48 protein-coding genes, 2 tRNA genes, 1 pseudogene and 2 riboswitches (2 of these 53 cut by a window edge) are annotated in these 50428 nt (G+C 43.4%); of the genes and pseudogenes, 12 read left to right on the plus strand and 39 right to left on the minus strand.

The annotated features are described in order from the left end of the window. From purL to mneS, 19 genes are all read right to left on the minus strand, one after another. A protein-coding gene (purL, locus tag M1D69_RS17730) for a phosphoribosylformylglycinamidine synthase subunit PurL (protein ID WP_458105332.1) crosses the window boundary here: on the minus strand, nt 1–103 show its start. It extends 2126 nt beyond the left edge of the window; the window shows 103 of its 2229 coding nt (coding positions 1–103); it begins with the start codon at nt 101–103; its stop codon lies beyond the left edge, outside the window. After that, on the minus strand, nt 87–770 hold the full coding sequence (gene purQ / locus M1D69_RS17735; RefSeq protein WP_458105331.1) for a phosphoribosylformylglycinamidine synthase subunit PurQ: 684 nt from the start codon (nt 768–770) through the stop codon (nt 87–89). The genes purL and purQ overlap by 17 nt, the downstream gene beginning before the upstream one ends. Beyond that, nucleotides 767–1021 carry a phosphoribosylformylglycinamidine synthase subunit PurS gene (gene purS / locus M1D69_RS17740; protein WP_003155758.1) on the minus strand — a complete coding sequence of 85 codons (255 nt, stop codon included), beginning with the start codon at nt 1019–1021 and terminating at the stop codon, nt 767–769. Before purS ends, purQ begins: the two co-directional genes overlap by 4 nt. Then, entirely contained in the window at nt 1014–1739 is a 726-nt protein-coding gene (gene purC / locus M1D69_RS17745; protein WP_458105330.1) for a phosphoribosylaminoimidazolesuccinocarboxamide synthase, read from the minus strand. The genes purS and purC overlap by 8 nt, the downstream gene beginning before the upstream one ends. 74 nt (nt 1740–1813) lie before the next feature. After that, complete coding sequence (purB, locus tag M1D69_RS17750; protein ID WP_019257664.1) at nt 1814–3109, minus strand: adenylosuccinate lyase; 1296 nt, start codon at nt 3107–3109, stop codon at nt 1814–1816. Beyond that, nucleotides 3106–4248 (minus strand): 5-(carboxyamino)imidazole ribonucleotide synthase, encoded by a 1143-nt coding sequence (gene purK, locus M1D69_RS17755; protein WP_458105329.1) that lies wholly within the window; start codon nt 4246–4248, stop codon nt 3106–3108. The genes purB and purK overlap by 4 nt, the downstream gene beginning before the upstream one ends. After that, the gene (purE, locus tag M1D69_RS17760) at nt 4241–4729 is read right to left on the minus strand and encodes a 5-(carboxyamino)imidazole ribonucleotide mutase (protein WP_024120439.1); all 489 of its coding nucleotides are present in this window, start codon (nt 4727–4729) and stop codon (nt 4241–4243) included. The genes purK and purE overlap by 8 nt, the downstream gene beginning before the upstream one ends. A 141-nt stretch (nt 4730–4870) precedes the next feature. Next, nucleotides 4871–4972, minus strand: a riboswitch (purine riboswitch). A 79-nt stretch (nt 4973–5051) separates the two neighbouring features. Next, the gene (locus M1D69_RS17765; RefSeq protein WP_044152785.1) at nt 5052–5249 is read right to left on the minus strand and encodes an NETI motif-containing protein; all 198 of its coding nucleotides are present in this window, start codon (nt 5247–5249) and stop codon (nt 5052–5054) included. After that, nucleotides 5249–5803, minus strand: a complete 555-nt coding sequence (locus M1D69_RS17770) for a DUF2179 domain-containing protein (protein WP_458105328.1) — start codon at nt 5801–5803, stop codon at nt 5249–5251. Before M1D69_RS17770 ends, M1D69_RS17765 begins: the two co-directional genes overlap by 1 nt. Nucleotides 5804–6017: 214 nt before the next feature. Then, on the minus strand, nt 6018–6185 hold the full coding sequence (locus M1D69_RS17775) for a Fur-regulated basic protein FbpA (RefSeq protein WP_010333239.1): 168 nt from the start codon (nt 6183–6185) through the stop codon (nt 6018–6020). Between the two features lie 129 nt (nt 6186–6314). Beyond that, a complete protein-coding gene (locus tag M1D69_RS17780) occupies nt 6315–7100 on the minus strand; it encodes a hypothetical protein (protein WP_458105327.1) in 786 nt (261 codons plus the stop codon). A 215-nt stretch (nt 7101–7315) separates the two neighbouring features. Then, nucleotides 7316–8638, minus strand: a complete 1323-nt coding sequence (pbuG, locus tag M1D69_RS17785; RefSeq protein WP_458105326.1) for a hypoxanthine/guanine permease PbuG — start codon at nt 8636–8638, stop codon at nt 7316–7318. Nucleotides 8639–8773: 135 nt separating this feature from the next. Further along, a riboswitch (purine riboswitch) is annotated at nt 8774–8875 on the minus strand. A 146-nt stretch (nt 8876–9021) separates the two neighbouring features. Continuing rightward, nucleotides 9022–10488 (minus strand): DUF4179 domain-containing protein, encoded by a 1467-nt coding sequence (locus tag M1D69_RS17790; protein WP_458105325.1) that lies wholly within the window; start codon nt 10486–10488, stop codon nt 9022–9024. Continuing rightward, nucleotides 10470–11003 carry a sigma-70 family RNA polymerase sigma factor gene (locus tag M1D69_RS17795; RefSeq protein WP_458105324.1) on the minus strand — a complete coding sequence of 178 codons (534 nt, stop codon included), beginning with the start codon at nt 11001–11003 and terminating at the stop codon, nt 10470–10472. Before M1D69_RS17795 ends, M1D69_RS17790 begins: the two co-directional genes overlap by 19 nt. 108 nt (nt 11004–11111) lie before the next feature. Continuing rightward, the gene (guaA, locus tag M1D69_RS17800) at nt 11112–12653 is read right to left on the minus strand and encodes a glutamine-hydrolyzing GMP synthase (RefSeq protein WP_044152794.1); all 1542 of its coding nucleotides are present in this window, start codon (nt 12651–12653) and stop codon (nt 11112–11114) included. A gap of 161 nt (nt 12654–12814) precedes the next feature. After that, a complete protein-coding gene (locus M1D69_RS17805; RefSeq protein ID WP_458105323.1) occupies nt 12815–15022 on the minus strand; it encodes a DUF4129 domain-containing transglutaminase family protein in 2208 nt (735 codons plus the stop codon). Nucleotides 15023–15042: 20 nt separating this feature from the next. Then, nucleotides 15043–16239 carry a DUF58 domain-containing protein gene (locus M1D69_RS17810; protein ID WP_458105322.1) on the minus strand — a complete coding sequence of 399 codons (1197 nt, stop codon included), beginning with the start codon at nt 16237–16239 and terminating at the stop codon, nt 15043–15045. Then, nucleotides 16239–17201 (minus strand): AAA family ATPase, encoded by a 963-nt coding sequence (locus M1D69_RS17815; RefSeq protein WP_458105321.1) that lies wholly within the window; start codon nt 17199–17201, stop codon nt 16239–16241. Before M1D69_RS17815 ends, M1D69_RS17810 begins: the two co-directional genes overlap by 1 nt. 159 nt (nt 17202–17360) lie before the next feature. Continuing rightward, nucleotides 17361–18233: a manganese transporter MneS gene (gene mneS / locus M1D69_RS17820; protein ID WP_458105320.1), complete on the minus strand. Its 873-nt coding sequence runs from the start codon at nt 18231–18233 to the stop codon at nt 17361–17363. A gap of 412 nt (nt 18234–18645) precedes the next feature. Here mneS and gabP point away from each other — a divergent pair, with 412 nt between their 5' ends. The 6 genes from gabP to M1D69_RS17850 all read left to right on the plus strand — a co-directional run bounded on the left by gabP (nt 18646) and on the right by M1D69_RS17850 (nt 24237). Continuing rightward, nucleotides 18646–20055 carry a GABA permease gene (gene gabP / locus M1D69_RS17825; RefSeq protein WP_458105319.1) on the plus strand — a complete coding sequence of 470 codons (1410 nt, stop codon included), beginning with the start codon at nt 18646–18648 and terminating at the stop codon, nt 20053–20055. Nucleotides 20056–20141: 86 nt separating this feature from the next. Then, nucleotides 20142–21683, plus strand: coding sequence for an outer spore coat copper-dependent laccase CotA (cotA, locus tag M1D69_RS17830; protein ID WP_458105318.1), 1542 nt, complete (start codon nt 20142–20144; stop codon nt 21681–21683). Nucleotides 21684–21786: 103 nt separating this feature from the next. Continuing rightward, nucleotides 21787–22773: a DUF4003 family protein gene (locus M1D69_RS17835; RefSeq protein WP_458105317.1), complete on the plus strand. Its 987-nt coding sequence runs from the start codon at nt 21787–21789 to the stop codon at nt 22771–22773. A 13-nt stretch (nt 22774–22786) separates the two neighbouring features. Beyond that, the gene (locus M1D69_RS17840; protein WP_458105316.1) at nt 22787–23602 is read left to right on the plus strand and encodes an alpha/beta fold hydrolase; all 816 of its coding nucleotides are present in this window, start codon (nt 22787–22789) and stop codon (nt 23600–23602) included. Between the two features lie 82 nt (nt 23603–23684). Then, nucleotides 23685–23894: a cold-shock protein gene (locus M1D69_RS17845; protein ID WP_003234008.1), complete on the plus strand. Its 210-nt coding sequence runs from the start codon at nt 23685–23687 to the stop codon at nt 23892–23894. Nucleotides 23895–24078: 184 nt separating this feature from the next. Then, nucleotides 24079–24237 carry a hypothetical protein gene (locus M1D69_RS17850; RefSeq protein ID WP_038954158.1) on the plus strand — a complete coding sequence of 53 codons (159 nt, stop codon included), beginning with the start codon at nt 24079–24081 and terminating at the stop codon, nt 24235–24237. Between the two features lie 32 nt (nt 24238–24269). Here the strand turns inward: M1D69_RS17850 and M1D69_RS17855 are convergent, their stop codons facing one another. Both M1D69_RS17855 and walM read right to left on the minus strand, forming a co-directional pair. Then, nucleotides 24270–25316 carry a hypothetical protein gene (locus M1D69_RS17855; protein ID WP_458105315.1) on the minus strand — a complete coding sequence of 349 codons (1047 nt, stop codon included), beginning with the start codon at nt 25314–25316 and terminating at the stop codon, nt 24270–24272. 65 nt (nt 25317–25381) lie between these two features. Beyond that, entirely contained in the window at nt 25382–25753 is a 372-nt protein-coding gene (walM, locus tag M1D69_RS17860) for a cell wall metabolism protein WalM (RefSeq protein WP_081638245.1), read from the minus strand. 440 nt (nt 25754–26193) lie between these two features. On the opposite strand from walM, the gene bdhA reads away from it, so the two are divergent. Beyond that, nucleotides 26194–27234 carry a (R,R)-butanediol dehydrogenase gene (bdhA, locus tag M1D69_RS17865; RefSeq protein WP_458105314.1) on the plus strand — a complete coding sequence of 347 codons (1041 nt, stop codon included), beginning with the start codon at nt 26194–26196 and terminating at the stop codon, nt 27232–27234. A 49-nt stretch (nt 27235–27283) separates the two neighbouring features. Here the strand turns inward: bdhA and M1D69_RS17870 are convergent, their stop codons facing one another. Next, nucleotides 27284–28705, minus strand: a complete 1422-nt coding sequence (locus M1D69_RS17870) for a sugar porter family MFS transporter (protein WP_458105313.1) — start codon at nt 28703–28705, stop codon at nt 27284–27286. Between the two features lie 638 nt (nt 28706–29343). Here M1D69_RS17870 and M1D69_RS17875 point away from each other — a divergent pair. Beyond that, nucleotides 29344–30339, plus strand: a complete 996-nt coding sequence (locus tag M1D69_RS17875) for a potassium channel family protein (protein WP_458105312.1) — start codon at nt 29344–29346, stop codon at nt 30337–30339. A gap of 64 nt (nt 30340–30403) precedes the next feature. On the opposite strand, the gene M1D69_RS17880 is transcribed toward M1D69_RS17875, so the two are convergent. The 3 genes from M1D69_RS17880 to gutB all read right to left on the minus strand — a co-directional run bounded on the left by M1D69_RS17880 (nt 30404) and on the right by gutB (nt 34011). Beyond that, complete coding sequence (locus M1D69_RS17880; RefSeq protein WP_458105311.1) at nt 30404–31372, minus strand: carbohydrate kinase family protein; 969 nt, start codon at nt 31370–31372, stop codon at nt 30404–30406. Nucleotides 31373–31474: 102 nt separating this feature from the next. Continuing rightward, entirely contained in the window at nt 31475–32866 is a 1392-nt protein-coding gene (locus tag M1D69_RS17885; RefSeq protein WP_458105310.1) for a glycoside-pentoside-hexuronide (GPH):cation symporter, read from the minus strand. Between the two features lie 83 nt (nt 32867–32949). Beyond that, nucleotides 32950–34011: a sorbitol dehydrogenase gene (gutB, locus tag M1D69_RS17890; RefSeq protein ID WP_458105309.1), complete on the minus strand. Its 1062-nt coding sequence runs from the start codon at nt 34009–34011 to the stop codon at nt 32950–32952. A gap of 233 nt (nt 34012–34244) precedes the next feature. Here gutB and M1D69_RS17895 point away from each other — a divergent pair, with 233 nt between their 5' ends. After that, the gene (locus M1D69_RS17895; protein WP_458105308.1) at nt 34245–36752 is read left to right on the plus strand and encodes a tetratricopeptide repeat protein; all 2508 of its coding nucleotides are present in this window, start codon (nt 34245–34247) and stop codon (nt 36750–36752) included. Between the two features lie 90 nt (nt 36753–36842). Here M1D69_RS17895 and M1D69_RS17900 read toward each other — a convergent pair. The 3 genes and pseudogenes from M1D69_RS17900 to groES form a co-directional block, all read right to left on the minus strand. After that, nucleotides 36843–37837: pseudogene (locus M1D69_RS17900) on the minus strand (alpha/beta hydrolase family protein). A 1015-nt stretch (nt 37838–38852) separates the two neighbouring features. Beyond that, the gene (groL, locus tag M1D69_RS17905) at nt 38853–40487 is read right to left on the minus strand and encodes a chaperonin GroEL (protein WP_458105307.1); all 1635 of its coding nucleotides are present in this window, start codon (nt 40485–40487) and stop codon (nt 38853–38855) included. Nucleotides 40488–40533: 46 nt separating this feature from the next. Next, on the minus strand, nt 40534–40818 hold the full coding sequence (groES, locus tag M1D69_RS17910; protein ID WP_003155970.1) for a co-chaperone GroES: 285 nt from the start codon (nt 40816–40818) through the stop codon (nt 40534–40536). Between the two features lie 239 nt (nt 40819–41057). On the opposite strand from groES, the gene M1D69_RS17915 reads away from it, so the two are divergent. Together M1D69_RS17915 and M1D69_RS17920 are read left to right on the plus strand one after the other, a co-directional pair. Further along, nucleotides 41058–41792: a CPBP family intramembrane glutamic endopeptidase gene (locus M1D69_RS17915; RefSeq protein ID WP_458105306.1), complete on the plus strand. Its 735-nt coding sequence runs from the start codon at nt 41058–41060 to the stop codon at nt 41790–41792. Continuing rightward, on the plus strand, nt 41789–41980 hold the full coding sequence (locus M1D69_RS17920) for a DUF4305 domain-containing protein (protein WP_024120410.1): 192 nt from the start codon (nt 41789–41791) through the stop codon (nt 41978–41980). Before M1D69_RS17915 ends, M1D69_RS17920 begins: the two co-directional genes overlap by 4 nt. Before the next feature lie 45 nt (nt 41981–42025). Here the strand turns inward: M1D69_RS17920 and tatC are convergent, their stop codons facing one another. Genes tatC through moaC form a run of 4 tightly spaced genes read right to left on the minus strand, consistent with a single transcriptional unit; the run spans nt 42026 to nt 44142 of the window. Next, nucleotides 42026–42784 carry a twin-arginine translocase subunit TatC gene (gene tatC / locus M1D69_RS17925; RefSeq protein ID WP_458105305.1) on the minus strand — a complete coding sequence of 253 codons (759 nt, stop codon included), beginning with the start codon at nt 42782–42784 and terminating at the stop codon, nt 42026–42028. 6 nt (nt 42785–42790) lie between these two features. Beyond that, nucleotides 42791–42964: a sec-independent protein translocase protein TatAY gene (tatAY, locus tag M1D69_RS17930; protein ID WP_010333210.1), complete on the minus strand. Its 174-nt coding sequence runs from the start codon at nt 42962–42964 to the stop codon at nt 42791–42793. Nucleotides 42965–42985: 21 nt separating this feature from the next. Then, entirely contained in the window at nt 42986–43633 is a 648-nt protein-coding gene (locus tag M1D69_RS17935; RefSeq protein ID WP_044152840.1) for a redox-sensing transcriptional repressor Rex, read from the minus strand. Further along, the gene (gene moaC / locus M1D69_RS17940) at nt 43630–44142 is read right to left on the minus strand and encodes a cyclic pyranopterin monophosphate synthase MoaC (RefSeq protein ID WP_010333208.1); all 513 of its coding nucleotides are present in this window, start codon (nt 44140–44142) and stop codon (nt 43630–43632) included. The genes M1D69_RS17935 and moaC overlap by 4 nt, the downstream gene beginning before the upstream one ends. A gap of 126 nt (nt 44143–44268) precedes the next feature. Between moaC and abc-f the strand changes: the two genes are divergently transcribed. After that, nucleotides 44269–46197 (plus strand): ribosomal protection-like ABC-F family protein, encoded by a 1929-nt coding sequence (abc-f, locus tag M1D69_RS17945; RefSeq protein WP_458105304.1) that lies wholly within the window; start codon nt 44269–44271, stop codon nt 46195–46197. A 226-nt stretch (nt 46198–46423) separates the two neighbouring features. Here abc-f and tsaD read toward each other — a convergent pair whose 3' ends face one another. The 7 genes from tsaD to M1D69_RS17980 form a co-directional block, all read right to left on the minus strand. Continuing rightward, nucleotides 46424–47464 carry a tRNA (adenosine(37)-N6)-threonylcarbamoyltransferase complex transferase subunit TsaD gene (gene tsaD / locus M1D69_RS17950; RefSeq protein WP_458105303.1) on the minus strand — a complete coding sequence of 347 codons (1041 nt, stop codon included), beginning with the start codon at nt 47462–47464 and terminating at the stop codon, nt 46424–46426. Beyond that, a complete protein-coding gene (rimI, locus tag M1D69_RS17955; RefSeq protein WP_024120406.1) occupies nt 47457–47912 on the minus strand; it encodes a ribosomal protein S18-alanine N-acetyltransferase in 456 nt (151 codons plus the stop codon). The genes tsaD and rimI overlap by 8 nt, the downstream gene beginning before the upstream one ends. Nucleotides 47913–47921: 9 nt before the next feature. Next, on the minus strand, nt 47922–48611 hold the full coding sequence (gene tsaB / locus M1D69_RS17960) for a tRNA (adenosine(37)-N6)-threonylcarbamoyltransferase complex dimerization subunit type 1 TsaB (RefSeq protein ID WP_458105302.1): 690 nt from the start codon (nt 48609–48611) through the stop codon (nt 47922–47924). Next, on the minus strand, nt 48592–49068 hold the full coding sequence (gene tsaE / locus M1D69_RS17965) for a tRNA (adenosine(37)-N6)-threonylcarbamoyltransferase complex ATPase subunit type 1 TsaE (RefSeq protein WP_103672099.1): 477 nt from the start codon (nt 49066–49068) through the stop codon (nt 48592–48594). The genes tsaB and tsaE overlap by 20 nt, the downstream gene beginning before the upstream one ends. Before the next feature lie 14 nt (nt 49069–49082). Next, the gene (thiL, locus tag M1D69_RS17970) at nt 49083–50060 is read right to left on the minus strand and encodes a thiamine-phosphate kinase (RefSeq protein ID WP_458105301.1); all 978 of its coding nucleotides are present in this window, start codon (nt 50058–50060) and stop codon (nt 49083–49085) included. Between the two features lie 180 nt (nt 50061–50240). Then, a tRNA-Asp gene (locus tag M1D69_RS17975) sits at nt 50241–50317 on the minus strand. A gap of 54 nt (nt 50318–50371) precedes the next feature. After that, nucleotides 50372–50428 (minus strand) — tRNA-Met (locus M1D69_RS17980); it runs 20 nt beyond the window's last position.

The raw sequence follows: 50428 nt of genomic DNA on the forward strand, positions 1-50428 counted from the left end.
GAATGGATTCTATCAATGCAAACTCATCATCACTGACACCCATTTGCTGATACAGTTTCTCTTCTTTTATTTGTTCTTTACTTGGTTCAAGCAGTAGTGACATGAGTTTCCCTCCAATTTTTCACGATAGACTGGAACAATTTAAGACCGTCGGCGCTTCCAAGCAGTTCATCGACCGCGCGCTCAGGGTGAGGCATCATGCCTAATACATTGCCTTTCTCATTCACGACACCGGCAATGTCGCTGACACTTCCATTAATATTAGAGCCGTATGTGAAAGCAATTTGATTGTTTTCCTTTAATGTAGCAAGCGTCTCGTCATCACAGTAGAAATTCCCTTCACCATGGGCAACCGGGATTGTAATTGATTGTCCCTTTTCATAGGAAGATGTGAATAATGTTTTGTCGTTCTGCACAATTAATTCAACCGGACGGCAAATGAACTTCAAATCTTTGTTGCGTCTCATTGCGCCTGGCAGAAGGCCAAGCTCCTGTAAAATCTGGAATCCGTTGCAGACGCCAAGAACAGGTTTTCCTTCAGCCGCCGCCTGTTTGACAGCTGGCATAATATTCGCAAATCGGGCGATAGCGCCGCATCTCAAGTAGTCGCCGTAAGAAAATCCTCCCGGGATTAACACGCCGTCGAAGCCGTCAAGGCTTGTTTCCTCATGCCAGACGTATTCCACTTCATGGCCGAGCTCATCCTTTACAGCATGATACATATCGATATCACAGTTGGAGCCGGGTAACACAATCACCGCAAATTTCACTGTGCGACTACCTCCTCAACCTCGTATCTGTAATCTTCAATCACTGTATTCGCAAGAAGTTTTTCGCACATTTCTTTTACGAGCGCGTCAAGATCACGGTCTGATTTTTCAATGGTAAGCTCCATGTATTTCCCGATGCGCACATCTTGAACCTCGTTGTAAGTCATACTGTGCAAGGCATGCTGGACAGCGCTCCCTTGTGGATCTAGTACACTTTCTTTTAAGCTGACATAAACTTTTACTTTATACATGATGAATGCCTCCCAGTCTTTTGAAAATCTCTTCGTATGCGTCGGTTAAGCTTCCCAGATTGCGTCTGAATAAATCTTTGTCCAGCTTTTCGTTCGTGTCTTTATCCCACAAGCGGCATGTGTCAGGTGAAATTTCATCCGCCAAAAGCACTTTCCCGTCTGCATCTAAACCGAATTCAAGCTTGAAATCTATTAATCTGACATGACAATCGTCAAAAATGGTTTGAAGCTCTTCATTTACTGTTTTTGTAATGGACTTAATGGTTTCTACCTGTTCAGGAGTCGCCGCTTTTAAGAGCCAAATATGATCTTCTGTGATGAGCGGATCACCCAGCGCGTCATCCTTGTAGTAAAACTCGATAATCGGCTGTTCAAGCTCCGTGCCTTCTGGAATGCCGAGACGTTTGGACATGCTTCCTGCCACAACATTTCTGACGACGACTTCAAGCGGCACAATCGTTACCTTTTTAATGAGCTGCTCTGTTTCTGAAATGCGCTCAATAAAGTGATTGTTAATGCCCTTAGCATGAAGGTGTTTGAAAATTAAGCTTGAAATCTCGTTATTTAAGCGCCCTTTCCCGCTGATTTCTGCTTTTTTCTCGCCGTTGAAGGCAGTGGCGGAGTCTTTATACACGACATACAGCGTGTTTTCGTCATCGGTTTTGTAGATCTTTTTTGCTTTTCCTTCGTATAAAAGTTCATTCTTCACAATATTCACGGAAGGCCTCCTAACCCGAATGTTGGGAATTTTCAAACTGAGGCGGCATAGAAGAAGCCGCCTAACAGCTTCTTCTATGCTAAACCTAAACGTTCAAAGATCAGATCAACATTTTTCAGATGGTAGTTGTAATCAAAGCAGTCAGCAATTTTTTCCGGTGAAAGACGGGAAGTGATTTTCTCTTCCGCTTCCACAAGCTCACGGAACGGCACTTGTTTTTCCCATGCTTCCATTGCTTTTGGCTGTACTGTATCATAGGCTTCTTCACGAGTCAGTCCTGTGTCAATCAAAGCAAGCAGCACGCGCTGAGAGTAGATAAGGCCGAGTGTGCGGTCCATGTTGCGTTTCATGTTTTCCGGGAAGACCGTTAAGTTCTTCACGATGTTAGAGAAGCGGTTCAGCATGTAGTTCAGCGCGATTGTCGCATCCGGAAGAATAATCCGTTCTGCTGAAGAATGCGAAATATCGCGCTCATGCCATAATGGAACATTTTCGTAAGCCGTCATCATGTAGCCGCGAATGACGCGCGCCATGCCTGTCATGTTTTCAGAGCCGATCGGATTGCGTTTGTGCGGCATTGCAGATGAACCCTTTTGCCCTTTCGCGAAAAATTCCTCAACTTCGCGTGTTTCACTCTTTTGCAGTCCGCGAATTTCCACTGCGAATTTCTCGATGCTTGTCGCGATCAAAGCAAGAGTCGCCATATAGTCAGCATGGCGGTCACGCTGAAGGGTTTGAGTCGAAATCGGTGCTGCTTTCAATCCGAGCTTCTCACAGACATATTGCTCAACAAATGGATCAATGTTCGCATATGTGCCGACAGCGCCGGAAATCTTCCCAACCTCGATGCCTTCTTTCGCTTGTTTGAAACGCTCAAGATTACGTTTCATTTCTTCATGCCAAAGCGCAAGTTTTAAGCCGAATGTTGTAGGCTCAGCATGTACGCCGTGTGTGCGCCCCATCATGACTGTGTATTTATGTTCTTTCGCTTTTTCTTTTATAATGTCAACAAATCTCTCAAGGTCCTTGAGCAGAATATCGTTTGCCTGTTTTAATAAGTAAGAAAGAGCAGTATCAACAACGTCAGTTGACGTTAAGCCGTAGTGCACCCATTTTCTTTCCTCGCCCAGTGATTCGGAAACGGCGCGTGTAAAAGCGACAACGTCATGGCGCGTGTCCTGTTCGATTTCTAAAATGCGGTTAATGTCAAATGACGCGTTCTCGCGCATGAGCTTTACGTCTTCTTTCGGGATGACGCCAAGTTCCGCCCATGCTTCACAGGCAAGAATCTCCACCTCTAGCCACGCTTGAAATCTGTTTTCATCCGTCCAAATCGCGGACATTTCAGGTCTTGAATAACGTTCGATCATTCTGCTTGTCCTCCGTCTCTATTTCTCCATTTATTTGTGATCTCCTGAATCCATTCGCCTTCAGGCTGCTTCATAAAAGTAATATGCCCCATTTTGCGGCCTTTTTTGATTTCATGTTTTCCGTATACATAAAGCTTTGCTTCTTTTAAAAGCTCCGGCTCTTCCTCTGGGATCTTCACTTCATCGCCGAGAAGATTCACCATCATGCCAGGCTTCAGCAGCTCCGTTTTTCCAAGCGGAAGGCCGCAGACCGCTCTGATATGCTGTTCAAACTGGCTCGTTTCGCAAAGGTCCAGCGTGTAATGTCCTGAATTGTGCGGTCTTGGCGCCAGTTCATTAACCAAAAGCTCATCGCCCTCTGTCAGGAACATTTCAACAGCAAGCGGTCCGACAAGGTTCAGCTCATCTGCGAGCTTAACGGCCAGCTCAGCAGCCTTTTCCTGAATCCTTTCTTCAACCCGCGCAGGCACGATGCTTTGGAACAGAATATTATTGTGGTGAATGTTTTCTGCGGCCGGGAACGTCGAAATCTCTCCGTTTACCGATCTGACAACAATCACGGACAGTTCCATTTTAAAAGAAACCCAGCTTTCGAGAATGCAAGTTCCGTGCTCTAAAAGAGCTGCAGCCTCTTCTATTTGTGACGCTTCCTTGATGACAAATTGGCCTTTGCCGTCATATCCGCCGCGGCATGTTTTCAGCACTGCGGGAAGCCCCAGCGACTGAACCGCCTCTTTCAGCTCATCCATTGTTTTGACGATGCGGTAAGGTGCAACTTCACAGCCCGCGGATTGAATCGCTTTTTTCTCTGTTTCACGATTTTGGGTAATGAGCAGCAGCTCACTTCCTTGCGGGAGATACGCATGGCCTTTCAGCCAATGCAGCGCATCATAATCGATGTTTTCAAACTCATACGTGATAATATCGCTGATTTCAGCCAATTTCCGAATCGCTTCGCGGTCGTTGTATGAAGCGGTGATTTCAATATCCGCGACCTGCCCGCACGGCGAGTCTTTTACCGGATCGACGACCGCGACTTTATACCCCATTTGTTTAGCGGAGACAGCCATCATTTTTCCAAGCTGTCCGCCGCCGATCATGCCGATGACGGCTCCCGGATAGATGATTTGATTAGACAAGCTGATCACTGCTTTCTAACACTGTTTGTTTTGTATTTTCTCTTCTTTCATCTAACTTTCTGGCCAGATCCTCGTCAAAAGCTGACAAAATTTGCGCCGCTAACAGACCTGCGTTCACAGCGCCCGCTTTTCCGATGGCTGTTGTGGCAACCGGCACGCCTCCAGGCATTTGCACGATGGAAAGAAGTGAATCGAGTCCGTTCAGCGCCTTGGATTGAACCGGAACACCGATGACCGGCAGCGTCGTTTTAGCAGCTGTCATTCCCGGCAGGTGCGCCGCTCCTCCCGCACCGGCGATAATGACCTTGATGCCTCTTTCTCTGGCTGTTTCAGCGTACTCAAACATGAAATCAGGCGTCCGGTGAGCGGAAACCACCTTCTTTTCGTACGGCACTTCAAGTTCTTCAAGTATGTCGCATGCGTTTTTCATTGTCTCCCAATCGGAAGTGCTTCCCATGATGATTCCTACTAGCGGCTGCATTCTGTTCCCACCTTCTAATGCTTTAGTTTTCAGAAAATAAAAAAATACCCGGCTTTGTATTGACTTATGAGGAAGCAATACAAACCGGGCATGGTGCATGTATCGGCAGTCGTTCGCTTCTGCGATATATCCATGTCAGTTTTATCGATCACTTTCCTGCATAGTCCGGCAATTTACGGTTGCCGGGTAGAAACTTATGGGCCATATTCCCAAGATTATATGAGGTCGTGTTTTGATTTCATGTTTATCTTAACAACGGACTTGGATAATGTCAACGATATTATCGAACGATACAAAAATTCATTCTTCTAATGTTCGTGTTTTAAATCAATTTCCCTTCAAATACGATTTTTTTTCCGCACGGAACGATCTGAATTGACCCATTTTCCATCTTTTCCTTGAAAATCGGCTCTTCCATTCGACGTACAGGCATATATCCTTCTTCTTTCATTTGCTGAAGCACTGCTTCTATCGTTTGCTGTTCTGTCACTTCAAACTTTTTCTTCTTCGGCTTTGCCATTATTCTTTAATTCTCCTCTTCTTCACCGCTTTGACCCAGAAGCCGCCGTGGATCGTTTTTGGTTCATACGCAATAATAAAAGCTTTCGAATCAAGCGTTTTAATCGTATCATACAGCTGCAGCTCATATCTTCTCGGCGTCAAAATCTGCAGGGCCGTGCGGTCGCCTTCAAGCCCGCCGGCCACCCAATTCGTTACGCCGTAGCCTTTTTCACGAAGCTGCCTTGGAAGATCGAGATCAAGCTCTTTTGTAATTACATTGACCATAATATAGCCAAGCGCCAGTTTTTCTTCGATTTTCATGCCGACAATAACGCCCAAACCATAGCCGAGTGCGTACGCAATCACGTTTTGAATCTGGTCTAAGTTATCAAGCACAAGGCTCAGCCCTGTCACATAAACCAGAATTTCAATGGTGCTGATTCCGGCCGCTAAATACCGCTGGCCTTTCAGTGTTAAAATCATTCTTATTGTAAAAAATGATACATAAACAACATTGATAATCAGAATAATGAGAACCATTGCTAATCCGTTTGATATTAAGGTTTGCATCATTTTATAAAACCTCCTTACTCATTCAACTTACGTAAAGCATTCATATTCTACTAGAGAAATGAACCCTTTACAATCAGCTATGGCCATCATCGCAGGCAAAATTTTTCGACACACTCTCTTCATCACTCAGCAATAGTTTACCCTCTTTCTGTCCTTTTCAAAATCCAAACAAAAAAGCCCGCTTTTCAGCAGACTCATTTTTCTTTATCTATTGTCACATCTCTTTTTTCATTTTCCGAAGGGACTCATATTCTTTCTCAAGTTCACTCAGCGTATAATCAGCGAGCTGTTCCCCTCTTCCGCGATAAAATTCTGAGAGCATTAATTTGGTTTTTAAAAATTCCTTCTTTTGATAAATCGCCTGACGAAGTAAATGGGCCATGTCCATCATCCTCCACCGCATTTTCCTCATCATACACGGATTAATCCTACAATTCAACTGTGTTTTTTAGATATATTTGTAAAAACTGTGTCATCAAAAAAACCGGCCTTTTCAGCCGGTTTTTTTACATTAAAGCGGGATAAGCGATGCCGTAAAATATTCAGAAATAAACGGCCAAGTCACTGCCGCAAACAGCAGCGCAACGGCTAAAACAGCAAACACACAATAGATATAGTCAATCGGTGCCTCGCTTGCCGCCTGATACAGACGCTGTACATACAACGCCATCATAAAGAAGATCGAAAACAGGATAAACACTGTGAAAAGGACAGTCAGCATCGGTACATTCACGATCGCAAATATCATCCAAATGATTGAAACGGCGATCACCGGAACAAGCAATGAGCCAAAACCAGCCGCAGCTTCCTTGAATGATACCTTTTGCTTCATCATATACCGAGACACGGCCCATATGGAGAAGACCATAACAGCAAAAAAGACGAGCATATACACAAGAACAACAAAAAATCCGTCATAAAACGCGTGATGGCGCTCTCCAAAACCAAGCGGCCTGTTCCAGCTCGCCTTTAACTGAAACCAGTTTCCGATTGAAAAAACGATACTGAATATGAGCATTGAAATAAGACCATATTTATAATGAGAGAAACCATCTGCCACAACAGTTTTCGCCGGAGACTTTAAGATTGAAAAAGCAAAGCCGCAATATCTGTTAATGGCTGCCCAAACAGAGGATAGCTTTTCTTTCACAGACGATTCTACGCGTTCCTTATGGTGTTTCTGCTTCTGCTTGCTTTGGCGGCTGGCCTTTCTGGACATCCGCGAAAGCGGCTCTTCATCTATTCCTTCATTCTGGTTAACTTCTTCTTCAAACGTTTCTTTTCTTTCTTCCGTCATGTTAGCAACTCCTATCAAAAATATACGGCGGAATACCATTCAGTAAGAAAATAAAACACTTATATAAGGTACCGAAGCCTTCCTGAACAGTCAAGTCATTTCCATTTAAGTAAACAATGGCGGCACATCTACATGACGGTATATGATATGAAATGGTTTTGCCTTTCGCAACAAAATAAAAAACCAGCCGCAACATCGCAGCTGGTTTTCATTCATTATTTCAAGAAAATAAAGTAAAGAATAAATACAACAAACAGCCCGTACATGATCGGATGAACCTCTTTGGCTTTACCTTTGCACACCATTGTAATCGGGTAGAAAATAAATCCGATCGCAATCCCAGTCGCAATGCTGTACGTTAACGGCATCATGATCATTGTAAGGAAAGCGGGAACCGCCACTTCGAACTTATCCCAAGCGATTTTGCCAAGCGGCGCTACCATTAGTGCACCGACAATGATCAGTGCCGGAGCTGTTACATTTGACGTAACGACTGATAGAAGCGGCGAGAAAAACATAGCGAGTAAAAAGAGAAACCCAGTTACAATTGCCGCAAATCCGGAACGAGCGCCCGCAGCGACACCCGAGCTTGATTCCACATAAGACGTTGTCGTAGACGTCCCAAGCACGGAGCCGATAACGATGGAAGTTGAGTCAGCTAAAAGCGCACGGCCCGCACGCGGCAATTTGTTTTCCTTCATTAAACCAGCCTGTGTTGCCACAGCAACCAGTGTACCAGCCGTATCAAAAAATCCGACAAACAAGAATGTTAAAATGACGATCAGCATTTGCACAGAGAAAATATCCGGCAAGTGAATCCAAGCTTGTCCAAAGGTCGATTCAAGGCTCGGCACACTTCCGACGATTTGAGACGGAACCGGAACCAAACCGAAAATCATCCCGGCAATCGCCGTTAACAGCATCCCGATAAACACGCCAGCGTTCACGCGAAGCACCATCAAAATAACCGTTACGACGACACCGAAAATCGTTAGCAGCACAGGACCGCTGTGAATGTTTCCGATTGTGACAAGAGTTGAAGGATTCGATGCAATAATTCCTGACCCCTGCAAGCCGACAAATGTAATAAATAGGCCAATCCCCGCGCCGACTGCCAATTTCAGCTCAGGCGGAATGGCGTTAATGATTTTTTCACGAAAACCTGTTAAAGAAAGAGCAACAAAGATAAGTCCTGAAATGAAAACACCAGACAAAGCGGCCTGCCAGGAAATCCCCATACCGAGAACAACAGAAAACGCAAAAAACGCGTTCAGCCCCATACCGGGCGCAATGGCAATCGGATATCTCGCAATCAATCCCATTAAGATACAGCCTGCTGCAGACGCCAAAGCTGTCGCCGTAAAGACCGCGCCTTGATCTATTCTCAATGCTTCCGGAAAATCTTTCACACTTTCCAAAGCAAGCGTAATCGGATTGACGAACAGGATATACGCCATGGATAAAAAGGTCGTTAATCCGCCGATGATTTCGTTGCGATAGCTGGTGCCCAGCTCATCAAACTGAAAAAACTTTTTCAAGCTATATGACTCCCTTCATTCTTTGCTATTTATCCTGCCCTGAAATCGCCAAATAAAAAACGCCCCAATACATTTTGGGACGCTTGACTACAGACGGATTTCAGCTTGAATAAATAAACGTGTTTTATTTATATCAAACGAAAGAAATGTTTACGTAGTCAAGCCATTTACGGTAGCTTGGTAGAAACTTGCGGGCCATATCCCCGCGATTATACGAGTTCATCTTATTTGAATTCTGAGTCTATTGTACCAAGTTCAATTTGAAATGACAATATAAATAACGAACATTACTTATTAAAAAAATTGGTTTATTCGTCTATTGACTAATGGGCAACAAAGATAAAAACCGTATGCATGACTACATACGGCTTTTCAACTTTTGATTATTTTTTTTCGGCAGGCTGACTCACTTGATGCACTGGTACAGTAAACGAGAATGGCTTTAGTTGAATCAGGTGATTTAAAACGCCGTTATCAATATACAGACCGTACTCACTAAACCCAAAATGCTTTAAAGACAGCTTATCATTATAATCATCATCCAGTTCAAAAGTAGATACCATTTCGGCTGTGTTCATATTTTTCACTTTAGCTATATTTGCTTTCAAATAATAACCTTCTTGATAATCACCCACTGGATCAGGCCAAGATTGCATTTTTTTCGTATCACCAAGGCCAATCGTTTCACCTATATTCACTAAATCATTTTCATTCATGCTTGAGGTATCAATTCCAGTGAAGCGGTAATGAACCATTACTTTCCTCCCTTTTTGGTTAATGTTATTGATTTCAATCCCTATGTTTTGATGGTTTGTTTCTGAAACATGAAATGGCATCTCTGCATTTAGCGGGACGATTTCACTGACCTCTGCCTCAGATTTAATGTTTGCTATTAATGTTAGCTTTTTCGCTTTTGGATTGATTGGTGATTTTAACTGTGTTTGGCCTTTTGCTCTTACCGTTCTCTCGTTTACTTTTTTGCGGTCTCCAAGTTCGATGTTTGACGATGTCATCTCATATGTGTTTCCTAAATCATCTTTGACTTCGTTAATTTCAACCGTATCATGCTTTGCTATACCTTGATAATCTATTGTAAATTGAAGGACAGAACCGAGCTTTCCGTTCTCTACTTGAATATTGGAAAATTGATAACGATTGTGATGCACTGATACCACTTTTGAGCTTTCTAAATAACTCGCATTCTTTTTGGTAATAGGCAGTTTGAAACTCCAATTCCCCTGTATTTCATTGATATGAGTAATGACAAAAGGCGTGGTATCCCCATTTTTTATTTCGGCTCCTTTTGTATAAAGCCTTAATTGACCAGCGTATTGTTTGTTATTTAATTTTTTGAGCATTAAGGAATCAAGATCGATTGAAAAATTATCGTTAAAACTCGCTTTGCTCACATTATAGCTGAGCTCTTTTTCATCAGACTGGAGGTTATCAACAGTAAAGTTATAGACAAGCTGCCCGGCATCGTAATAGGAGCTGTTTACAGAAACGGTGATTCCCCTTGACTCAGCTTTTTCATTCAAAGCTGTGACCAAATTGCTTTTAAACAATGATAGGCCAACTTTATCTTGAAACTCCTTATAAATTTGGCCGACAATGGGTATGCTTCCCATCGCTTTGTTAACAGATGGCAGAAAAAGACCGGACGTTAAATACAGTATACCTATCACAGCAGCAACAGCCATTCCATTTGTAATGGTTCGTGCCCATTTAAAACGGCGCCTTGTGTTACTTTCATTTTCAACACGAACGACAGCTTGATGTATTGCTTTTTTGAGTGCTCTCTTTGGCACTGCTATGTCATCATACAACTGCTTTACTTGGTGTTTTTCCATATTGTTTTATCCTCCTTTTCCAGCTCCTGTTTTAGTGATTTTCTTGCTCTATGTAAATGTGTTTTAATTGTGCCTTCTGCCATTCCTGTTTGTTCAGCTATCATTGAAATCGAATAATCTTGAAAATAATAGAGCTGAATTGTTAACTGAACATGTTCATCAAGTGTATCCAGCGCATTGCGCAAGTCTATATATTCTTCAATATTCCTTTGGTCCGTGCCAGTGTCATGTTGGCTTTCAAACGGAACCAATTCTCCCTTCTTTTTCTTCATTGCAAAAATTGAATTAATAAGAATTCGGGTGAGCCACGTTAAAAAGTACTTTGGCTCTTTTAGTTTTTCTATACCTATAAAAGCTTTATAAGCCGTTTCCTGTACAGCATCAAGTGCATCTTCTTTATTTCTTAAATAGAGATAGGCTGTTTTATATAGAGTCTCCTGATGTGCCAGCATAAGCTTTTCAAAGGCTCGAGTATTTCCTTTTCTCGCCTTTGTAATCAATCTTTCTTCCTTCACCTTATCCACCTCCTATGTTGTTAGATATAAGAACTGCCAAAACGGTTTCAAAAAGTTAACAAAAAAAAACGCCCCTTTTATAAAGGGACGTTTTTCTTAGGTATTTACTTATTCCCACTCAATCGTCGCAGGCGGCTTACTTGTAATATCGTACACCACGCGGTTAATGTGCTTTACTTCGTTTACGATACGTGTCGAAATGACTTCAAGCACATCCCACGGGATACGCGCCCAGTCAGATGTCATGCCGTCGATTGATGTAACGGCGCGGATTCCGATTGTGTAATCATATGTTCTTGCGTCACCCATAACACCAACGCTGCGGATGTCAGGGAGAACAGTGAAGTATTGCCAGATATCACGCTCTAACCCGTGATTTGCTACTTCTTCGCGTAAAATCGCATCTGATTCACGAACGATTTCCAGTTTTTCTTCTGTTACTTCGCCAAGTACGCGGATTCCGAGTCCCGGTCCTGGGAAAGGCTGGCGCCATACGATGTCATCCGGAATGCCGAGCTCTGTGCCAAGCGCGCGCACTTCGTCTTTGAAGAGCGTGTTTAACGGCTCAATCAGTTCAAACTGCATGTCTTCAGGAAGCCCGCCGACATTGTGGTGAGATTTGATCGTTTGCGCCGTTGCAGTACCGCTCTCGATGATATCCGTGTAAAGCGTTCCTTGCGCAAGGTAGTCGATGCCTTTAAGCTTGTCCGCTTCATCATCGAAAACGTAAATGAATTCATTACCGATGATTTTACGTTTTTGCTCAGGGTCAGAAACGCCTTTTAGTTTATTTAAGAATCGATCTTGCGCGTCTACTTTAATGACGTTCATGTTAAAGCCTTCACTGAATGTTTTCATAACGCCTTCAGCCTCGCCTTTACGGAGCAGGCCATGGTCTACAAAGATACAAGTCAGCTGGTCGCCGATCGCTTTATGAATCAAAACAGCAACAACAGAAGAATCAACGCCGCCGCTAAGCGCGCAAAGAACCTGTTTGTCTCCGACCGTTTCACGGATTTTTTGCATTTCGATATCGATAAAGTTCTCCATTGACCATTTGCCTTCGCATTCGCAAACGCCGAATACAAAGTTTTTCAGAAGGTCATTGCCGTATTCAGAATGGCGCACTTCCGGGTGGAACTGAACACCGTACCATTTTTTATCCGCTTTGCTCATTGCTGAGTTCGGGCAGTGGTGACTCGTCGCATCAACAGTGAAGCCTTCAGGCACTTCTACAACCAAATCGCCGTGGCTCATCCAAACCACTTGTTCATTCGGAAGATCTTTGAACAAATCAGGTGTTCCTTCGATGTGGATGTTCGCTTTGCCGTATTCACGCTGGCTGGCAGCTTCTACTTTACCTCCAAGGTAATGAGTCATCAGCTGCATGCCGTAGCAAATTCCCAATACAGGAACATCTAATTCGAAGATTTTCTCGTCACAGCGGAAAGAGCCTTCATCATATACACTGTTCGGACCGCCGGATAAAATAATTCCTTTTGGATTCATTTCTTTAATTTCTTCAGCCGTCAATGTATGCGGGTGCAGCTCACTGTATACACCAAATTCACGGATGCGGCGTGTAATCAGCTGATTGTACTGACTGCCGAAATCAAGGACAAGAATCATTTCATTCACTAACTTTGTCATGGTTGTCACCTAATCTCCTCTAAGTTTTTTGACACAGAAAAAAACGAGGACAGATATGAAACACGCTCCGCCCTCTTTGGCAAGGCCGTTTGCCGGAGTCAGGCAACTCGCTCCCAGACTCCGATAATATTCACTAATTCTAACAACACGTCGATAAGCGGTCAAGACCATCTTCTTTTAATTAAATTTTCCCATAACTCTCTGGATTCATTCCAAAGCTTTGCCGAATCGTCATTTCTGTACAGCGCCCGTTCATAGTTTGCTGTCAGTTTTAACATGTCTTCAGAATGATATGTTTCGTCGATTCGTTTTGCATATTCCCGCAGCGTTTCGCTGTCACGTTTAGGCAGGCCTCTTCTTTTCATCTGTTTCAGGAGCGCGCCGTATGCCTCAAAAAACACATGCTGATCACTGCGGTGCATCAATTTTCTCACTGTGAAAACAGGAAGCCATAACGAACGGAAAACATAAAGCAAAACCGCTGTCAAAAGAACCGCAGCCATAGCGGCATACCAGCCTGCTCCAACGCTTGTATGCGCAGACGGCGTTTTTTTGGAAACGGCAGGCTCACGTTTTTCCTTTTGTTTTTGCTCTTTCTCCGGCTGTTTTCTCTTTTCTTTCTGTTCCTCTTTTGCTTTCTCGGGCGAGCTGCTGCTTTCGCTGCCGGAATCCTTTGTATCAGAGGAAGCAAACTCAGCCGGATTTGTGAACCCTTTTGTCGGCTCAAAAGTGACCCATCCCTGCTCTGGAAAATACACCTCTACCCAGGAATGGGCGTTGTTATTTGTCACTTCATAGATGCTGCCGTTTTTGTTCCCCGCTTCTTTATATTCACCAGACGTATATCCTTTTACCCAGCGTGCCGGAATGCCGGCCGAACGCAGGAGCACCACCATCGAGGACGAAAAGTTATCACAATAGCCCAGCTTTGTTTCAAACAGAAATTGATCCACATAATCTTCATCATCTTTGGGGATGGTGACGTTTTCTGTTTCATAGGTGAACTCGTTTGATCCTAAATAGTCCTCAACAGCTTTGACCTTATCAAACATATTATCGTGATCCTGAGTCAGCTTGATCGCTAGCGTTCTCACCCGCTCAGGCAGAGTATCCGGCAGCTGCATATAGCGGTCGCTGAATGTGTACTCCTCACTGTTTTGTCTCACTTTCACCTTTTTCAGCTCATCCTGTTTATAGACCGGGGAGTTGTACGTCACTGTATAACTGCCCATGTTCCGAATATCACCGGTCTGCTCACTGATCGGAGAAATTTGTTCAGTGTTCCCGTTCATTTCAAGCGAGACGGCCTGCTTAGGCTTAATATTTCGCGCACCAATCGGATACATTACATGGTTATATCCGTAACGCTCATCGACCTTCACGCGTACAGTTTTCCGCTCTGTGGAAACCTTATGATCAAACCACAGATTTTCAACGTCGCCTCCGCTAAGCTGATACGACATGCCCGTGTCTGTTTCAATCCAGCCTTTTCCCGTATACGTATCCTTTGTTTCCACGCGGAAATATGTGCGCTCTTTTCCCTGCCACGTGAAAACAGGGGTAGCGTCCTGCTGAAACGGACCGCCAAGCGATTCATCGTGATTTCCGTATCCGATTTTGCTTTCTCCTGCCGGCACACGATCATGATTGGCGACTTTTTTGAGAAAAGGAACGGGATCCGGCCAATTCGGATCTGATTTCGGCGCGGCAAGCCCAAATCCCACCGCAGCCAAAATCAGCACAGACAGGGGGAGAAACCATTTCAGAACAGCCGCTTTCGGTAACGATATTCGTTCCATCAGCTTAATGCGTTCCAAATACAGAAGGCCCAGCATAAAGAAGCCAATCAGCACGATACGGATAACAGCGTAAGCGGCGTCATAAGGCGTAAATGTATCAAGAATCGTAATATACGCCACTGTCATCATAAAGAAAAATAAGATCCTCCTCTGGTAAATCACCCAGTAATGAAGGAGATAGACCAGCAGCCACAGCAGCACAAAAAACAGCAGGGTCCGAAAAGAAGGAATCATATTATTCCATTGCCCTGTCTGAATAAACGTGATATTCAAATAGACATCCTGTAAAAAAGAGCTGACCCAGCTTAAGTCAAAAATAGACCCTTCGTAAAACAGAATGTGTATCGAAATGAACGTAAATAAGATACAAAAAGGAACGGTGACAAACCACCTCATCCTAAAAAAAGTCAGCAGAAACGTCAAGCCGATAAAGACAATAAAAAAGCCTGTATGCTTCGTGTCTGTAAAATGGTCCAGCGGCCTAAGCCACTCCCACAGCAATAAAAAAGCCAGAAAATAAAATAACAGCAAGCTCAAACGGCTTCCCTTCTGGTCATCATCAAGCGGCATGTACACCGTCACCTCTCTTTCTAAACAACACGCGAAGCTTGGCCGCCTCTCATGATTTGAACTCTGATTTGGTGTTTCAGCATGCTTTCGATCATCATATGCTCACCTTGGGAAAGATCGGCGTCTTTCTTTTTTGCCAGTATAATGGTAACCGGACCGATCCCTGCTTCTGATGTCTTCACCAAATCCTCCGTGATCTGTCCCGTGACAATCACTCTATCAGCCTGGCGAACAGACGGCTTCCCAAGCTCCTCACCCGCTAAACGGCTTACGCGGTCAGCAGCATCACAATCACAAACGGCTAAATGATGGAGCATGTGTTTAAAATGCCGCTCTCCCTCCTGAATCGGAAAAATGGACCTTTCCTTCCCGACTGAAGCCAGACCTGCTCCTGCGCCATTTTTCAAAACAGAATGAAGAATCGAAGCTGTCACGGAAACGACCTCTTCGAATGCGTCAGAGCTAAAACGGTCCATCAGAAGAAACAGGTTTTTGCTTCTCGACGGTTCAAATTCCTTCGTCATCAGCTGGCTCCGTCTCGCCGAAGTCTTCCAGTCTAACGCCGCAAAACGATCTCCCGGCTGATAGTTCCTTACACTCGCTGCGACAGAAGAATGGTGTTGATAAACAGGTGATGCCCCGCTTACGCCATCTTCCTGATATCGCTCATTCAGCTGATACTGAAGAGGCTGAAAGAACGGATAAACAAACACCGTATCGTCTGCCCCATAAAACGCCGTTTTTTCAATCAGTCCGAGGACATCCCCGGTCCGCACCCTGACGGCATGAAAATGATGCTCTCCACGCGGTACTGGCGTTATTTGATATGACATCGTGATTCTCCGCTTGAACCACGGGAACACCAGCTGTTTGGCCAAAGCTTCATCTCCGTTTAATGGCTCTAACCCTGACGGCAGACAATCTTCAATCACCATATACATCAGGGGAAACGGCAGTTTTCTTTTAAGCGTAATCGAAGCTTCCAGCCTGTCTCCCGCATGCAATTGCGTTTTGACGATATGCCGCGACACCTGAAAGGAGCGGAGCGGGTACATCGCCAGCAGACCGGCGTACACAACAAAAGGGAGACATGCATAAAACAAAAACCAGCTGACAAAGCCGCCCTGAAACATTGCATAAGAGAAAACAGCACCCGTCAATAACGTTAATACGAGCAGTTTCCACCCGTACATCAACCATTGAAATTTCTTTTTCATCAGCGGACCGACGACCTTTGAACCGGAACTTTCACGCCAGACATGATCTCCCGTATGATTGTTTCTGCCTGGATCCCTTCAAATTTTGCTTCCGGCTGCAGGAGCATCCGGTGCGGCAGCGTATAAGGGGCAAGATATTGAATATCATCCGGAATGACATAATCGCGGTCATGAAGCAGCGCAAATGCCTGGGCAGCTTTCATGAGTGCGATGGATCCGCGCGGACTGACGCCTAAGTGAACAGAGGCATGCTTTCTCGTCTTTTGCACGATTTCGACAATATATTCCTTCATGCTGTCATCGGCACGGACATCCTGCACTTCTCTCTGCAGGCGGATGAAATCTTCTTTTGAAATCACAGGCTCAAGTGTCTCAATCGGATGGCTTTTTTCCTGAAGAGATAAGACATCCAATTCCTCTTCAAAGGACGGATAGCCCATGCGAAGTTTAAATAAAAAACGGTCAAGCTGGGCTTCTGGCAAAAGATATGTCCCTTCATATTCCACAGGGTTTTGCGTTGCCATAACAAAAAATGGAGCGGCAAGCGGCATTGTGTTGCCATCTACCGTGACGCTTCCCTCTTCCATCGCTTCAAGCAAGGCAGACTGTGTCTTAGGGGATGTTCGGTTGATTTCGTCAGCCAGCACGATATTCCCCATAATCGGGCCCGGCCGGTATTCGAACTCCATTGTTTTCGCATTATAAATAGAAACACCCGTTACATCGGAGGGCAGTAAATCCGGTGTAAATTGAATTCGTTTAAAATCTGCGCCGATCGATTTCGCCAGAGCGCGAACCATCATCGTTTTCCCTACGCCCGGCACATCCTCAAGCAGCACATGTCCTTTGGCAAGAATAGCTGCTAAGCTGAGTTTTGCGATGTCCCGTTTTCCAACCATTACTTTATCGATATGTTCAACTGCTTTTCCCAGCAAAGGATGCAGGTCTTCTTGGTATGACATTCTCTTCCTCCTAGTCATCTACAAAAATCATCATATAGTAACCTAACTTTACCACAAAAAACGACCTGTATAAAAAAACGATTCTAGCAAATTACTGCCAATACATACAGAGCAATCAAACAAAAAAGCCTCCCATGACAGGAAGCTCTCATTACCCGGTTATTTGTTTTGCAAAGGCTCCATATGAACATGCGAATAATCAATCGCATGCTCCTCCTTCATTCTCCGCTCAATTTCATTCGCAATATCATGGCTTTCTGTAATATTTAACTCTGATGACACTTCAACCACTACATCTACGTGCACAGAGCTGCCCAAATATCTCGCCTTGATGTCTTTTAACCGGCTGACACCTGAGATTTTTTCGATCGTCTGTTTATAATCGGACATGTCCTTTACGTCAAAGCCATCAGTCAATGAATGCGATGATTCCTTAAAAATATCCCATGCCGTTTTGCAAATGAGAAGGCCGATGACAAACGCAGTCACCGTATCAATCCATGCAAGATGGAATTGCGCGGCCAAAATACCGATAAACGTGCCGACACTGACGAATGCGTCCGATTTATTATCAGCGGCCGCCGCAAGCAGCGCTTGGCTGTTCACCTTTTTGGCAAGCCTTTTGTTGTACTGATAGACAATCAGCATTATGACTGCCCCGCCTGCAGCCGTCCAAGCCGCAATCTTATCCGGTGTTTCTTCTTTCACAGAAAAAATAGATTCACCGGCGCTGAAAAGCACTTGCAGGCCGACAACCATCATAATAAACGATGCGATAAGCGATGCAATTGTTTCCGCCCGAAAGTGGCCGTATGGATGATCTTCGTCAGGAGGCTTTTGAGAGATGCGGAGACCGATCAGCACAGCAACAGAAGCAATAATGTCTGTTGTGTTATTTAGCCCGTCTGCCGTAAGAGCTTCCGAGTGAAATACATAACCGATGATCAGCTTAATCGCGGACAGCACAAGATACGCGGCAATACTGACCAGCGCCCCGGATTCTCCCTTTTTCAGTTCATCATATCTCTCCATAAAAAACCTCCTCTCCGCTCATGTTTTCCTATCATTATGATACAAAGCTGAACCGCAGTGGGTCTATAGAAACATGATTCACTCACCACAGAAAAATAGTGACGATAGAACAATTTTTACTCAATGCAAATTATTTTCATTTGTAAAAAGTGTTTTAAATCCAATGATACCAATACTTCTAGCCACCCAACACTTTTTCAAATATATAACAAATCAAAAAAACGGGTAATTGACGGAAAATTTTTTCTTTTATTTCGAACATATTCACTCCAAAAACAGCAAACAAAACCCTACAAATTTGAAATAACCTGTTATATTTTCTGGCATAAATTTTCGACAAAATGTATATTTATGTTACAGTTTCAATTATCATAATATTCAGTAAAAACTTTAATTTTCAAGGAGGTAACATATGAACCAGTCTCAATCAGGATTAAAAAAAGAATTGAAGACCCGCCATATGACAATGATTTCTATCGCCGGCGTCATTGGAGCCGGATTATTTGTTGGCAGCGGTTCAGTGATTCACTCGACCGGGCCCGGTGCCATTGTCTCTTATGCATTAGCCGGATTATTGGTCATCTTTATCATGCGAATGCTTGGTGAAATGTCGGCTGTAAACCCGACAAGCGGATCATTCTCCCAATACGCTCATGACGCTATCGGACCGTGGGCAGGATTTGCAATCGGCTGGCTCTATTGGTTTTTCTGGGTTATCGTCATCGCTATTGAAGCAATCGCGGGAGCAGGCATTATCCAATACTGGTTCCACGATATTCCGCTGTGGATGACGAGCTTAATTTTGACGATTTTACTCACTCTGACAAACATCTACTCTGTTAAATCATTTGGTGAGTTTGAATATTGGTTCTCCCTCATTAAAGTTGTTACAATCATCGCATTCTTAATTGTTGGTTTTGCATTTATTTTTGGCTTCGCCCCAGGCAGTGATCCAGTCGGTTTCGCAAATATCACGGGCCAAGGCGGATTTTTCCCGGAAGGCATAGGCTCTGTATTGCTCGGAATTGTTGTCGTGATCTTCTCCTTTATGGGAACGGAAATTGTTGCGATTGCTGCCGGTGAAACATCAAATCCGGTCCAATCCGTAACCAAAGCGACTCGATCCGTTGTATGGCGCATCATTGTCTTTTACGTTGGTTCAATCGCCGTTGTCGTTGCGCTTCTGCCTTGGAACTCAGCGAATATTTTAGAAAGCCCTTTCGTCGCTGTTCTCGAACATATTGGAGTGCCGGCAGCCGCGCAAATTATGAACTTTATCGTTCTCACAGCTGTACTTTCTTGCCTGAATTCAGGTTTGTACACCACATCCAGAATGCTGTATTCACTTGCAGAAAGAAACGAAGCGCCGCGCCGCTTTATGAAACTGAGCAAAAAAGGAGTTCCCGTACAAGCAATTGTCGCCGGAACATTTTTCTCTTATATCGCGGTCGTCATGAATTACTTTTCACCTGACACCGTCTTTTTATTTTTAGTCAACTCATCAGGCGCAATCGCCCTGCTCGTCTATCTTGTTATCGCTGTTTCCCAACTGAGAATGCGAAAAAGCCTCGAAAAAACAAACCCGGAAGCGTTGAAAATCAAGATGTGGTTCTTCCCGTTCTTAACCTGCCTGACCATTATTGCCATCTGCGGTATTTTAGTATCCATGGCATTTATTGAATCGATGAGAGATGAACTGCTGCTGACAGGCTTTATCACAGGCATCGTGCTGCTTTCTTATCTTGTGTTCAGAAAACGCAAGGTGACTGAAAAAGCAGCAGCCAAACCGGTCACTCAGCAGCAGCCCGATATCCTGCCTTAACGGCAGGATTTTTTTGTCACCTTCACGTCCTTAATGTCATTAACTATAGTACCAATTAGGGAATATTTAGATAAGGACAGATGAAAATGACACTTGAAAAATTTGCGGATGCTCTCCCAATCCCAGATACACTAAAGCCGGTACAGCAGTCAAAAGATAGCACATACTACGAAGTAACCATGGAGGAATGCTATCATCAGCTTCACCGTGATCTCCCTCCAACCCGTCTGTGGGGCTATAACGGTTTATTCCCCGGTCCCACCATTAAGGCCAAAAGAAATGAAAACGTTTATGTGAAGTGGATGAATAACCTACCTTCAGAGCACTTTCTTCCGATTGATCACACCATTCATCACAGTGACAGCCAGCATGCCGAACCCGAGGTGAAAACCGTCGTTCATTTACACGGCGGCGTCACTCCAGATGACAGCGACGGTTATCCTGAGGCCTGGTTTTCTAAAGACTTTGAACAAACAGGCCCTTATTTTAAACGAGAGGTTTACCATTATCCGAATCAGCAGCGCGGAGCTATTTTATGGTATCACGATCATGCCATGGCGCTCACGAGGCTGAATGTGTATGCCGGGCTTGTCGGTGCTTATATCATCCATGAACCAAAGGAAAAACGCCTGAAGCTCCCATCAGGTGAATACGATGTGCCGCTTTTGATCACTGACCGTACGATTAATGATGATGGCTCTTTATTTTATCCGAGCGGACCGGAAAACCCTTCACCGTCACTGCCTAATCCGTCAATCGTTCCAGCCTTTTGCGGAGATACAATTCTCGTCAACGGGAAGGCATGGCCATACATGGAGGTCGAACCGAGAAAATACCGCTTCCGCGTCATCAATGCCTCTAATACGAGAACATATAATCTGTCACTTGATAATGGCGGAGAATTTATCCAGATCGGTTCTGATGGCGGTCTTTTGCCGCGCTCCGTCAAGCTAAACTCCTTCAGCATTGCGCCGGCTGAGCGCTTTGATATTCTCATTGACTTCGCCGCGTTTGAAGGACAATCGATCATTTTAGCAAACAGCGAGGGCTGCGGCGGTGACGTTAATCCGGAAACAGACGCAAACATCATGCAATTCAGGGTTACAAAACCGTTAGCCCAAAAAGACGAAAGCAGAAAGCCAAAATACCTGGCATCTTACCCTTCGGTACAGCACGAAAGAATACAAAACCTCCGAACATTGAAGCTGGCAGGCACTCAAGACCAATACGGCAGACCCGTCCTTCTTCTTAACAACAAACGCTGGCACGATCCTGTCACTGAAGCACCGAAAGCCGGTTCCACCGAAATATGGTCGATCATCAATCCGACTCGCGGAACACATCCGATCCATCTTCATTTGGTCTCCTTCCGTGTATTGGACCGGCGCCCATTTGATACAGCCCGTTTTGAAGAGCGCGGAGAACTGGCCTACACCGGGCCAGCCGTTCCGCCGCCACCAAGTGAAAAAGGCTGGAAAGACACGGTTCAGTCCCACGCCGGTGAAGTCCTGAGAATCGCCGTAACATTCGGGCCATACACTGGGCGGTACGTATGGCATTGCCACATTCTTGAGCATGAAGACTATGACATGATGAGACCGATGGATGTAATTGACCCCCATAAATAAGTCCCTTAAAACTTGCCTGCTGCAGGCAGGTTTTTTTATCTATGAAACTTTTTCTTCCATAAATCGTATAACTTAGAAACAGCGAAGAAAGGAGCGGCTTTTTATGCTGACAAACGATCTCAATGATAAAACAAATCAATACATTTCAATTTATGACGAATTAAAATCAAAATTAAGGTGGAAAGTTGCTCATAATCAGATATTAATGCTCATCTCCTCTGCATATATTGTGAATAAAAGAGATTTTGATTTTCAGCGCTTTTATGATTTGAGCAGCTATATAAAATCAAACATCGGCAGCTTCTCAACACTCAATTCTCACCACCGCTTTACTGTCGCTTCCATTCTGGATATTCATTTTCAGCATGAGGCGAAGCAAGCGTTTCTTCCTTTCATCGATGTATACAGCCAAATGGTGAAGCTTGGATATAAACGGGATATATTCACGTACCTTTCCGCTCTGATCCTGCTCACCGGCAAGACCGAAACGATAAACCAAAGAGAACAGATGAACATGGGGCTCTCTGTTTATCAGCAGATGAAGAAAAATCACTATTTCCTCACTTCAACTCAAAATGTTCCGCTTGCCGTGTTGCTTGCCCAAAACGAAAATGGTTTGCGGGCGCTGAACAAGGCAGAAACATGTTATCAGCTGCTGTCCGCTAACGGCTTTAAAAAAGGCCAATACTTACAACACGTCAGCCATATTCTTGCCCTGCAAAGTGAAAAAGACCCTGAAACCCTTGTTTCCCAATGCAAACTGATCTTTCAATCCATTACTGAATCTCATAAAAAGCCAAAGGATTTTCATTATCCCGATCTCGCCCTTCTCACATTCTTGGAAGAGCCGGACATCAAAACCGTTTTAGCCATCACTCATGAGCTGAACCAAGAAAAAGCATTTAAATGGGAAAAGGATATGAACTTCAAAATAGCTGTCAGCTTATATCTCAGCGAGTATATGGAGAAAAATCTGCTGATGGAATCAGGCCTTTACACAGCAATTGAAACGGCCATCCAAGCACAGCAGGCAGCCGCGACAGCTGTGATCATCAGTTCATCAGCCATTCATTCACATGACGGAAACTAAAGGAGGAGAAAACATGCCATATATCACATTAGAAGATCAGACCCGCCTATACTACGAAACTCACGGGAGCGGGACACCGATCCTATTTATACACGGCGTGCTTATGAGCGGACAATTTTTCCACAAACAACTTTCAGCGCTATCTGCCAATTATCAATGTATTCGTCTTGATCTTAGAGGGCACGGCGAATCCGACAAAGTTCTTCATGGACACACCATTTCCCAATACGCCCGTGATATCAAGGAATTTATGTGCGCGATGGAGCTTGATCCTGCCGTCCTTGTTGGCTGGTCAATGGGCGCTTTCGTGGTATGGGATTATATCAATCAATTTGGGAATGATAACATACAAGCCGCTGTTATCGTGGATCAATCGGCTTCCGACTACCAATGGGACGGCTGGGGACACGGCCCGTTTGACTTTGACGGCTTGAAAACAGCGATGCACGCTATTCAAACTGAGCCGCTTCCATTCTACAAAAGCTTCATCAATAATATGTTCGCAGAGCCGCTAGCATCAACAGAAACAGAATGGATGCTTGCCGAAATTCTGAAACAGCCGGCAGCCATTTCAAGCACGATTTTATTTAATCAAACGGCAGCTGATTATCGCGAAACCATTCAAAACGTTCATGTGCCAACATTGTTATGCTTTGGAGAAGACCGCAAATTTTTCTCAATAGAAGCCGGAGAACACCTGCGTGAACATATTCCAAACGCAAAGCTCGTAAGATTTACTAAGAGCAGCCATTGTCCGTTTTTAGAAGAACCGGATGCTTTTAACAGCACGCTCCTGTCCTTTTTAGATGAGCAGATTGGAAAGTCATAAAGAAAAAGGAATTAGGAGATTAGGGCAAAGTATGAGACAATAAGAAATGTGCAGTAAAATACATGAGGGAAGAAGTGACTTTATGTCTTACTATAACAAACGAAATCAAGAACCGCTGCCAAAGGAAGATGTGAGTACTTGGGAATGCACAAAAGAAGACTGCAACGGCTGGACCAGAAAAAACTTCGCCAGCAGTGACACGCCATTGTGCCCTTTGTGCGGAAGTAAAATGGTCGACGGCATCCGTTCATTAGTGAATCTCCAAAACAACAGCCAAACAAAAACAAGTTAGCTCTTCCCTTTTTTAAAAGCAGTCTCTATCAGCAAACAATCCTCGATCAGAGATACGAATTTTATATCCAATAGCACGGCCTCCCGATTTGACGAGAGGCCGAAATAATGAAGCCCAAAACTGTAAACGTTTCGGGCTTTTTCACTTTCGGTTATGGTATAATATGGATATGAGGGGTGATGATGTGATCAAAAACCAACAGCAGGCTGACCTGAAGAAACGAGCTTCAGTCAAAAAGTTGAACTTGGCTATAAACTCATGTGCGGAACTTATGAATTGGTCCATACCGATCATTCGTTTCTTTAAATGGCTCGGATCATTTGCCCTGCACCTCGTCCATTAAAAAAATCACTCAGCATTTGCTGAGTGATTTTTTCAGTTGATGACAGAAAAGCTGTTGATGATGCCATTCGGATTTTCCCATACTTTCTTGAACGTCTTCGTGTCAAGGTCATAAGAATAAATTGTCCGAACCTTGGCTTCACGTCCTGTTTCGTCCTTCAGCTTTTTAGCCCCTTTGGCTTCGGCAAGGAAATAAATCTTCTTTCCGTCCTTGGAGAACTGCGGCTGCGCGTCAATTAACAGCTTAAATGTTTTCTGATTTGAAATAATTTTTTCATAGGTTTTCGTATCTGCATTCAGCATTTGAATAGAAGCCGTTTGCTCCGTGCCTTTTTGTGTATATGACGTAAACAGAATACGTTTATCGTCATCAGAAACAGCAATATCACTGATAAACTGCTCCAGGCTCTTAAGCTCATGAAGGCCGCTTTCATGACCGGCCGAAAAATGAATCTTTGTCGGCTCCGGATCGATTCCCTTCTCATTAGCTTCATCCGTTTTTTTGTAATCTTCTTCTACAGAATAATGAAGCAATGCAAATGAATCTGTTTTTTGGTTATAAAAGAAGCTGCTGACGCTGTCATCCTGGTCATTAGCGGCAGGATACAGGTTTTTGTACTTCTTCGTTTTCAAATCAAAGGACGCGATACGAAAATTGCTTTCGTCCGCTTTCCCTAAACGAAGATAGATTTTTGAGCGATCCTTTGATAAAAACAAGCTGTCCGCGCTTTCCGGACCTTTATAAAGCATAGTTTTCTTATCAGACTTAAGATCAAGCTTAAAAAGCCTCATCTCATTTTGATCGTTATTGCTTGTATAATAGAGCGCCTGCTGCTCTTGGTCCAAGGCAAATGCCGGATAGCTGGTCAGCTTCGCCTCGTGGATCACCTTATCATTTTCATAATACTTCGTCAGAAGATCGGTACCGGTAATCGAAACCAGAAGCTTCTCACTGTTTTCCATGTTCACGGAAACATCGGCGGCACTCTCACTGCCTTTATCTTTAAAAGAATAAAACATAAAACCCGCGGCTGCCGCCAAAACAACGACGATTGCCAATAAAACGATTCCTTTTTTCATCTCTTATCTCCACCAATAGAAAAAGCAAGAATGCGACTTCTTGCTTTACAGATTTAAACTATGTATTAATAGCTGTAATGTCCCGCTACTTTTCCTTTGCTTAATGGGTATCCCAGCGCTTTAAACGCTTTAGGGCTTACATCCAGCACTGCATGAGGCATTCTGCCAACATCATTTTTATAAACCGTAATCACCTTTTTAGGCTTCGCTTTAGCATAAGCTCTGATTTTTGTCCCATTTCTAGGAACGTCAAATCCGATCTTTGTCGCACAGTCCCAATGTCCAAGTTTTTTACCTGAAGAGCCTTTTTTCCCAACTCCGTTATACCAAGTAATATTTCCGTTCACATGTTTTGCACTGGCATCTGCTGAAAAACTGAAAGCTCCCAAAGTACTTCCTACTAAGATAAAAGCGGCTAAAATGACTTTTTTCAACATTTCGTCCTCCTGTTTGTTAACATCTAGGAAAAATTATACACGATCAACCAGGGATTTTTTATTTCAATATCCTTACAGTAATGTTACAAAGTCGAAAAAATCCTCTCTGCTAAAATAAACCATGGAAGATTATCCTATTATAATTACAGCATTAGCGTTATAATTGTTGATAGAGTAGTTGTCGCATTCAATATGAACGAACCATTACCGTATTGTTCAAGCCAGATTCATAATTATGTAAACCAATCATACTCTCTCATCATAAAGAAAAAAGAGTGTGCGAGACTCTCTTTTCTTCAAAGTTTCTTTTTTCAAAAAACGTAGATTATATTATATATAAGTTTTATCTTTTTTTGGTTTTTAAAAATGGCGATTTTGTGAACAGTTCATATTGATCGGTGCGGAATTACTCATATCAAAAGATATAGGAGTGGTAATCCATGAAGGCAGCTAGATGGCATAACCAAAAGGATATCCGTATTGAAAATATTGAAGAGCCAAAAGCGGAACCGGGAAAAGTCAAAATCAAAGTCAAATGGTGCGGCATCTGCGGCAGTGATTTACACGAGTATTTAGGAGGCCCGATCTTTATCCCGGTGGACAAACCCCATCCTTTAACAAAAGAAACAGCGCCTGTCACAATGGGGCATGAATTCTCCGGTGAAGTTGTTGAAGTCGGGGAAGGCGTTGAAAACTATAAAGTCGGAGACCGAGTCGTTGTGGAACCGATTTTTGCAACACACGGACATCAGGGTGCGTACAACCTTGATGAACAAATGGGATTCCTCGGCTTAGCCGGAGGCGGCGGCGGATTCTCTGAATACGTTTCTGTAGATGAAGAGCTGCTATTCAAACTTCCTGAGGAATTATCATATGAGCAGGGCGCACTCGTTGAACCTTCTGCGGTCGCTTTATACGCTGTCCGCTCAAGCAAAATCAAAGCCGGTGACAAAGCGGCTGTATTCGGCTGCGGCCCGATCGGACTTCTTGTTATTGAAGCGCTGAAAGCTGCCGGTGCTACTGATATTTATGCTGTTGAGCTCTCACCTGAGCGCCAGCAAAAAGCTGAGGAGCTCGGCGCCATTATCGTGGATCCGTCCAAAACAGACGATGTAGTGGCACATATCGCAGACCTTACAGGAGGCGGCGTTGACGTAGCCTTTGAAGTAACCGGGGTTCCAGTCGTTTTACGCCAAGCGATCCAATCTACAACAATCGCCGGTGAGACAGTGATCGTCAGCATCTGGGAAAAAGGCGCTGAAATTCATCCGAACGATATCGTAATCAAAGAGCGTACAGTGAAAGGAATCATCGGGTACCGTGACATATTCCCAGCTGTATTGTCATTAATGAAAGAAGGTTATTTCTCAGCCGATAAACTCGTTACGAAAAAGATCGTCTTAGACGATTTAATCGAAGAAGGCTTCGGAGCTCTGATCAAAGAAAAAAACCAAGTGAAAATCCTTGTCAGACCAAACTAAACATACAAAAAAAGAATCCGCATTCAAGTGCGGATTCTTTTTATTCCACTTAGCCAATCACTTCAGCACCGGCCTCTTCTTTCGCCTCACTGCGATCATGAGCACGGAAGCTTTCCTCAAGCTGCTCAAGCGAAAGACCTTTTGTTTCCGGTAAAAACTTGTTCACAAACAGAATCGAGCAAATGCCCAGCGCAACGAAGATAAAGAACGTTGTTGATAACCCAATGCCTGCCATCAAAATAGGGAATGTCAGGCTGACTGCGAAATTGACCATCCACAAGCAGAATACCGTAACACCCATTCCCAGACCGCGAAGGCGCAGCGGGAAAATTTCTGAAAGCATCAGCCATGTCACTGGTGAAATCGCACCCTGCTGAAACGCCAGGAACGAAACCGTTAATGACAGAACCACATATGGAAGTGCAGGCGATCCTTCCAGCACAAGTGAAAATATCCCGATCAGCAGCAATGCCGTTGTCGTTCCGATCAGCCCTGTTATCAGCATCGGCCGGCGACCGACTTTACCGAGCAGCCAAATTCCGACGAACGTGGCCAGGACGGAGATCACACCATTGGCAATATTTCCGATCAGCGCTGCTTCCGTTTGGAATCCGGAATCTCTTAAAATTTCAGTGCCGTAATACATGATGGAGTTTACACCCGTAATTTGCTGTACAATCGCAATTCCGATTCCTATGAATACAATTCGGCGCACCCACGGCACTGCAAGATCTTTAAACGTAGCTTTCTCAAGCTTATCCTCTCTTTTGAAAGCGAATTCAATTTCAGCCAGCTCAGACGCAGCGCGTTTTTCGTCCCTGATTTTCTTCAAAACCCCTAAAGCATCTTCATTCCTTCCTTTTGAAACAAGCCAGCGAGGACTCTCAGGCATTCTGATCATTCCAAAGAACAGGAATACGGCCGGAAGAGACGCTATCACGAGCATAAATCTCCATACATTGGAGCTGTCTCCCATTGTCGTCCCGAGGATGGCATTAAAAACAAAGGCCAATAGCTGTCCGGATACAATCATTAATTCATTCTGGGTCACCATCCGTCCTCTGCTTTCCACAGGTGACATTTCCGCTAAATAAGCAGGCACCGTCACGGATGCGCCCCCGACGGCAATTCCAAGCACAAAACGGGAGATGATCATGATTGTTACGTTTGGAGCCAGTGTACACCCAATCGTTGAGAAAAAAAATATAATGGCGAGGAAAAGAATATTTTTACGGCGTCCGTTAAAATCAGACATTCTTCCGCCAAGCACAGCTCCAAGTGCAGCTCCAAAAAGAAGAGAACTGGTGACGAGCCCCTCTGTGAAAGCATTGAGATTAAGCTGATCAGGCTCACTCATATATGGTAAAGCTCCATTTAATACCCCGGTATCATAACCGAAGAGAAGCCCGCCGAAAGTCGAAACTAAAATAATTGTGCGTAAAAATGACATTTGACTGCCTTTTGTATTCATACCGTTTCCCCCAGTCTTTTTCAAAATCGATCACTGCGTATTTCAAAAACGTATTCTAGGGCTGCCGCCTTCCTCAAATGCCATGAGCAGGCCGCAGAAAAAAGTTCAAAATGTCTTATTTCACTGGCTTCATAACCTTCCCTTCTTTTCAGCATGTGTTGAAGACAATTAACTTGGAAGCGATTTCATTTATTACCAAACAACAATGGGTATATTTTTGGTGTCTGACTTGATGAATTGTCATCTTATAATCACTTTATAGTGTTGTTATAGTAATATCATAGTGATATATTTGTCACTTCTGATATTATCATAATTTCAAAAACGCTTTCAGTCAATATAAATTTCTGAAAATTCCTTATCTTTATGCCAGTAAAATGACCACTTCAAGGGGAAATTGAACTTTTTTCATGCCGAAAATGTGGAATCAGTATGTATTATCTGTGAATTTCTGTTTCATTTCTGTCTTCATCAAAATGAGTAAGTTTTGGGTAACTTTTCCTATACAAATCTTCTCTGCATGATTCGCTGCTCAAACATTCAAATGATTGTTTCAGATTCAAGACAAAAGGAAATAGAAGAGGAAAATAAAGATGGCTAAATGGCTGGCTCTTATTGAATAGGAGGAGGCAATAAAATTGAATGAGATGTATATCTTTGCAGGAATTTTATTGTTGGCAGCGGGGATGATTGATTTTATATGGACAACATTATGGCTTGAGAGCGGAGCCGGTCCGATCACAAGATGTTTGTCTGCATGGCTGTGGAAAGGCTTCCGTAAGATCAGCGGAGATCACGCAAAGGTTCTCAGTACGGCAGGGCCGCTGCTGTTATGCATGACATTATTGGTGTGGATCGGTTTATTTTGGAGCGGCTGGACTTTTATCTTCTCAAGTGATCCTCACTCTCTCGTAGTTACTCAAAGCAAAGAACCAGCCTCCTGGTCAGACCGGGTATATTTTTCTGGATATGTAATGTTTACATTAGGAAATGGCGACCTTACACCGAACGGTGCCCTTTGGAAGCTTGTGACAGTCGGTGCTACAGCTGAAGGTCTGCTTACGATTACTTTTTCTGTCACGTATTTGATTTCTGTCTTGAGCGCGGTTAATCAAAAGCGCTCATTCGCCCAGAGTGTACTGAGTCTTGGGCATAACGGAACAGAGATTGTCCAAACTGCGTGGAACGGGAGACATTTTCATGACATGGATTTGCTTCTCGTCACATTTTCTTCAGAGCTGGGAAAGCTGACCGCTCAGCATAACGCCTTCCCCATTCTTCATTTTTACCATAGCACACAGCGCGAGGAATCTTCCGTCATTGCAGTCACTGTATTGGATGAAGCGTTAACCATTTTGACATATGGCATTCCAGAGCAGTACCTTCCGAATCAGCTGCACATAAAAGAAGCGCGCTCAAGTGTCAAAAACTACTTAGACACCGTTCATACAGCATATATCCATCCGGCTGAACAAGAACCGCCGGAGCCCAGCCTCTTGAAGCTAAGGGATTGCGGCATCCCAACCCTATCGGAGCAAACATTTCGAACAGCGGTCAAATCCTTAAAAGAACGGCGGCAATTGCTTTTGGGCATTGTTCAAGCGGGTGCGCGTAAGTGGCCTGCACAAGAGTAAGGGGTAAAAAAGAGGATGGCTCCCAAAAGTCCAAAAGACTTTTAAGAAACATCCTCTTTTTTTATTACAAAGATAAAGAAGTTTCAACCTCTTCCATACGCGGCAGCGCATCTATCGCTCCAATTTTGGTGCATACAAGAGCGCCCACCTTATTGGCAAAAGACACGATATCACGCAGCTGCTCAAAATCAGTTTCTACCGATTGAATCTTATCTGTACCAGCTAATTTGAATAAAGCCGCTCCGACAAAAGCGTCTCCCGCTCCTGTAGAATCAATCGAAGTGACAGGAATACTCGGAATGATTTCATGTTCCTTGCCATTAGACAGCAATGTTCCGTTTTTCCCAAGGGTCACGGCAACCATCTTGGCTCCGATACCATGGAGGATATTGACGCCCTCTTCATGATCCTTCGCACCAGTGATGATCTCCAGCTCCTCGTCACTCACCTTAACAAAATCACTTAAAGCAATGGCTCTTTTTGCAGCACTAACAAACTCAGAGACTCTTCCCTTCCATAAATCCCCACGATAGTTAGGATCAAATGAAAGAAATTGCCCTTTATCCTTCGCAATGGACATAAGCCGTAAATAGGCTGTACAAAATGGATCAGATAACAATGCCGTCGCTGAGCCAAAATGAAGGATTTTCGCTTGATTCATTTTATCCTGATCGACATCTTCGATCGTAAACAGAGCATCCGCGCCTCTATTGAAAACAAAATCGCGCTCTCCATTATTCTTTAATGAAACAAAAGCAAGCGTTGTAGGTGCTTTCTCATCCATCACCAGCATAGAGGTATCAACATGAACAGCATCTAACGTTTGCTTCAGAAAATACCCAAAGGGATCCTTCCCTACTTTTCCTGCGAAAGCAGCGTCCCCTCCCAGCTTGGCAATCGCCGCTGACACATTTGCCGGGGCGCCGCCGGCACTTTTTAAAAATTGACGCCCTTTCTTTAAATCAACGTCCACATCGGTACAAAAGAAATCGATCAATAACTCCCCAATACAAACAACAAACTGACTTCGCATGTTATCACACTCTTTTTACATATTCTAGATTACAGTCTCAGTATATTACTTTCAGTCATAAATACAACCTTTTACATCGAATATTAAAAATATTAAATATATTCACTTACTGGATTTCTTCTCAAGCTCGGTGATGATCTGTTTATATCTATTTTCAGTTAAAGGATAAAAGGCTATGATGATGATAGAGAGTAAAATAAATAGTCCCGGAATTAAGGCATTCATATGTTTAATCGCATTCAGTGACGTCACGGTTTGATCAGTATTCGCCACATATCCTGCAATTCCTAAATAGATGGCAGACAACGAACCGGCCAGTGCAACACCTAACTTATTGATAAAACTCATGCTGGAAATCACCACTCCGTCGGCACGAACCCCTGTCTTCCATTCCGCATAATCAACACAATCAGCAACCATTCCCCAAGCAAGCGTATTTAAAGGGGTTGTAAAGAACCCTGAAGCAAATAGCCAGATGAAAATGAGCGTCACCGAAGAATACGCCGTAAAATGCAGACCTGCATATGAGATCAGTGACAAAGCAGCCGATATGATCATCACATTTTTCCTGCTCCACTTCGCAGAAAAGTATGGAATAAACAAGTTACTGATGAGGGCTGCGCCAAAAAATAAAACGGTTCCAAAGAACACCAATTCCTTTTGATTCACGTTATACGTAAAGTAGTACACCATTGTACTGATTTTAATATTAAACCCGATTGCAAATGCTAAAAATGATGATGTTAGAATCAGCAAAGGTTTGTTTTGAAACAAAACGGAGAATGTCTTTTTCATTCCCTGTTTCTTTGTTTTCTTAGGCGCAATCCGCTCACGCACAGTAAAGAAACTAAAGAGATTCAAAGCGATGCTTACAATGGCATAGACGAAAGCCGTCATCTGAAACCCAAATGCCTGGTTCTCTCCTCCCAAAGCTGCTGCAAGCGGTGTTGCACAGGAGATGGATAGAAGGATTCCGGCATAAACCAAGATCATACGAGTCGTTGTTAATACCGTTCTTTCTTTTACAGAATTCGTAATCCGGCCCGTTAAGCTGTTCACCGGAATCGTTTGCATACTAAAGGACATGCCGAGCAGAATATAGGTAATATACGCATATATGATGTTTCCCGTTGCTCCAAAGTGAGGAGTGGTGAAACACAGGACAGTAAATAATGCGAAAGGAAATGCAACCCACAGCAGATAAGGCCTTGCCTTTCCCCACCTTGTGTTCGTTTTATCTAAAATAACCCCCATAATCGGGTCAAAAATAGCATCCAGCACCCGCACAACAAGAAATAATGTAGCGATGACCGCAGGCTGTATGCCGCCGATGTCCGTATAATAAAACAGCAAGTATGCGTTTACAAATTGAAACACAATATTATACGACATATCACCGAAGCCGTACCCAATTCGTTCAAGCCAGGACAGACCGGCACTGGATTTTGTTTGATGTTTCGCCTTCATTACCGTTGCTTTTTCTGTTTCGATCATCTTTTCCACCCCAAGAATCCGTTTTCAATATTGAGTACAAATCCAGTAAATAAGAGGGAGAATACGAGATTCTCCCTGTTCACTCAGCTATTCGGATAAACCATCACTTTTAAACATTCATTCTTAAATTGCAGTGCCCGCTCCATCGCCTCTTGCGTATGCTCCAACGCATATTGATCCGTCACAAGGTGTTTCGTGTCAACAATACCAGAAGCAAGGAATTCAATTCCTTTTGGATACGTATTGGCATAACGGAAGATGCCGTATATATCAATCTCATTGTCTGCGATAAATGGCACATTTAGCGGAATTTCATTCTGAGAAGGCAAACCGACAATCGCAAGCTTTCCGCCGCGTCGTACAGAAGCCAATGCAGATTGCAGTGCCGCAGGATTCCCCGCTGTTTCCCAAGCAACGTCAACGCCACTTTCATTTGTGATTTTTTTGATCTCTTCAATAGCATCCTGTTCACGGATATTGATCACATGAGTAGCTCCCATTTTTTTCGCGGCATTTAACCGCAGCGGCTCTAAGTCGGTCACAATGATTGTACTTGCTCCAAATGCTTTAGCGGCCGCGACAGCCATTAATCCCACAGGGCCCATCCCCATAATCGCAATCGTTGATCCTGGCTGAAGCTTCGTTCTCGCCGCTGCATGAATGCCGACAGAAAACGGTTCAATCAAGGCAGCATCCTCATAGGAAAGTGAATCTGGAATGGAGAAAACAAAGTCCTGTCTGATTTTGATATATTGTACAAACGCGCCGTCTACCGGCGGTGTGGCCAAAAACTGTACATCCGGACAAAGGTTATAACGCCCTTCTTTGCACGCTTCACAGCGTCCGCACGTAACACCAGGTTCCACAGCGACGCGGTCACCGACTTTGAATTGATCAACAGACGAGCCGACAGCCGCGATTTCTCCCGCGCACTCATGTCCGAGGATAAATGGCTTCTCCACTACATAATTGCCTATTCTGCCGTTTGTATAGTAATGCAGATCCGATCCGCAAATCCCGACAGCCATTACCTTAATCAATACTTCATCATGGCTGATGTCAGGTACAGGCAATGTTTCTATTCTGATTTCTCTTGTGTTATGCATAATAGCAGCTTTCATGGTTTTAGGTACTGTGTGAGTCATTACGGCAAATTCCTTTCTTTATGAATACTTCTAACGGCATATGGCCGCTTCATCAAGAAATGTAAGTGCATACATTTTTGCGTTTTCTGTTACTGCCCTCATTTTATCTGCTTTTCAGCACGTTCAACAGCTTTTCATGCTGTATAAAAGGACAGCCGCACTGTACTTTTTGATTTTTCATATACAAAACAAGCAGGATTGATAAAATAGTATTAATAGGAGGTGCAGGTTTTATGGCTGAACTTGAAGATCGAAAACAATTTGCGGAATTGCTGGCACCTGGCGTAAAGTCATTAAAACTTCATCCAGATTATAAAGTCAATAGGAATAAGGACAAAAAAACAGGACAGTCTTATTTAGACAACATTTCACACCAGCTGGGAGTTTCCCCAAACACGATTAAAAGCTGGATCGGACAGATGGGTGTGAACTATGTCCCCGGAAGAATCGAAGACGGAAAACTGTTCGGAATGATCTGGATCATTCTTGAAAAAACCGATATGAATATACAGTGGTTTACCGATCTGCTTGAGACCACCACTATACCGGTAATCAAACCTGCACTGCCTGTATGGGCGGCCTCATGTCTTAAAAAAGCAAAAATAGTACGGCAGGACAACTCATTCGGAGCACCGCTTGATCAAGATATTGAAAAAACAGTCAAACGTTTATTTCCCGATATTCTCGACCATAAAACGAATGCGCTTACAGAACAGATGCCTTTGACACACAACTTACCGTCACGCTGGTCGGGTCACTTTATAGGACGAAGATTTGACATCGAGGCGCTACGGCAATGGATGCTTTCCCCATCACCCGTCTGTTTAATTACCGGATGGGCAGGCATGGGAAAAACGACTACTGCTCTAGAAGCAGCCTATTCCTGTATCGGCGATTCCTCAGATTGGCCCGCATTCAACAGCATCATCTGGCTCAGTGCTGATTGGAAAGGATTAAGCTTTAGCGATTTTTTAAATACGATTGCATACCAGCTCGGACGGACAGAACAAATCGATAAATCCATAAACGAAAAACGATTTGTCGTACGTAATGCTTTGGCCAATTATACCAGAGAAAAACCGGTACTGCTGATCGTGGATAGCATAGACACTGCCGAAAGAGACATTCACGAATTTATCACCAGCCTGCCCCAAGGTGTGAAAGTCCTCCTCACAGCACGTGAAAACTTGAAGCAAACCTATCCGGAAGGCTTCGGAGAAATGGTAACCATCCAGCTGAGCGGACTTGAACAAACAGATGCCCTGGAATATTTTCATCAAGAAGTGAACCACTGCCTGCAAATGTGCAACGATCCAACTAAACAAGCAAAGCTGGCGCAGCTGCTGGAACTGTCTCCAGAACTGAAGAGCGAGTTCATTTCAGCGACAGCCGGAAACCCGAAAGCCATGGCACTCAGCATCGCCTATATGTCAGACGATGACATGCCCGCTCGGCAGCTGATTCATGAGCTAGGAAAAGCAGGCTACTCACTATTAGATCTGTTTGATTTTCTATTTGGGCGCACATGGCACAGATGCAATGAAGACACCCGGAAGCTATGGCAGGCGCTATGCTTTTTCAGCAAGCCGCCAGATGAAAAATGCCTGGCGGCAGCGGCCGGATTAGACGCCCGCCGTTTCCATTACGCAGTTGAACAAATGCGGTCTTTTGCTCTGATTCAGCCCGAACGAAGCAAAGGAAGTACAAAGTACTTAGCCCACCAAACCGTTGTCGCATACGGAGAACAGCACTTATCCGAAAATCAGAAATATGAAAAAGAAGCCCGCAGCCGCTGGGCGCACTATTATATTTATTATGCAGAAACTCATTTAAAGCGGGAACAGCCAAACTCTGTCTATTGGAGCTATCTCCTGGGACGTGATTTAGACCCAATCAAAAAAGAATGGCCAAACATCCTAAAGGTGATCAAATGGTCAAGTGAAACCGGACAAAAAGAAATCTTAATTGAACTCATCACCCGCATCAGCCATTTTCTAAGCAGAATCAACCTGCCTCTGCGTATCGAATACGGCCGTAAAGCCGCCGATGCCGCCCATAAATTAGGCCAACACACACGAGAAGCCTTTTTCAGAATCGACACAGCAGGCTGGGCACTCATGGAAGTCAATGATTTAGACGGGGCACTTCAACAAATTGAAGCCGGCCTGAAAACGCTGGAACAATCAGACACTGAAGAGCAAGACGTTCACGATCTAAAGGTATGGGGACTCGCACTGCAAGCAAGGCTGTTTTTAAAAGCCGGGCAACAGGAAAAAGCAGAAGCGATTTTAACCGAAATCAAAGATAAACCGATTTCCCCCGCGATTCAGCACAGAGTTCTATTGGTTCGCGGAGATCTGAGCTTTGCGAAAGGTCATCATGAAGAAGCCATTCAATTATACGAAGCGGCAAATCAAATCAGCTCCATGTATGGGGGCGAAAAAACGATAGAAGCCTATTTCAATTTAGGTGTGGCTTACGTAAAATGTGGTCAGTTTGAGAAAGCGGAAGAAGCTTTTGAGCAGATGCTCTATGACAAACATAACGCGAATCAGGTTGAGCTGATTTATTATTATTATGGGATGGCACAGCTGTTGCATCGTAAAGGAGAGAAAACGAAAGCGATGGAAGCTAATCAGAAAGCGATTCGTTTGATTGATTCGTGGGAGCCCGCGATTGGGATTCGGGGAGAGGTGGAAGAACTGGCAATGGTGATTAAAGGAAACGACTATTACTCATAGTTGTTCTGTCAGAAATCTCATGCTGTTTCTTTATTATAAATAGGAAAGGCCAACTGAAGTCGCAGTTGGCCTTTCGTTTCTTATTAAGGTCTACAAATGTACTGAACCAGGTTTTCCCGTATGTATTCTTTCTCGTATAAAGGAAAGCGTATCATTTGCCAGCTTTTTGCGACAAAGAACAATACCGGAATGACCACAATTGTAGACATATCTTGTGGGCTTCCCCCAACTTTCCCATAAATAATCTGCATCTTTTAAGTCAATATATTGATCGTGTTTAGCTGAAATCAGCAGAATGTTATCTTTATTAACTTTTGGCAAGGCTTGACTAGGATCTGTGATATTCCAATATTTCACTAAATCTTCATAGGTCACACTATTTTGTTCTAATTCCTCTCTTATAAATTTACCCGGGATCGTGTTCCATATCGAATAAGAAAGGCGATTGGCATAAAAGATTGATACCACTACATCAATTTGAGAATCTAGGGTTGCAATTAGATTAGTAACCCATCCCCCTAAGCTTACTCCCGCTATGATAACAGGCCCTTTTTTATTTGCTTTTATCCAGTGAATTAACGCTCGTAAATCTACAATAGACTGTCTTGTCGACTCAATTGTACGATCAATGTTTGCACTAATCATCAACTCGCCACTATACAGTGAATTTTCCGGTTCTCTTTCAAAATGATATGGTAGAGAATAATAAAACATGTTCCAGCCTAAATCGTTCATTATACGATTATGAAATATTTTTTGATTCTATCGAACGAATCCATGCGCCAGCCGTGTACAAAGATAACATTTGGTTGATCTATATCATTTTCATTTAAAAAAACCTCCCCTTTTAAAGTGTCATTAACAGGATTCCCAGATTGAATTAAAGATTCATAGCTAAATGTTCCAACCTTATAATTTTTTCCTGACTCATTCAAATCAATTGAAACATCAGCTATATTTGCACTGTAAAATTCTTCTCTATCATCTATATCGGCTGTAAAAGCTGCAGAAAAATGTTTTTCTTTGCTTCTTTTTCTGTGTAAATCATATAAAGCCAAACGATCTATCATTTTTGAGAAATGCACTATTAAGTCCTCCTTGATAATCAAAAAAACTAATATTAGAGTTAATAATTGGATTGTCTGTCTCCATAGAGTCGGGACGGATTTTATCAACAATCTAACTTCATCGACAGTGAATTTTTGGGGATCAGATGTCATTATTCTGTCTCTCTTTATTCTTAACAAAAAAGACGAGTTCCTTTTTGCAAGGAAAACATCGTCTTTTAGTAGCTAAAAAAAGCAACACAAATAGACTTTTTAACAGGATTTCTCTTTGAGTGCTTTCCTAGGGGAAAACGTCTAAGAATGTTGGTGGCACTATTTATCTAGATAATGGGGTCTTTTTTTGTCGTATGAGAGTATACCAATATTGTCTCCTGTCTGCAATAGAGAGAAAGGTAACAAAGATTGGGACGAATAATTTTCAACCCCATATGTGATTCATTTACCGAATTGGTTAATAAGCTCTATGAGGTTGAATGGATATAGAAAATGACCAAAAATAAATAACTCAATGCTCTTCCTCTTTGTGGAAAAGGGCTCTAATTATTTCAATTACTTATTGTTTCACTTCTATTTTGGTCAGCTCATAATATCAGGGATAAGCCCAGAATAGGCTGAAACCTTCTCGCTGCATCCCAAGAAATGCCTTTTGTTATTTTTCGAGACAATGCGATGGAATTCAACTCACTTCTGGTTTTCAGCAGTCGAAGATGAGGTACTGCGCGTCCTTAAACATCACAAAGTAAATCAAAACAAAATCAAGATGCAAATAAAGCATGAATTGTATGATGAGAATTTTGTATTTTAGTCGATAGAATAGTCTATATAGGGGTTACCTACCGTTTATCAAAACTATTGAGTATCGATATAAAACAGTGCTGAAAAAATCAAACCACAAAAGACAGAAAAAAAGAAGCCTCTCACAAGTTCGGTGAACTCATGAGAAGCCTCGAAATTTATAAATGGCATCAAAAGGGCATCAAAAATGACGTCCGTTGCCGACAAACCCTTGTTTATCAAGGTTTTTTTGTCGGTGTTACATCATGCCGCCCATACCGCCCATGCCGCCCATATCAGGCATACCTGCGCCGCCGGCATTTTCTTCCGGTTTGTCAGCGACAACAGCTTCAGTTGTTAGAAGCATTGCTGCTACAGAAGCTGCGTTTTGCAGTGCAGAGCGTGTTACTTTCGTTGGGTCAACGATACCTTTGTCGATCATGTTTACCCATTCGCCAGTTGCAGCGTTGAAGCCTACGCCGATTTCTTCGTTTTTGAGGCGTTCAACGATGACAGATCCTTCAAGACCCGCGTTGTGTGCGATTTGACGGATTGGCTCTTCAAGCGCGCGAAGCACGATGTTGATACCTGTTTGCGCATCGCCTTCAGCTTCAACTGCAGCGACTTTATTATATACGTTTACAAGCGCTGTACCACCGCCGGATACGATGCCTTCTTCAACAGCTGCGCGAGTTGAGTTCAGGGCGTCTTCGATGCGAAGTTTACGCTCTTTCAGCTCAGTTTCAGTTGCAGCGCCGACTTTGATGACAGCTACGCCGCCAGCAAGTTTCGCAAGACGCTCTTGTAATTTTTCTCTGTCGAACTCAGAAGTTGTTTCTTCCACTTGAGCGCGGATTTGAGTGACGCGTGCAGAAATTTTATCTGTTTCGCCTGCGCCTTCAACGATTGTTGTGTTTTCTTTTGTAACCACAACTTTAGAAGCGCGTCCCAATTGTCCGATTTCAGTAGATTTCAGGTCAAGGCCAAGATCTTCTGTGATGACTTCTCCGCCAGTAAGGACAGCGATGTCTTCAAGCATTGCTTTACGGCGGTCACCGAAGCCAGGAGCTTTAACAGCCACTGCGTTGAATGTGCCGCGAAGTTTATTCACAACAAGTGTTGCGAGAGCTTCACCTTCAACATCCTCAGCGATCAGAAGCAATGGTTTGCCTTGCTGAACAACTTGCTCAAGCACAGGAAGAATTTCTTGAATGTTTGTGATTTTTTTGTCTGTGATTAAGATGTAAGGATTGTCAAGAACCGCTTCCATCTTATCAGAATCAGTTACCATGTAAGGAGACGCATATCCGCGGTCGAATTGCATACCTTCAACAACTTCAAGCTCAGTTGTGAAGCCTTTAGACTCTTCGATCGTGATAACGCCGTCGTTGCCTACGCGCTCCATTGCTTCAGCGATAAGGCTTCCGACTTCCTCATCAGCAGCAGAGATCGCAGCAACCTGAGCGATAGATTCTTTGCCTTCGATTGGCTTAGAAATTTCTTTCAGGTTCTCGATCGCAACGTTTACAGCTTGTTCCATACCTTTACGCACGCCTACAGGGTTAGCGCCTGCTGTTACGTTTTTAAGGCCTTCACGGATCATTGCTTGCGCAAGAACTGTCGCAGTTGTTGTACCGTCACCGGCAACGTCGTTTGTTTTGCTGGCTACTTCAGCTACAAGCTTAGCACCCATGTTTTCAAACGCGTCTTCAAGTTCGATTTCTTTAGCGATTGTTACACCGTCATTAGTGATTAACGGAGAACCGAATTTTTTCTCTAGAACCACGTTGCGTCCTTTTGGTCCTAAAGTTACTTTTACAGCATCAGCAAGTGCATCAACACCGCGAAGCATTGCGCGGCGAGCTTCTTCACTAAACTTAATATCTTTTGCCATGTGTACGAAACCTCCTCGAATTTTTAAGTATTTGTTTATTTAAGAATTAGCCGATAACAGCTAAAATGTCGCTTTCACGTAAGATTAAGTATTCAGTACCTTCGTATTTCACTTCAGTACCTGCGTATTTTGAGAAGATAATGCGGTCGCCCTCTTTTACTTCTAAAGCAACGCGCTCTCCGCTTTCTAACACGCGACCTGAACCAGCTGCCACGATTTTGCCTTCTTGCGGCTTTTCTTTTGCAGAATCCGGTAACACAATTCCGCTGGCAGTTTTTTCTTCAGATTCTACGAGTTCAATGACAACGCGATCACCTAATGGCTTTAACAATGTAATAACCTCCTCAATAGTATGAATATGTAATTTTAGCACTCAACACTAAAGAGTGCTAACACAATTCTTATAATAAAGAATCTCACTTCCAATTTCAAGTGATAAGATAAAAAATTTTTCACGCTTACATCATTCTTTTCAGCTCAGATATCCCTTGGCTTTTTCACCCCCGATTCAATTATGTTACAATAGCTGTAGACAAAAGAAACCCATTTAAACAAAGGAGTACATACCATTTGAGAAAACAGTATTGGTTTATTATTTTGACATATATCATCATGCAGTTTTCAGCAGTAATCGCGATTCCCTTGTTATTTAAATTCGGTTATGCGGGAGGACAGCCCACAAAAGAAAATCTGCTGTACGCGCAGGGATTATGGTCCGTCATCAGTTTTATTGCCTGTCTGATTGTTGTATTGCTCATTCTCAGAACCGCGCCTAAAACTACGCTGCGGAACGAAAAGAAAGACTCGGTCGGACTTTCAATCCTTTGGGCGATAGCCGGGTTTTTCATAGCCCTTTTCTCTCAGGGAATAGCCGGTTCTATTGAATATTATGTATTTGGCATCGGAAGAGAATCAGAAAATACAAAAGCCATCCTGGATGTGATCCAGGCAGTCCCGCTCATGATTATCGTTTCTTCTATCATCGGGCCAATATTAGAAGAAATCATCTTCAGAAAAATCATTTTCGGCGCGCTGTACGAAAAAACGAATTTCTTTATTGCCGGACTGATCAGCTCCATTATTTTCGGAATTGTTCACGCGGATTTAACGCACCTTCTGCTGTATACGGCAATGGGCTTTACCTTTGCATTTCTATATGCGAGAACCAAACGGATTTGGGTGCCGATTTTCGCCCATGTAATGATGAATACTTTCGTCGTCATCATGCAGCTTGAGCCTGTTCAGAAATACCTTGAACAGCAAAGCACACAAATGCAATTGATTATTGGAGGATTATTTTCATGAGAAACCCGATAGTGTGGGGAATGATCTACTTTGCCGTAGGGTGCATCTTTACTTATCTCGCCGCAAGCTCGCCAGGCAGCATGTGGTCATTTTACTCCATCCTGCTGATGGTATTCGCTGCATACAATATCAGCATTTCTTTTAAGATGTTCGCCTTTTCATTTAAAATAAAGAAGAACCAGAAATAAAGAAAATCCATTTCTCTTCTATGAGAAATGGATTTTTTATGTTGGCTAAGAAGAAACGTCCTGATCGGCAGTACTGTTTTTCTGCGCTTTTCGATAGGCAGCCTTCGATATTAAAATACTGATTTCATACAAAATCAAGAGCGGAACAGTCACCATCATGTGAGACAAAAGCTCAGGAGGTGTAATCAGAGCAGCAATCACAAGCAGCGTAAAGTACGCATACTTTCTGATTTTCGCTAAGAACATCGGTGTCACAATTCCAAGCCTTGTCAAGAACATAAGGATGACCGGCATTTGAAACAACAGTCCAAACGGAATCGTCAGCTGCAGAAGAAAATGAAAATATTCATTAATTCCAATCACCTGAGTGACATTCAAATCCTGAGAGATCCGTTTCATAAAATCGACAACAAAAGGAAATAAAATATAATAGGAAAAAGATAAACCCGCTAAAAACAGCAAAATAGAGATCGGAATGTAGCTGAGCGTTACTTTGCGCTCCTTTTCATAGAGGCCCGGGCTCACAAAAGCCCAAATCTGATAAAGAATAACCGGCGAAGTCAGGACAATCCCGATGATAAACGCAAACTGCATAAACACATAAAGCGGGTCTGTCAGATTAAACGCATTGAGCGTGAGCTCCTTCGCTTCATCCGTTTCTTGCAGATACACTATAATCGGCTTCGCTAAAAAAAATCCCGCGATAAAGAAAACGACAAACGCCAGCGCCACAACCAGCAATCGTTTTCGAAGCTCCGCAATATGCTCCAGCAGCGACATTTGATTCACTTTCATTTGTGTCATCCTAACTTACTGATTCTCTTTCTTTTTTTCCTCATCATCACTCGCTAATCCTTTAGTAGCGTTTTTGAATTCACGAAGTGTGTCTCCAGCCGCTTTTCCCAACTCAGGCAGCTTTTTGGGACCAAAGATAATCAGAGCAACGATTGCGATAACAGCAAGGCTTCCAGGACCGATCGGCATATTTGGGCTCCTCCTTTCCGGTTACTCGATTTCCTCTAAAACAGAATAATGCTTCAAGAAATAAACCAGTGACTGAAGCTCTACAGCTAAATCTATATGATGAATTCGAATGTGTTCCGGCACATTCAAACGGGCCGGCGTAAAATTAAGAATACCCTTAATTCCCAACGCAACCAATCTGTCAGTAATCGACTGAGCCGCAACTGCGGGCACTGTCAGAATGGCAACTGATTCGCCTTTTACATGTTGTTCAAGATCATCAAGGTTAAAGACGGGCACACCGCCTACCTCAGTTCCTATTTTACTCTCATTTATATCAAAAGCCATAGAAATTTTTGTGTTATTATTTTTTGTGAAATTATAGTGAAGAAACGCTGTTCCTAAGTTTCCGACACCAATCAAGATAACGTCTGTCATTTCATCCTGATCCAGCGTTTTTCGGAAAAATGACAGCAAATAATCGACATTATATCCGTATCCTTTTTTGCCAAGAGCTCCAAAATAGGAAAAATCCCTGCGAATCGTGGCAGAATCAACCTTTACGGCATCGCTGAGTTCAGCGGATGATACACGCTGTTTTCCTGACGCATGCAGATTCTTTAAAAAGCGATAATAAAGCGGCAGCCGTTTTGCCGTCGCCTGCGGAATTTTTGATTGATCCTTATTCATTTTTGGTCCTCCAAATTATACTCGGATAGTTCTCTTTTAAAGTCACCGTTTTTTCCGCCTGTCTTTTCCAGCAAGCAGGTAGGGCCGATGACCATCCCCTTATCAAGCGCCTTGCACATATCGTAAACAGTAAGGGCACACACCGATGCAGAAGTTAGCGCTTCCATTTCCACACCTGTACTCCCTTTCGTTTTGACCTGTGCTTTTATATGAAGTATAACTTCTGTTTCTTTTATTTTCCAGTCAAACGAAATATCGACCCCGCTCAAGGATAGCGGATGGCACATCGGAATGATATTTGATGTTTGTTTCGCAGCCATAATACCCGCAACCTGAGCGACAGCAAGTACATCTCCTTTGCCGATATCATGGCTTTTTATTTTCTCGTACACTTCACTCTTCATGTGTACGCTTGATACAGCCGCCGCAGTACGGACAGTCGAAGATTTTTCGCTGATATCCACCATCTGGGCTCTGCCCTGTTCATTAAAATGAGAAAATCCATTCATAGTAAAAACTCTCCTTAAACAGATCATACACTATTTTCTTCTCTATGTCTTATTCGGCCAATGTATTGTTTGCTGAGTTCTGGTTCATAAGCTACACTTAACTTATTATAGCAGAGGTGAAATAATATGATGATCTTACAAATTAATCAGCTTTCCAAATCATTTGGTGCTGATACTATTTTAAACAATATAAAGCTGGAAGTCAGAAACCGTGATCGCGTCGCAATTGTAGGAAGAAACGGCGCTGGGAAATCTACACTCCTTAAAATTATCGCAGGTCACCTTTCATATGAAAAGGGTGAAATGATCAAGCCGAAAGATATCACAATGGGCTATTTGGCCCAGCATACCGGCTTGGATTCTAAGCTTACCATAAAAGAAGAGCTGCTGACTGTTTTTGATCACTTAAAAGCGATGGAAAAAGAAATGCGAAACATAGAAGAAAAAATGGCGGCAGCTGACCCAAGTGAACTGGAAGGCATCATGAAAACCTACGACCGCCTTCAGCAGGAATTTAAAGATAAAGGCGGCTATCAATATGAAGCAGATGTCAGATCTGTGCTGCACGGTCTCGGCTTCAGCCATTTTGACGATTCAACACAGGTGCAAAGCCTGAGCGGAGGTCAGAAAACAAGACTGGCTTTGGGTAAGCTTCTGTTAACACAGCCTGACCTTCTCATTCTAGATGAGCCGACCAACCATCTGGACATTGATACGCTGACATGGCTTGAACATTATTTACAAGGCTATTCAGGCGCGATTCTGATTGTTTCTCACGACCGCTACTTTTTAGACAAAGTGGTGAACCAGGTGTACGAGGTATCAAGAGCGGAAAGCAAAAAGTATCACGGCAACTACAGCGCTTATCTCGACCAAAAAGCCGCGCAGTATGAGAAAGATATTAAAATGTATGAAAAGCAGCAGGATGAAATCACCAAGCTTCAGGACTTCGTAGACCGAAATCTGGCGAGAGCCTCAACGACAAAAAGAGCACAAAGCCGCCGGAAACAGCTTGAACGGATGGACGTCATGTCAAAACCGCTCGGCGACGAAAAATCAGCAAATTTTCATTTCGATATTACAAAACAGAGCGGGAACGAGGTCCTGCGGGTTCAGGACCTGACCATCAGCTATGAAAACCAGCCGCCGCTTCTGACAGATGTGTCGTTTAGGCTTACAAGAGGAGAAAGCGCCGCTCTTGTAGGTCCCAACGGAATCGGAAAATCAACCCTGCTGAAAACATTAATAAACACACTGAAGCCGGATCAAGGAACAATAGCATACGGCTCAAATGTCAGTGTCGGTTACTATGACCAGGAACAGGCTGAGCTGACTTCCTCTAAACGCGTCATTGATGAGCTGTGGGACGAGTATCCGGAGCTTCAAGAGAAAGAAATCAGAACGTGCCTCGGAAATTTCTTATTCTCCGGGGATGATGTGCTTAAACCCGTCCATTCCCTAAGCGGGGGCGAAAAAGCAAGAGTGGCCCTGGCAAAGCTGATGCTGCAAAAAGCTAACTTTCTCATTCTTGATGAGCCGACGAACCATCTTGACTTAGACAGCAAAGAAGTTCTCGAAAACGCCTTGATTGATTATCCGGGCACATTGTTATTTGTCTCACATGACAGATATTTTATTAACAGAATCGCAACAAGGGTATATGAGCTTTCTCCAAACCATATTGAAGAATATCTCGGAGATTACGATTATTATACAGAGAAAAAAACACAGCAGCTGGAATTGGAGAAAATGAAACAGCAAGAGGAAACTGAAAAAGCCACGGCTGCAATGAAATCCGACTCTAAACGTTCTTATGAGGAAGAAAAAGAATGGAAAAAGAAAGAACGCCAACGACTCAGACGCATAGAAGAAATTGAAACGACAGTTCAAACCATAGAAGAAAAAATCAGTCACAATGATGAATTACTTTGTGATCCGGAAGTATATCAGGACCATGAAAAGGTACAAGCCATCCACGCTGACAACGAGAAACTCAATCAAGAATTGGAAAACCTATTATCAGAATGGGAAGAACTATCCACAGAAGAAGATTAAAAAAGTCAAGCACCTCTTTTTTAGAGGTGCTTTTTATCCACAGAAAATAACCTTATAAGCAAACAAAGAAAGCGGTTTATACACAGTATCCACAAAATATTCTGAATTTATCCACTTTATTAACAGTCTCTCAACCCCTTTATCCATCTATATCTCTATAATTACTCACAGATATGTGGATAAATTGAGAATTATCTGTTAATAACAATAAAAAAGCCTCACGCCATTATGTCGTGAGACCTTGGTAAGAAGTCAGTTCAAGACCAGGCTGGCCATTCATATCATATGATCCGCGAATCCCTTTTTCAAAAGCAATTGTACCGGCCGCAGCAATCATTGCAGCATTATCTGTACATAAGGATAGCGGAGGAATGATGAGCGCTGTCCCCTCATGCTGGGAAAATTCCTTCTGTAACGCAGCTCTGAGTCCTCTGTTTGCAGCTACTCCTCCGGCCAAAAGAACCTGTTTGACACCATATTCCTTTGCAGCGCGTGCCGTTTTTGTCACTAAGACATCAATGACGCTATTCTGAAAACTGGCAGAAAGATCTTCCGGCGCAATTTCCTGTCCTTTTTGAGCCGCATTATGAAGCGTATTGATCACAGCTGATTTCAGCCCGCTGAAGCTAAAATTATAAGAACCTTCTTCAAGCCATGCGCGAGGCAGAGGAATAGTGTCATTCCCTGATTCCGCAAGCTTGTCAATCTGCGGTCCGCCTGGATACGGGAGACCCATCGTTCTCGCCACTTTGTCATACGCTTCCCCTGCTGCGTCATCGAGTGTTTCCCCGATCACTTCAAATGAACCGTGTTCTTTCATATAAACCAATTCCGTATGGCCGCCGGAAACGACCAATGCAAGCGCTGGAAAAACAATTTCTTCTACCAGACGGTTTGCGTAGATATGGCCCGCTATATGATGGACTCCAACTAACGGAATCTGATGCGCAAAGCTCAATGCTTTAGCGGCGTTTACCCCGATGAGCAGTGCTCCCACCAATCCCGGGCCTTCAGTAACTGCAATCGCATCTATGTCACAGTATGTCATGTCTGCTTTACGGAAAGCCTCTTCGATCACTAAAGTGATTTGCTCCACATGATGTCTTGATGCAATTTCCGGCACAACCCCTCCGAATCGTTTATGGCTTTCAATTTGAGAGGCCACAACGTTCGAGACGATTTCTGTTCCGTTTTTGACAATAGCTGCTGCCGTTTCATCGCAGCTCGTTTCGATTCCTAATATATAAAGATCTTTTTGCTCATTCATTTATCGTCACCCACATAATTAACGCATCTTCCCCGTTATCAGTATAATAGTTCTTTCTTATTCCGCCGGGCTGCATCCCGAACTTTTTATATAAACTTTGAGCAGGGTGATTGGAAACCCTCACTTCAAGCGAAAGCCGCCTCGCCTCTTTTTCTTTACAAAGCTCGAGAGCTGAACGAAAAAGTGCTTCTCCTAAAGACTGGCCCCTATACTCTGGTTTAATCGCTATATTTGTGATTTGGGCGTCGTCCATCACAATCCAAATCCCGCAATAACCCGCGATACAATCGTCCTTTTCAATCACGAGATAGTGGGCATACGGATTTTCAAGCAATTCATGATAAAACGAATCCTTCGTCCAGGGAGACGTAAAGGAGGATGTTTCAATTTCGTATACGTGATCAACATCATCAAGCTGCATTTTTCTGACTGCTGCTTTTGTTTTCATCCTATCACCCTACTTTTGACTTTCAATCCATTTCGCTTCAGCTTCTGCAAGCCGTAAATAATCCGGCACAAGCCCGTGAATATCAGCAGCTTCCCTATCTGCACCCAAGTAAGCCAATTCGGAAGGGCGGGGATTATGCTGAGCCGCAGCCCCAATGATTCCATTTGTCCCTAATACATCCAATACCGTCTCCTCGTGTATGGATGTATCATGACCTAAAAACAAAACAGGGCGATCCTTCTCTTTTAGCATCTCCAGCCACTCTGTCAGCATCACATTTTGATCCGGCACAGCCTGTTCTAAAAGACCGTTTTTATATTCATAAAGACCTGTATACACCTGTCCGCGTCTCGCATCAAATATAGGGCTGATCAGACCGTCAAAGTGACGTCCATTTGCAGCCAGCACTTCAAGACTTGAAACAGCAGAAATTGGAATGTTTAAAGACCAGGCAAGTGTTTTGGCAATGGTTACACCGATTCTCACCCCTGTGTACGAGCCAGGACCTTTTGCGACAACAATTTTAGAAAGATCCTGCGGGGTTATATCACAATCATTCAGCAAAGAATGAACAGCAGGCATCGCCCTCACAGAGTGATTCTTTTTTAAATATGTCATGTATTCTGCTATGACAGTGTTGTCCCGAAGCAGCGCTATGCCTAAAGTATAATTCGATGTATCAATTGCTAATATTGTCATGTCTACTTATCTCCTCACAAAGCATTTCATACCGATTCCCCACAGCTGTAAAGGTGATCTCTCTTTCATCGTCACCAGCTCTTTTAATGGCAATTTGCAGTCGCTCCTGCGGAAGCTGCTCTTCAATTAAATGTGCCCATTCCACTAAGCAGACACCTTGTCCATGAAAATATTCATCAAGTCCTAAGTCTTCACTCTCGTCTTCCATTCTGTATACATCCATATGATAAAGAGGAAGTGAACCATCGTTATATTCTTTTATGATCGTAAACGTCGGACTGTTTACAACACGTGTAATTCCGAGTCCTTCAGCAAAACCTTTTGTAAAGGTTGTTTTCCCAGCTCCTAAATCCCCCTCTAATGTCAGGACGTCCCCAGGCTTTGAAAACGATGCAGTCAGCTTAGCAATCGCTTTTGTTTCTTCAGGATTTACAGTTCTCCATTTTAATTGCTTCACACGAGTCACCCGTCTTATTTAAAATGATTATATCCTTTTTTCTCTAAAGTCATTGTTTCTTCATCTGTCTTTAATATGACATTGGATTCTGTCTTTTCTCGGACACATCCAATCTTTGTAATTGGCAGTTGAAGTCTGCTGCACTCCTGCTGTAACACTTCCCAGTCTTCCTTTGAGATCGTCCCTGTCAGCTCAAAATCCTCTCCGCCAAACAAAGCCCATTCCTTCCATTTGGAATTTAACTTAGGCAAGTCCGGATGAACTGGAAGAAGGCTCTCGTCAATTTCTATGGAAACGGAGCTGGATTCAGCAATTTCATGCAGTTCACTTGCCAATCCGTCACTAATATCATTAAGAGCCACACGCTGAGCGTTCGAGCATAGTCTGCCAACACTCACTCTTGGGTGAGGCCGTTTATGCCTATTGATAAAGTGATCTGTTTCAAATGATGTTTCCGGATGAGAGGCCTCTTTTAGGAGCAATGAAAGTCCAGCAGCAGAAGAACCGATTTCACCAGTGACAAAGACAATATCATTCGGCTTTGCCAAACTGCGCAAACAGGCACGTCCCTTTTCAACTTCCCCAATCACAGTCACTGTGACGACTAGTTTATCGGAAGTAGAAACTGTATCACCGCCAATCAGGTCCATACAGTATAGTTTCGCCAGTTTATTCATTCCTTCATACATTGCCTTGATTTCTGATGCCGTCCATTTTGAAGGCACCGCAAGAGACACTAAATAAAACTTAGGAATACCTCCCATTGCGGCAATATCACTTATATTTATAGCCAACGCCTTATATCCAATGTCCTCCGGCGAAGAATAGCTCAATTTAAAATGCACGTCCTCTACCATTGTATCGACACATACAATTTCCTGCACACCTTTTTTCGCTGTGTAAAGAGCGGCATCGTCTCCAATTCCTACATCAACGGAAGAATGGTGAATGGTTCGCGGAGTAATACGATTAATCAAATCAAACTCATCCATTAACCAAACCTCCTTTTGGTCTGATTATGTTTTATATGTACTGTATCTAGTGTATCGGATTATGGTGAAATATCCAAGATATTGCCGATATAAAGAAAGCTTGGCTTTCATACCAAGCAAAAGATGTAATAAAAGAAAACACAAAAAAAACGAAAACATGATCGTTTCGTTTACAATAAATGGCGGTCCGGACGGGACTCGAACCCGCGACCTCCTGCGTGACAGGCAGGCATTCTAACCAACTGAACTACCGGACCATTTTAATTTGGTTGCACCCTTCGGGCGCTCCTTATTTTAAAGGATATATTTTTTGGTTGCGGGGGCAGGATTTGAACCTGCGACCTTCGGGTTATGAGCCCGACGAGCTA

This window comes from Bacillus sp. PK3-037 (genome assembly GCF_054161355.1).

What these genes read in the sequence shown, in the direction of transcription:
- M1D69_RS17885 (WP_458105310.1), bottom strand. Translation starts at nt 32,866, where the DNA reads ATGATCGAAACAGAAAAAGCAACGGTAATGAAGGCGAAACATCAAACA.
- groL (WP_458105307.1), bottom strand. Translation starts at nt 40,487, where the DNA reads ATGGCAAAAGATATTAAGTTTAGTGAAGAAGCTCGCCGCGCAATGCTT.
- gabP (WP_458105319.1), top strand. Translation starts at nt 18,646, where the DNA reads ATGAACCAGTCTCAATCAGGATTAAAAAAAGAATTGAAGACCCGCCAT.
- gutB (WP_458105309.1), bottom strand. Translation starts at nt 34,011, where the DNA reads ATGACTCACACAGTACCTAAAACCATGAAAGCTGCTATTATGCATAAC.
- tatC (WP_458105305.1), bottom strand. Translation starts at nt 42,784, where the DNA reads ATGACACAAATGAAAGTGAATCAAATGTCGCTGCTGGAGCATATTGCG.
- moaC (WP_010333208.1), bottom strand. Translation starts at nt 44,142, where the DNA reads ATGAATGGATTTTCTCATTTTAATGAACAGGGCAGAGCCCAGATGGTG.
- tsaB (WP_458105302.1), bottom strand. Translation starts at nt 48,611, where the DNA reads ATGACAATATTAGCAATTGATACATCGAATTATACTTTAGGCATAGCG.
- mneS (WP_458105320.1), bottom strand. Translation starts at nt 18,233, where the DNA reads ATGGAGAGATATGATGAACTGAAAAAGGGAGAATCCGGGGCGCTGGTC.
- M1D69_RS17770 (WP_458105328.1), bottom strand. Translation starts at nt 5,803, where the DNA reads ATGATGCAAACCTTAATATCAAACGGATTAGCAATGGTTCTCATTATT.
- M1D69_RS17810 (WP_458105322.1), bottom strand. Translation starts at nt 16,239, where the DNA reads ATGAAAAAGAAATTTCAATGGTTGATGTACGGGTGGAAACTGCTCGTA.
- M1D69_RS17935 (WP_044152840.1), bottom strand. Translation starts at nt 43,633, where the DNA reads ATGAATAAGGATCAATCAAAAATTCCGCAGGCGACGGCAAAACGGCTG.
- purB (WP_019257664.1), bottom strand. Translation starts at nt 3,109, where the DNA reads ATGATCGAACGTTATTCAAGACCTGAAATGTCCGCGATTTGGACGGAT.
- M1D69_RS17895 (WP_458105308.1), top strand. Translation starts at nt 34,245, where the DNA reads ATGGCTGAACTTGAAGATCGAAAACAATTTGCGGAATTGCTGGCACCT.
- cotA (WP_458105318.1), top strand. Translation starts at nt 20,142, where the DNA reads ATGACACTTGAAAAATTTGCGGATGCTCTCCCAATCCCAGATACACTA.
- M1D69_RS17880 (WP_458105311.1), bottom strand. Translation starts at nt 31,372, where the DNA reads ATGCGAAGTCAGTTTGTTGTTTGTATTGGGGAGTTATTGATCGATTTC.
- M1D69_RS17870 (WP_458105313.1), bottom strand. Translation starts at nt 28,705, where the DNA reads ATGAATACAAAAGGCAGTCAAATGTCATTTTTACGCACAATTATTTTA.
- abc-f (WP_458105304.1), top strand. Translation starts at nt 44,269, where the DNA reads ATGATGATCTTACAAATTAATCAGCTTTCCAAATCATTTGGTGCTGAT.
- M1D69_RS17815 (WP_458105321.1), bottom strand. Translation starts at nt 17,201, where the DNA reads ATGTCATACCAAGAAGACCTGCATCCTTTGCTGGGAAAAGCAGTTGAA.
- M1D69_RS17835 (WP_458105317.1), top strand. Translation starts at nt 21,787, where the DNA reads ATGCTGACAAACGATCTCAATGATAAAACAAATCAATACATTTCAATT.
- M1D69_RS17805 (WP_458105323.1), bottom strand. Translation starts at nt 15,022, where the DNA reads ATGCCGCTTGATGATGACCAGAAGGGAAGCCGTTTGAGCTTGCTGTTA.
- M1D69_RS17775 (WP_010333239.1), bottom strand. Translation starts at nt 6,185, where the DNA reads ATGGCCCATTTACTTCGTCAGGCGATTTATCAAAAGAAGGAATTTTTA.
- purE (WP_024120439.1), bottom strand. Translation starts at nt 4,729, where the DNA reads ATGCAGCCGCTAGTAGGAATCATCATGGGAAGCACTTCCGATTGGGAG.
- walM (WP_081638245.1), bottom strand. Translation starts at nt 25,753, where the DNA reads ATGTTGAAAAAAGTCATTTTAGCCGCTTTTATCTTAGTAGGAAGTACT.
- rimI (WP_024120406.1), bottom strand. Translation starts at nt 47,912, where the DNA reads ATGAAAACAAAAGCAGCAGTCAGAAAAATGCAGCTTGATGATGTTGAT.
- M1D69_RS17920 (WP_024120410.1), top strand. Translation starts at nt 41,789, where the DNA reads ATGAGAAACCCGATAGTGTGGGGAATGATCTACTTTGCCGTAGGGTGC.
- thiL (WP_458105301.1), bottom strand. Translation starts at nt 50,060, where the DNA reads ATGGATGAGTTTGATTTGATTAATCGTATTACTCCGCGAACCATTCAC.
- M1D69_RS17790 (WP_458105325.1), bottom strand. Translation starts at nt 10,488, where the DNA reads ATGGAAAAACACCAAGTAAAGCAGTTGTATGATGACATAGCAGTGCCA.
- purS (WP_003155758.1), bottom strand. Translation starts at nt 1,021, where the DNA reads ATGTATAAAGTAAAAGTTTATGTCAGCTTAAAAGAAAGTGTACTAGAT.
- M1D69_RS17855 (WP_458105315.1), bottom strand. Translation starts at nt 25,316, where the DNA reads ATGAAAAAAGGAATCGTTTTATTGGCAATCGTCGTTGTTTTGGCGGCA.
- M1D69_RS17845 (WP_003234008.1), top strand. Translation starts at nt 23,685, where the DNA reads ATGTCTTACTATAACAAACGAAATCAAGAACCGCTGCCAAAGGAAGAT.
- M1D69_RS17840 (WP_458105316.1), top strand. Translation starts at nt 22,787, where the DNA reads ATGCCATATATCACATTAGAAGATCAGACCCGCCTATACTACGAAACT.
- M1D69_RS17780 (WP_458105327.1), bottom strand. Translation starts at nt 7,100, where the DNA reads ATGACGGAAGAAAGAAAAGAAACGTTTGAAGAAGAAGTTAACCAGAAT.
- tsaD (WP_458105303.1), bottom strand. Translation starts at nt 47,464, where the DNA reads ATGAATGAGCAAAAAGATCTTTATATATTAGGAATCGAAACGAGCTGC.
- guaA (WP_044152794.1), bottom strand. Translation starts at nt 12,653, where the DNA reads ATGACAAAGTTAGTGAATGAAATGATTCTTGTCCTTGATTTCGGCAGT.
- tatAY (WP_010333210.1), bottom strand. Translation starts at nt 42,964, where the DNA reads ATGCCGATCGGTCCTGGAAGCCTTGCTGTTATCGCAATCGTTGCTCTG.
- bdhA (WP_458105314.1), top strand. Translation starts at nt 26,194, where the DNA reads ATGAAGGCAGCTAGATGGCATAACCAAAAGGATATCCGTATTGAAAAT.
- M1D69_RS17765 (WP_044152785.1), bottom strand. Translation starts at nt 5,249, where the DNA reads ATGGCAAAGCCGAAGAAGAAAAAGTTTGAAGTGACAGAACAGCAAACG.